Raw genomic sequence first — 56951 nt, 5'->3', positions numbered from 1 at the left:
ACCACTCCTTCTCATATTTTTTAATCTCTTCATACTATGTAGATAAAAGACTCCAGCTTGGACTATTCATTTGGTTAACCAGCACATTTCAGCCGCTATTTTCATTTATCCATACAACAGACTCTGGATGCCTGCAATAAACTTGAAAAATAATAAGCTGCGAAAACCACAAAAAAAACCAAGGGGCTGAACCCTTGGTTTTTTGTGAGGCTGAGAGTGCTGCACGCTGCAGCCTCCTTCTGTACCGACTTTTTTGACTTTTAATTTGCTTGCTGTGTTTGTTTTACCGGTTCTTTGCTAAAAAGTCCAACAATGTTCCACAAGACAACTACTGAAGCTATTATTAAACGAGTAGTGTTCACTTCTTGGTTAGTCAATAATTTATAACCATATATTGATCCCAATGCAACTATACAAAAAATATTGAACCATTTACTCCAACGCAATTAGAAAACTCCTTATCAAATGATAAAATTTCCAAACAATGTATTATAATATTAACAAAATTTTTCAATATTTAAACTTAAACCTTTCTTAATTTCGGTTTATCACTACAGGCTAGATCCAGACATCATTTTCAGCTGTTTGATCAGTTATTTCTTCCCCGGTATTCACAACACCTTTAGGCTCTACAAGCAAAATTTTACACTTTGATTCTGCATAAGGTTTATGTTCAGCATTTTTCGGAATGACAAACATTTCACCTTCATTTAATTTTACTTCTCCATCCCGAAATTCAATGATTAAATTCCCCTCAATCACAATAAAGACCTCATCTGTTTCCTCATGCTTATGCCAAACAAAGTCCCCTTGTACTTTAACAAGTTTAAATTGATAATCATTCATTTCAGCAATTACTTTTGGAGACCATTGATCTTGGAATGCAGCTAATTTCTCTTGAAAATTAATCGGTTTATAATTCATTCTTTCTCCTTCCCGTGTAAAACTAAAGACATCATATGTCCGCCTTTGTTCTTCTCCTGATTTTAACTAGTCCCAAATGAAAGGCCGCTCCACTTCAGCAGTTCTGAGATAGTCTAAAAGCTGACCGGTATGTACTGACTCATGATAAGCAATCCTTAATAACATGTCCCCCAGTTCACGGACGTACCCAACATCAGACCTATCAATCTTTATATTTGTTAAATCGGTTTCATTTAAAGATTTGATGAATGTCAAAAACTCGGTCCGAAACGGTTTTGCAAATTCTAATTCTTCGGCTGCTGTGGTAAACGTTTTTGATTCATAAGGATTAGCAGATTCCTCTGAAGTCTCATTCATATGTTTTAGTAAAATTTGATGATAAAGACATTCTGCTTCTAAAACATGTCTTATCATTTCCTTACACGACATGGCTTCGGAATCCGGGCGCCAGTCCATCTTTCCTTAGATATACCTGTCCATAACTTAATGCTTCGCCGTCTCACTTATTTTTAAATCATTCTCCTTCTTCCCGGAAAAACCTCTTCAAATAAAGAAGATATTATTTCCCAACCCGCTGGATTGATAAATTTTTAAGATAAAGAGATCTTCATTCATCCATACAATAGACTCTGGTTGAGCATATACTGAATGATAGTTTTCATTAGAAAGGAGACATCAGCTTTGGCAAAATATCGGATCATGACCTTTGATGGGGGAGGTACGTTAGGTGCTTTAAGTTTACAGCTATTGAACAGACTGGTTAAACAAAATCCCACTTTAATAAGCCGAACCCACGTGTTTTCAGGAAATTCAATCGGTTCATTCACTGCCCTTGCATTAGCCAGCGGAAGATCGCCGCATGAGACATTCCGCTATTTTAAGGAAAAAATCCTGCCCGCATTCAGCGTTTCCCGGCCGGGCGGACCCGTTTTCAATCAACAATTACCATATTCCGGTTTTATTAAAGCGGTACGGAATTTTTTCCCGGCAGATCTTCGTCTCAAAGATTTAAGAAAGCGAATTGTTGTCCCTTCATTTAAATTATACTCTCCAAAACTGGATCGTTGGACTCCTGTATTATTTCACAACTTTCCCGGCTCTCCCTATTTAAATGAGAAAGTGAGTGATGTCATACTGCGGAGCAGCGGTGCCCCTGCGACGCAACGCGCCTATCAAAACTACGTGGACGGATATGTAGTAGCAACGAACCCCAGTACAGCCAGTATCGCGTTTGCAGTTGGTAAAGCCAACGTGCCATTGGATCAAATTGCGGTATTGTCCATCGGAACAGGTGAAGCCCCGACCCGGTTAAGAAGAGATACGAGGGGATGGGGAATGGTAAGTGCAGATAACATACGTCCCGAAAATCTGAAGAACCTTCCTCCAAATTGGGGAGTCCTTTTGGACAGGTCGCCTAATGAACCTTTACTGCCATTTCTTCAGATAATTGCTGGCGGAAATGGTTACTATGAATCCATGGTCAGTGCGAATCTTCTGGGAGATCGTTTTTTCCGATTAGATCCGCGGATTCCGAACTTCTCCAAAACGGACCCTGCCGTCGTTCCCGCTGTCATTGAAATTGCGAACAAAACCAACTTACAGCCTGCGATTGAATTCATAGAGAAAAACTGGAACAACAAATAAGAACAGACAAAATACCAAGGGTGGAAAAACCCTTGGTATTTTTAGATGCGGCCAGAGAGGACTGATTAATATGAAACTGAATCGGTCTCCGGCTTTTGCTCTTTTTTTATTTTCACTGTTTCAGGCAGTAAGAAAGTAAATATTGCCGCCCCAAACAAAATAATAATTGAGAAATAAAAAGAAAGATCATAGTTACCCAATTCACTATAAAGAAAACCCGGTACATAAGCGCCCAGCGCCGATCCTATCTGATGGCTCAGGAATAACCAGCCTAAAATAAAACCAACTGAATATTGCTTAAAATATTGCGTGGCTAACATTTGGGCAGGAGCTACAGTTGCAAAATCAACCAGTCCAAACAGAGTTGCAAAAATAAGTAATATGACCGGATGATGACTGTATAACAGGATACAAATTGATAATGCGCGGATGACATATAAAAGAATAAGCATCTTTTTACTGCTCCAGCGGTCTGCCGCAATTCCTGAAATGATTATCCCCAAAATATTAAATCCCGCCAACACACTAACTGCAGCACTGGTTACACTTGTTGAAAACCCATGGTCATGGGAAAAAGGAATAAGGTGAGTATCCATCAGACCTGTAGTTGTAAAACCGCATATCGCAAAGGGTAATATTAAAAACCAGAATTGTTTCTTGCAAAATACTTCCCAAACAGAAATGCGGGTCGTATGCTGCCCACTTCCAGCTTCTTCTTTCATCAAGCCGCCCATAGGAGATAACCCCATCTCGCCGGGATGATTCCGTAAAAATAACAGGATGACAGGAAACACAATAACCATTAAAAGCAGACCCAAAATCACTACAGTTAACTTCCAGTCAAACCATTGAATCAAAATGAGAGAGCCGGGAACAAGAAGCATCTGACCAGCGCCAAACCCCGCCTCCATAATGCCAAAAGCAAGCCCGCGTTTTTCATTAAACCAATTTGTAACCACAACTGTTGCGGCTACATTAGATGCCCCTCCAACACCGATGGAGATAACAATTCCGTAAAGGATAAATAATTGCCATGGATGATTCACAAAAGAAGTTAAAATAAAGCTAAGCCCGACCAAGAAAGTGCTGACTGACAAAATCATTCGGGGGCCTAATTTATCAACCAGCCTCCCTATTATGGGCTGAGATATGCCATATATGATAAAACTCAGAGTAGAAATAAGGGAGATTGTTCCTCTGTTCATGGAAAAATCTTTTTCCCACGGTTCAACAAAAGCTCCAAATGAAAGACGTGCCCCTTGAACCGCTAATAAGGTTAAAAAACTGACAAAAACAATGATCCATGCGTAGTGATATTTTATTCGCATCCTATCCCCCCTCACTCTTATTTATAATTCCAAATCCCAGCGCTCTTCTATTAAATTTGATCCCCATAAAGGTTTCTCTTCATGAACTTCTGTCATTTCGAATCCGGTTTTTTTATACAATGGCCGGGCTGTTGACATGTCTTTTACCGTCCAAAGAAATATGCGCTCGTATCCATTTTCTTTACAATATTGAACAAGTTCCTTCATCAGACGGCTGCCGACACCTTTTCTTTGAAAAGACGGATCGACTAAAAACCATCTTAACTGTCCTGTTTTTTCATCGTCATTCACTAAGCCGATACAACCCGCAAATTGATTCCCGCTTTCTGCCACCCATATTTTTTCAATATCAGCTTTAAACGTATCGCGAAGATAAGATAAGAATGTGTCATCCCACCCATGGGATTTGGCATAAAATAATCGCTGTTTTTCAATTATGTTTTTGACATCCTCTGAAGTATAATAGTCTCTTATTGAAATCGGAGATTCTTTATCATAAAAAGAATGCTGCAAAATGTTTTGAATGGTTTCCATTGATTCTACAAGTTTTTCTTGTTCCTCTTTGTCTATGCATTCAAGGATATATTCAACTTGCTGATTGGCTTTTTTCTCCAGACTTTTATAAAGACTTTTCCCTGACTCGGTGACATAAAGGAAATGATTACGTGCGTCTTCTCTGCATTTTTGCTTATATATGAAGCCTTCCTTTTCTAATTTTCTGATAATTCTGCTTACATATCCTCTGTCCAGGTCTAATTTTTCTTGAATGATTTTTGCTGTACAATCTGGCGTATTATAAATTTCGTATAAAATCCTGGTTTCTGTTAAAGAGAATGGACTGTCATAAATATGTTCATTCAGAAAACCCAAAATATCTGTATAAAATCTATTAAATTGTCTGAATGCCAAAACACGTTTTGTTTCCAAATTGATGTTCCTCCTCCAAATGATTGACTTAAGCAACTTTTTTTCATCGTAATCGAGACAGTTGCTTAAGTCAACTATATTTTTCAATCCTTCTACCTTTTTTGTAATGAGCACCTTTTATTTCTAAAAAACACATTGAAAATAAACGGCACTGTTTCATCGGAGAACCGTTATGCACCGCCATAAATTCTTTTTTACTTCAAGTTCCTTTTACAAATTTTGAAAAACTCATTGACTATTCAGTTGAACTGTATTACATTATTATAAAGTTGAACTATATAGTCGAACTGAATAGAGGGTGAGGATATGAAACATAAATTATTACCGCTGTCTGAAACCATGCATTACATTTTATTAGCTCTGCGTGAGCCGCTTCATGGCTATGCCGCCATGCAGAAGATAGAAAAGATGAGTAACGGTACTGTTATATTAGCGGCCGGCACTTTATACGGCGCGATTGAAAATTTGAATAAGCATGGCTGGATTGAGCCTGTCGGAGAGTCGGGCCGGAGAAAAGTCTATATGATAACTGCGGAAGGAAGCGCCATTTTGAAAATGGAACAAAACAGGTTATTGCATATTTTATCCCTGTACGAAGGAAGTGAATCGAATGAAGAAATTTAAGATGTTTTTTGATATTGAAAAAGAGGAGCAATGGCTGAACGAGCAATTACAAAACGGCTATCGTTGTACAAATATTAGCGGATTAGGAATATACACCTTCGAAAAAACCGATAAGAGATATGTAATGCGAGTGGATTATCAAGATTATTTATCAAACAAAAAGTTCAAAGATTACAAAGGAATTTATGAAGACTTCGGCTGGAGTTATATAAATGGCCCTTGGGGGCTTGGAACTCGATATTGGCAAAAAGAAGATGATGGTCAAAATGAAATCTTCTCGGATCGCCAATCAAAGAGTAATTATTATAAAAGATTAATGAGTTATTCATCAAGTTTTGGTTTCCTGTGTTTGTTTATTTCTTATATGTTTTACAAGGATTCAGGTTTATATTTAGCTGAAGGCCTGTGGAGTATGGAAGGCTCAATGTTTTGGAAAGCATTTTTATTTGAAACTCCATTTGCCATTTTGAGGTCGCTTCCCGCCCTTATGGCTGTTATCTTCGGCATCAGTTTCTATAAAGCGTATCGAAAGTATTCAATGTTAAAAGAAGAATAATGCGGGGAAGTTACATTCAAAAAAGTAATGAAGGATCATGTACCTGTCACAGTCGGGCGCAACAAAAAAATACCAAGGGCGTAAAACCCTTGGTATCATTGGGATGCTGCCGAGACGGCTTAAACCTTCACAGAGATAGTGACGTTTTTAAAACAGATGAAGCAAAACATTCTTGAAACCAGCTCTTCTACTCGTTTCATCCCGAAATGATCCTCCCCTATTTAGCGGGGATTTTTTTCATTCGAGGTTTTTGGAAATATATCATAGTATGCCGCATGTTAGACTGATCTTTAATTGAAATTTTCAGATAACTAAACTTTAAGTACAGCGCCTATATTGTTAATGCTTTTGCAGACAAAGCAGCCTTCAATCTTCGTATCCCTTCTTCTATTTCTTTCTCAGCTAAATTTCCGTAACCTAAAATAATTTTGTTTTTATGAACCCCTTTCTGGATCGCATGGAGTTCAACCGGGTAAATTTTAATTTTATGCTGATCTAACTTTTTCAGCACCTGTTCAGAAAAAATGACATTTTCAAAACTGGCTATTAAATGAAGACCTGTCGAATCTCCAAATATCTTGACCTCATCTCCAAATTCACGGTTCAGGCTTTGTTTTAAAGCCTCACGACGTTTCTTATACACTTTTTTCATTTTACTAATATGGTGTTCTAGATAACGATCCTCAATAAAGTTTGCAAGTGTAAGCTGCTCCAAGGAAGAGGTATGAAGATCTGTAAACCATTTTAGATTCTTACACTTCTCAACGAGGGACGGCGGAAGAACTAAATATCCAAGACGCAGTGCCGGTGATAAGATCTTACTGAATGTACCGATATAAATAACTCTTGACGGGTCTAACCCCTGAAGAGAACTTATAGGTGATCCCTTATATCGAAATTCACTATCGTAATCATCCTCTACGATATAACAATTTGATTGACGCGCAAACTGTATTAATTGAATACGGCGTTGAATTGTTAATGTACCGCCGATTGGGAATTGATGAGACGGAGTAACAAATACAAAACTTGGTTTTTTATCGTGGGGCAGCAGCTCCGTTCGCATCCCATTATGATCTACTGGTATAGGGTAAAGCGAGCTGCCGGGTGATGAAAAAATAGTTTGAATTTCATGTGTAATAGGATCTTCAATAATGACTTCATCACCCGGTGACAATAACAATTTTGCTATAAGGGAAAGTCCTTGGGTTGCACCTGAAGTGATTACAATTTGGTCAGGATGACAATGAACCCCTCTTGTTCTTCTAAGATACCTTGAAAGGACATGCCTTAATAGGATTATTAGTTAGCGTACAAGTTCCCCATATAGAAAATAAAAAGCCAGCTCTCCTTCGGGAGAAGAACTGGCATAACAAAGCTTCTTGCTTCTTATTTTGCTGTATTGCTTGGACCTTTTAATTTCTCTTCGTTCTTGCGTCAATGTTTTATTATTAGGATACAACCAATAAAATAATGACGATCGAGAAGCTGCTGTCATTGCTGCTGGGATAATCCCAGCTTATTCTGAGTCTGTATGTCGAGTAGTCGGTCAATTAAATGGATGCTTTTTTCATTCCTTTTCTGTTTGCTCCATTTTCCACCACAGTGAATCTTTTGGATTTTCAACAGCTTCTTGAAACTCAGCTTTAGAAGCAACTGTTGGGTAAGAACCTTTTAAAGATTTACCTGAAGTATCTTTAAATAAGGTTAACACCACTATTAAGCCAATTAAACTGACTGCTAATAAATAGAAACCTGGCGCCAAATTGTTTCTTGTCACATGGGTTAACCAAGAAGCAACTAAAGGTGTTGTTCCGCCAAAAATAGAAACCGATAAGTTGAATGTCCAGGATAATGTACGATATCTAATGTCAGTATGGAACAACGTAGGTAAAGATCCTGGCATAGTACCTTCATATACAGATAATACAATACCTAACAATAAAAGTCCTATAAATAAGAATGTTATATTCCCCATATTAAGAAATTGGAAAGAGATAATCGAAAATACAATTCCTAATACTAATCCAATTGTTATAACTTTTTTATTTCCTAATTTATCTCCCAGTTTACCAAAAGTTAAAGCGAACGGTACCATAATAATCAACACAATTGCTGTAACCGGTGTACTTATATTATCACTTATACCAAGGTTCTCATCTAAATAAGAAGGCATATAACCTAACAATAGGTAATTGGTTATATTGAAAAACGCCACAAATACGATACATAAAAAGATATCTTTTTTATATGTTTTAATTACTTCTAATAAACCTGGTTGTTGTTCTTGGTTTTCAGAGATGTCATTTTCAAAGATTGGTGATTCATCTAAATGACTTCTCAAATACAAACCAAATAATCCAATTGGAATACTTAAGAAGAAAGGAATCCTCCATCCCCAACTATTCATTTGAACATCAGATAAAGCCCAGAAAAGTACTGTAACTAAAACAGAAGCTACTATATAGCCAGATAATGTACCGATTTCTAAACCACTGCCTAACCTTATACGTTTATTATCTGGAGAAGATTCTGCGATATATACCATTGCACCAGCGTACTCTCCACCCACAGAAAAACCTTGCAGAATACGAGCTAAGAGTAATAATATAGGGGCCCATACACCAATCTGATCATAGGTAGGAAGTACACCAATTATTAAAGTAGATAAAGCCATCATTAAAATAGTAATTGTTAATACCATTTTCCGGCCAAATTTATCACCCATTTTACCAAAAATAATTCCGCCTACCGGTCTAAGTAAAAAGGCAATTGCAAATGTAGCAAAAGTAAATATTAACTTTAATTCATCGTTTTGAACCGGACTGAAAAAGTTTTTACTAATAATAACTGCCAAATAAGAATATAAAGCAAAATCAAACCATTCCATCGCGTTTCCTATCCCTGTAGCAAACACGCTTTTCTTCGCTTTTTGAATATCTACAACGTTAATTTTTTTCTTGTTGAACTTCATTTAATAATATCAACTCCTTAATGATCAAATCCACATGATACAAGCGGATAAACGGTCCAAGCGTGCAGTCCCAGAATGTATAGCGTAATGCTTCTCTAAAAGTCTGGGGGTTTCTGTTTCACCTGATGGAGAGCTAATGGCATAGTGGCGATGGGTTCAACTGGACCTTAAAAGACTGGACCAATATCCATCTCAGCGCCAAATAACATTGTAAACCAGGGAGGAAGGATGAAATTCAGTTTTTTCGCTGGTTTTCTTAACTTATTTTTGCCGATTGGATTAAAAATAATACAAACAGCAACAAAAAGAGAAACAACCAACAGATAATACAAGCCAAAGTGGTTAGTGATATATCCTTGGGCTGTGGTTGGTATTTTCTGCAGACTGTTTGGAGAAATGATTCCCCTTCATAAGCTCTATTGTGAATATTATCACAATCGAAAAAAAACTTTTATTTCTTCAGAGTATCCTAAACCTTTATTTTAGTTCTTCCATTACGTCTTCCAATATGTTTATTATGTGTTGCAGAAAGATTGAGGTCATTCCTAAGAATTATTTACTGATCCTATCTTTATTACCCCGCAATCAGGTGAAACAAAACATTATAAACGTAGCATACCTTTTTAAAACCTGACAAGCCCAACAGGGTGATAGAAACCCGGCTAAAGCCAAGCTAATCAATGGATAGAAGAAATTTTTTTTGTTTTTCTCAAGGAATAACCGTCTGCGTTTAATCTAGCCCAATCAGAAAGAAAAAAGAGCAGGAGTAATCCTGCTCTTTCATTCAAAACTTTAATTTGTATGACGAATTTCGTATACCTTTTCGACTTTCTTTACCTATTAATTAGTATGCAGACTGCAACAGAAATACTCATATCGCCATCATCAATAATGCATTATAAAATCAAAGATATTTTTTCCTATTAAGATAACAGTAACTAAAATAAATAACATTCTCACATAGGTTACACCTTTTTTAATTGCGAAGTTAGATCCCACAAGCGCTCCTAATATCATTGATATACCCATTGGTACACCATATAAAAAATTAATTTTATGAAGAAAAAGAAACATAATTAGAGCTGCAATGTTACTGCCGAAATTAAGAAATTTTGCATTTCCTGCAGATTGTAAAAAATCGAAGCCTATAATCAAAAAGGCAAATAAAATAAATGAACCCGTTCCTGCACCTAAAAATCCATCATAAAAACCAATAGCGAATATTACAAAAGAAAAAAGAATGGCTTTTTTCCAAGTCAGTTTTTTATAAGTAGACTCATTACCCCAGTTTTTCTTCAAAATAGTGTAAATAGCTACACCTACTAAAAGAATTAATATTAATGGTTTTAATAATTCAGATGAAATAAAATTGACAACTAATGCACCCAATAAGGACCCTATAAAAACAATCGGAAACAATTTAGATACTAACTGAAAATTAACTTTTCCTGATCTTATAAAGGAAATCGTACTCGTTAATGTACCCATTGTACTGGCTAACTTATTAGTAGCGATAGCAACTGAAGGCGGGAGACCTGAAAATAACAAAGCTGGTATAGAGATCAGTCCTCCTCCTCCCACTACTGAGTCAATAAAAGAAGCAAGAAATCCGAAACATACTACTATTAATAGTGTATAAAAATTAATATCCTCCACTTATAAAATCCCCCCATAATGGTAAATAATAAGAGTGATCAAACTATTTTTCAATAAATAGTTTGATCACTCTGTCCATTATTTTTGCAATTCAAGTTCGATTTTTAAAAGCATACATACATGACTTTTAATAGAACGACTTGCACTTGATTTATTACTATCAGCTACAGCAAACATTCTTTGTAACCATCTGTCTTTCCCCATATTTTGGTTTAAAGGCCGTTCGAGCATGTGCCGCTAAATGGTTGTCTAATATAATAAGGTCACCAGGTTTTAGAACTACTCCTGAAGACACTTCCGATAGTGCTTTTTCAGCTCTTCTAATGCCCATCTGGCTTCATCATTTAATCCTTCCATTAAGGAACCATGAATACATAAGTCCGGTTTAATAAATCTTTTTCATTTCAATCCCTTAATGATTTAATTCCAGTATATAAAAAATTTTTTAAAAATTCCACATCTTATTCATTTCCTTTAGGTGACACGTATGGATACGTTCAAAAACACACCAAAAATTCAGGTGTGTTTCAAAAAGGCACTCAAAATTGTAAATCCATTTCACTTGTAATGAAGGTTTGTTGCATTGCACTTTCTAACTCCACATTCATCATTTCTATATGTTTGGATAAGTTGGGTTAACCATAATTAGTTAACAAAAACCACCCTTACTTTCCCACTTCTATTCCCATTACGTTCAATTTATTACCTATCCTTCAACAATTTTTTGGGAAGCCCATAACTTACCTATGGTGATATTTGGTTATTAAGTCGCCAAAAAGATTATAAAGAATTGAAAAATCAAATGATTAATTTAAAAAAGCATTTAAGGCTGTTGCTGATCTTGATGATTGTGAGTTCTCTGGGACGGGAGCAAACAATATTTAAAGCATTTTTTCACGATCACACAGGTGTCGCCGATCAATGGATTGATTTCATTGAAATGAAGATTGTTTTCCTTTAGCATTTCCGATGTGCTGGAACATGCCAGCTTATCCGATGCATATGTCGAAGAATCCTTCTTAGAACACGAACTGACAAACGCATATAGAAAATCACAAGCAATGATGTCCGAGCAGAAGAAAGCAATGAAAGATATTCTGAATGAGATCGATGAAATTCTTCCACTTGATTTATTTTCAACAGAGACTTTTAAGGATGAGCTCTCTTCTGCCGAAAACAAACGGAAAAAGACGGTTGATAAAATAGACGATGTGGACGAACACTTAAAAACTGAATATGCACTGACTGAACCTAACGAACAATTCATTAAAGCAGACTTTCAAAAGTTACAGGAGTCAACAGGTAAGGGCAAAAATGCTACACCCATTCACTATATCGCGACAGTGACATACATAAGAAAAAAGGCGATATCGAAAAGCAATCTAAAGCTTATTTAAAGATCAAAAAAGAAGAAGCTAAAAAACGTGAAATAAAAGATTTGAAGAAGCAGCTTGTAATGGTTAAAAATCGGTGATTAAATTGTGCCCATATAGATTGCAAACATGTCATTAATGTCAAGTCATGAACTCCTAATGAATATTTAATAACACATTTTAATGAAAAACTGAACTCTGATCATTAGTCGAGATTCTAAGATGGGCCAATCAACCTTCCCTTTTTTTTGGAATCTCAAAGCCCCCCTTTTGTTTTGATGTTGTTTTTTTAAAAAAAGTTATTGACACCAAAAAATTATCATGTTATTATTATAAATTTGATATCGCTTTCCATATATGTTAACCTTAAGTTGAGTTACCATATATGGAGGTGGATGATATGTTTCAAATTGGCGATAACATTGTTTATCCAATGCACGGAGCAGGTATAATTGAAGCCATAGAAGAAAAAGAATTCTTAGAGGAAAAAGAACATTATTATGTCATAAAAATGTCAATCAGTCATATGACAGTTATGATTCCAACGCGTAAAATAATGAGTTTAAATATACGACCAGTTACTGATATACTTGCATTAAAACACATTATCCACATTTTTCAGCATGGAGAATCAGATAAGTTGCTGCCGTGGAAACAAAGATATAAAGTAAACACAGACAAAATAAAAACGGGTAAAATCCAAGAAGGTGCTGAAGTTGTACGTGATTTAATGCGTATGAAGAAAGAAAAAGCACTTAATGCAAGCGAGAAAAAAATGTTGGATAGTGCATATGAATTTTTGATTAGTGAACTGGAAGTTATTAAAGGAATCACTGAAAATCAAATAAAAAGTTTCTGTTAAGGTTAGATAATGTTTGCTTTCCAAAACATCCTTAAGTTTTCGGAAAATTACGATTAGACGTTTAACTTCTTCAACTTACTTTTAGAACATTAACCTCTTTTATTACTCCTGCAATCTAATCTGTCTTATTTTTAAATTTCTTCAACGAACATTTGAATTTTTATCAAAAACTCGATGGAATAGTCACTTGATTTTTGTAATCCTGATTCACACTGGCACGGACAAGGAGACGTAAGGATGGAAGAGAGGCAGGGTTTTCATTGTTTTAGGTCTAAGTGATTATTTCCAGAAGAAAAAACAACCCCTCTCCTCTTTATCTTTAAGAATTTCTTACAACTGCTTCCACAGTGAATAGCAATTGTTTATCTTCTTTTCATAAAAGAGATATGCGAATTGTAACAAAGAATAACATACCGTTACAAATCATTTATATATATTCCACATATCGTCAATCCGTTATGTTATACTGTAAACAATCCTTTGAGGTTTTAAACCTTTTTTTTACCTTGTAGCATCTGTCCCTACTCGAACGTTGAGTAGGGTTTTTTATTCAGTATTATACAGAGAACATAAAAAAACAGGCCCTATATAAAGAGCCTGTTTGTATAAACGATTGAAGATTAAGCAGTTTTTTGAACGTTAGCAGCTTGAGCTCCACGAGCACCTTGCTCAACGTCAAACGTTACTTTTTGACCTTCGTCTAAAGATTTGAATCCGTCACTTTGGATTGCAGAAAAGTGTACGAATACATCGTCTCCATTTTCACGTTCGATAAATCCAAAACCTTTTTCTGCATTAAACCATTTAACTGTACCTTGTTCCATTTTTGTTGCCTCCTAGTGTGTTACACATTGTATTACTATCCTTGCCCAAAGTATCATCAAGACGAAAAGTCGATATTCATACTATCCTTTACACGAACAAAAATAATTCTCCTTTATCATAACACGAAACGGAAATAACTGCAAATTAATATCATGTTTCATTTTGTTAAACGTGTCGATACCAGTGCAAAATAAGATGCCTACTAATAACGATGGTTTGAAAACACCGTGAAAATGGATCACGAGTGTCTTCAAAAAAGCTCAGCTGTTTCTTGTTCAAGTACAAGATATTCTTTTAAAAGCAGGGCTGTTCACTGGTATAGCTTTGTTTCTAAAAGATGTTTCCAAACGATCACTCAGGTATACTGTAATGTTTGTTCTTCAAACAATGAATGTTTACGGTCTAAATAAACCGATCCCCATAGGGGAGCATGGAGAGAGTTTGGCCCGATAAAGAGCTGGGTATAATCTTCATACGCTTTTTGTATCCCGGCTGGCCATTGCTCATAAAGATTTAATCGAGATGGAGATCATTTTCTGACCTTCAATCATTTTACATAGGATGAGGAAAGATACTTATTATACAGGGAGGATGACAGCTGGGACTTCAAAGGCCTAAAACGTTTTCTATACTTAGATTAAGAACATCAGGGAAGGGGAAACTTTTAAAAATGAATGAACAAAACCTAAGGACTTTGAGAAAACTGGTTACCCCTTACGAAAAGTCCGATTCACAAAAAAGCATTTATCAAATCATTAACACATTGGTGCCATTTTTCCTGTTATGGTGTTTGGCCTATAAGAGCTTGTCGATTTCTTATATCCTTACATTAGCGATTTCTGTCGTTGCAGCAGGTTTTTTAGTGAGAACCTTCATTATCTTTCATGATTGCTGCCACTATTCATTTTTTAAGAACCGAAAGGCGAATCGAATCCTTGGAACAATTACAGGAATTCTGACTCTGCATCCGTTTGATCATTGGGCACATGATCATTCTGTCCATCATGCGACCAGCAGCAACCTGGACAAACGCGGTACGGGCGATATTTGGGTACTGACTGTTGAGGAATATAAAGAAGCCTCAACTAAGACAAAAATAATGTACCGTTTGTACAGAAATCCGTTTGTTATGTTTATTATCGGACCGATTTACGTCTTCGGGATTACCAATCGTTTTAATCGTAAAGGGGCAAAACGCAAAGAACGGATGAATACATATGTAACCAACCTGGGGATCGTCGCTTTGGCCGCACTTTTATGTTGGGCTATCGGCTGGAAAAACTTTCTGCTGGTCCAGACGCCAATTTTTATGATATCGGGATCCCTCGGAATTTGGATGTTTTATATTCAGCATACGTTTGAGGATTCATATTTCGAAGAAGATGAGCAGTGGGAATATGTAAAAGCGGCAGTTGAAGGAAGCTCTTTTTATAAGCTTCCAAAAGTCATGCAATGGTTAACAGGCAATATCGGTTTCCATCATGTTCATCATTTAAGCCCAAGAGTCCCAAACTATAAGCTTGAAATCGCACATAACAACACTGAACCATTGCAAAACGTTCCGACCATCACACTGGCAACAAGTCTTAAGTCGTTAAAGTTCCGCCTATGGGATGAAGAAGGCAAAAAATTTGTTGGTTTTAACCACTTAAAAAAAACTTCTAAAAGCCAAGTATCAGCTCGGCTAGGAACGGATTAAAAACTAATCGATGATAATGGGCAGTGTACCTTGCAGAATAAAAGTGCAGACTCGCGCAAAGATTTTGTGCAGAGATCAGCACTTTTTTAATGCCAAATGCACTTACAACAAAAAATACCAAGGGTGTCAAAACCCTTGGTATCATTGAGATGACGGCTGAGAGCCTTTGTTTCTGCTCAATAACTTATTCAGCTTCTCCAACAACTGTAAAGCGTTCATTTATATGTTTTGGATTTTCGATTTCATCCAATACTGCAATTGCATAGTCTGCATAGCTGATATAACTTTCGCCTTTCGAATTCACAAGAAGATGATCTTTTCCTGACTGATAAAATCCAGTTCTTTTCCCGTCTGGGTCAAATACCGCTGAAGGACTGATAAATGTCCAGTTAATATCAGAAGTTTCCTTTAGCTCTTGCAAGTTACGACCTTGCCCTTTAGCTGTTGGAATAAAAATCTCCGGGAAATCAGGTGTATCCATTACACTGACAGTTTTATTTTCATCTACATAAAGACTCCCTGCTCCGCCTACAATTACGGCTCTTGTACCCATTCCTTTTAATGCCCTAATTAATGCCCGGCCAGCATCTACATGTGCCTGTTCTTCTCCTAATGGAGCTCCGAAGGCATTCACAACTACATCTAACTTTTTTAGATCATCCGATGTAAGATCAATTATATTTTTTTCAATGATAGCAATCTTTTCCTCTTTAAGTTTTGCAGCATCTCTTACAATTGCAGTTACTTCATGTCCCCTGCTTACCGCTTCTTTCAAGATAAGACTTCCAGCTTTTCCGGTTGCACCAATGATTCCAATTTTCAATTTCCAGTCCTCCTAATAATTCAACATTTTTAAATGTAACCACATTGATTACATGTAATCATTTTAGTTACATCATGTATATTTGTCAATACGTTTATCATCTTGTTAATTGAGCATATTAGAGTAAAATAAACTTGTAATATATTCAGTTACAAGTGTACTATAAAGAGTGTAAAGTAATTAGGATGGTGAAGAAATCATGTCTATTAGCAGCCGTTTTGCTGTAGGAATTCATATATTGGCTCTTGTTGAAATAAATGAAGACGGAATTAGCACTTCTGAATTTTTAGCTGGGAGTGTAAATACAAATCCCGCCTTAATAAGAAAAATTATGGGGATGCTGAAAAAAGCAGGTTTAGTAAATGTACGGCCAGGTATTGCAGGAGCCGAATTAGCGAAGGATTTAACTGAAATCACCTTACTTGATGTTTATAGAGCAGTTAATGTTGTTCAAGATAAAGAATTGTTTAGTATACATGAAAATCCCAATCCTCAATGTCCTGTAGGCCGGAACATTCAAAGTACAATTGGTCCAATATTTGAAATCGCCCAATCTGCCTTGGAAAAAGCTCTTGGGCATATCACAATTGAGGATGTGGTAAAGGATATTATTGAAAAAGAAAAATCGATCAATAATTGTTAAATAACTCCCTGGAAAATCTTTTATCAGACTGAAAACAAAAAGGGACTGGATCATATTGAATCCAGCCCCGTATTGATATTGATTTTTTGATTGAAAAAATAGCTTTTTAAGTAGTAAGCTTGCGAGAACTTTCTTCTGGCTGATAAAACGCAAGCTGAATATACTTCCCGTCATATATACACAAATTATAGCGTTATCTCTCTTGTACTCATCTGAATCCTCACATTACTTTTCTGACTTTCTTCTCCTGCTTCATCACTTCATTAATCATTATCATATTTACTACCGCCGCACCAGTCAGCAGAAGGATGAAGGTGACTGATAAATCATACGACCTACTATAAGTAAGTGGACAGTAACAGATAAATTTTTATAAACAAAAAATACCAAGGGTATCAAAACCCTTGGTATCATTGATGCGGCTGAGAGGACTTGAACCTCCGCAAGTTATTCACCCGCTGGGCCCACCATCTATATTCATAACTATTGCTCAGTTGTCAGCATGTTAAGTAAATTACGAATTTCCTTGTTATAACTTTTAATTTCTTCTTCATTACAACCGGTTTTATCAAATACTGCATTAGGTATCATTGTGACTTTTTCTTTAAACTCATTCCCTTCAGTTGTTAACGTAATAATTACACTTCGTTCATCCTCTTTTGAACGCTCTCTTATAATAAGACCTCGCTCCTCAAGTCGTTTTAAAACTGGAGTTAATGTTCCGGAGTCTAGATATAATTCTTCGCCTAAACCTTTAACAGATATTTTTTCCTTCTCCCATAAAACAAGAAGAACCAAATACTGCGGATAAGTAATTCCTAATTCTTTTAAGAGAGGATGGTATAACTTTATCATTTCACGGGAAGCTGCATAAATCGCAAAACATAGATGATTACTTAACAGTAATTTATCATCATTCTTCATGTTAAATCCCTCACAATATTTATATTCATTGTTACACATAATAGCACAAGAATTACATTAAGTAAAATTGAATGACTAACAATTTAATTAATCACTGTTCTTCATTTTAGTCTAATCAATAATTTAGAGGATATTAATTGCGATTTTCAATTGAGAACAATTTAATTTTTAAAAATTTAATTGACAATGCTATTTAGATTGGTTAAAATTCAATTGTGTTAAATTTAATTTATAGGGGTGTTTGATGATGACAGTATATTTTACAGCAGAAGCTACAACAAAAGGCGGAAGAGAAGGTCATGTAAAATCTAATGATCTTATTATTGATTTGGATTTAGCTATGCCAAAACCAAATCAAGTATCCACGGCTACAAATCCAGAACAATTATTTGCAGCAGGCTATTCAGCTTGTTATGACAGTGCTCTTCATTTAGCAGCCCAAAGAAAACGATTAAAAATCGAATCAGCAGTTACTGGTAAAGTAAGTTTATTAAAAGATGAAAGTGATAATGGTTATAAACTCGGAGTTGTTTTGGAGGTGGAAATTCAAGGGGTATCTCAAGAGCAAGCGGAAGAATTAACACATGCAGCTCATCAAGTATGTCCATATTCTAAAGCTACTCGCGGAAATATTGATGTACAAATCATTACAACAGCAATGTAAGACGAAAGAGGCCGAGATCAATAGGTAATGGAATAAAAAAATAATGAACAAAACATATATAAGGAGAGAGATTTATGCTAAAGAGAGTACAATTAGAAAAAGAAGCTCAAGAATTTGCAGAAGCAACCGCGAACCCACCCTATCTATTCGATCTTGGACCTGAGAAAGGACGAGAAGCTGTAGATGATGTTCAATCTGACCCAATTGATAAACTGCCAGTTGATATTGAAGATATTATGATTTCAGGAGGACCGAGCGGACAGGTATCAGTAAGAATAATGCGCCCACAGAATGCGCCTGCGCACCTTCCTGTCATCGTGTACATTCATGGGGCCGGCTGGGTATTTGGTAATGAGCATACACATGATCGGCTCATCCGTGAGCTAGCAGTTGGAGCACAAGCTGCTATTATCTTTCCAAATTACACCTTATCTCCAGAAGCAAAATATCCGACAGCCATTGAAGAAATCTATGCAGTAGTGAAATGGGCATCTGAAAATGGCCGTGAGAACGGCATGATTCCCGAGAGTCTAACAATTGCAGGTGATAGTGTTGGCGGCAATATGACTGCTGCTGTCACGCTAATGGCCAAAGCACGCGGTGACTTGAATATCCGGCAACAATTACTTTTCTATCCGGTAACAGACGCTTCTTTCGATACGGAATCCTATCACCAGTTTGCTACAGGATACTTTTTACGCAAGGACGCGATGATGTGGTTTTGGGATCAGTACACAACCAATTCGAACGATCGTGCTGAAATTACAGCATCACCTCTACGTGCAACTACTGAGCAGCTTCAAGGGCTTCCGCCTGCATTGATTATCACAGCTGAAGCTGATGTACTTCGTGACGAGGGAGAAGCATATGCCAATAAACTTCGTGAAGCCGGTGTTCCGGTCACTGCCGTACGTTTCCAAGGTATCATTCACGATTTCGTGATGCTCAACGCCTTAGCTAAAACTGAAGCTGCGCGCGGAGCAATTGATCTTGCCACAACCTGGTTGCGTAAAGGGTTTTAATTCATCTATTGTTTCGTCACATAGAGACTGCTGCAAATAAATAAAAAACAAACAGATCCACTCAAATAATTGAGTGGATCGTATATTTATTCATACAATGATTATATAAATACAGCACGTGATTATGGTACCGATGAGATCTTTCATATGGTTGAAGTACACACTCTCACTGTTATTGAAGAGAACCCAGGAATTACAGTTACTGAGGCAGCGTTGAAGCGGAACCGAACAAGGGGTGCTGTATCACAGATTATCTCTAGTCTGGAAAAACGCGATTTGATTATAAGAAAAAAAGAAGGCGGAAACGCCAAGAATGTACGTGTGTATGCAACCGAGCTGCTGGATAGACCTCTTGACATGTATATGACCATCTTAATAAACAAAAAGAGATGGCTGACAAATTAGATGACTTCCTATAAGTTAGTGGACACTTTTGGTCACAAAACACATAAAAAAATACCAAGGGCGTCTAAACCTTGGTATCATTGATGCGGCCGAGAGGACTTGAATCTCCACGGGTTATTCCCCACTAGGACCTCAACCTAATAAAAACATGTCGTCATTTACAAAAGCCTCTATTCAAAGCATCTGTTTATTTTATTGACAGCTATTTTCATCATTTTTCATGAATTCTGAGCATAAATTGGGCACCTGTTAGAGACCAAGGAACTCTACATTTCATCAAGAAATATGTACTCATTGCCCTGCTGTAATTAATTTTAAGCCCTCGCTCTATGCTCCCCTGAATTCAGTATTCGATGTAAAACTTTGAAATTAAGTTTATTAAAATCTATCACAAACCCTTATTTTCAAAACACATAATTTATTTCAGCTTCCCTTGCGAATACCGGATCAATGCTCAGCTTTAAGATAGTCAACCAATTTCTCCGCACTGTTCTTAACATCTTCTTTTGAAAGGTGAAGTGTCCCATATTGTGTAAAGGCAGGAAGAAAACGCATTCCAATATAGTTAGCAGTGACTTGAAACGGTCTGATAAGCTCGCTGATCGTGATATTATATTCTCCGCCTGCTTGATAATCAGATTCCGGTGCGCCTAAGGAGATAGCTAAGAGTAGTTCTTTTCCATGCAATTTAGTTCCTCCAGTTCCATAAGCCCAGCCATGTGTTAACACATCATCTTCCCATTGTTTGAGTAACGCGGGACTGCTGTACCAATACATTGGGAACTGAAAAACGATACGCTCATGATCTAACAGGAGCTGCTGCTCTTTTTCTACATCAATGATAAAATTAGGGTATTCACCGTACAGGTCATGAACCGTAATGTCATTCTCTTGCTTTAAACGATTCATCCAGGTTTTGTTGACAGCGGACGTTTCCAAATTAGGGTGTATAACGATAACTAATGTTTTCATTTGACTGATTATCCTTTCTTCGCCGATTAGTTATTATTGCTTTTGCGATAATGAATTGATTCTAATTTTAAAATAGCAACTTTATTACACCTATTTTATCCTTTTTCATAAATTCAGGGCAACTAATTGGGCACCGATTACATTTATAGCCCAAAAAAGGCTTAACCTTTTAAAAAAGATTAAGCCTTTTTAGGACCCTCATGCCCCTACCCTATCTGCAGCAACTTTGATCTCAGTATTATGTTCACTTTGAAAATAAGTTATTGAAAATACACTACTTAAAATCAACACTGCCAGAAGAATCCGGCTGATTTTCATCAATAATCTCCCCTTTTTTTATTTTGCGTCTTGCTTCAATACTCATACGATAATATTCATTAGAGAGCATTAAATTTCCTTTTTGTATTAACTTAGGAAGGAGGGCTCGGCCAATTACTCCAGTCCCCCCAGCAACAATAATCTTCATACTATTTCTTATTTACCTGCTAATCTTGAAGCAGCTTCTTCAACTTCTTTATTTGCTTTTTGTAATACACCCTCCGGATTTAGTACATCAGTTCCTTGCACTCGGATAGTTTGATAATCCTCAATACCTAAGAAATTGAACATTGATTTCAGGTATTTATGAGAGTATTCAACTTCTGTATACCAATCATTATTTGTATAGATTCCTCCACTTGCTTGGATGACAAGCATTCTTCGTCCGTCTTTAAGCAGACCCACTGAGCCAGTGTCCGTATATTTAAATGTTTCACGTGCGATCATGATATTGTCCATATAGTCTTTTAATTTTGATGGAATATTGAAATTATGCAAAGGTAAAACGATGACATATGTTTTTGCACTTTTGAATTGTTCCAATACTTCTGTCATGCGTTCTGTTACTTTTTGTTCCTCGCTTGTCAGTTCTTCGCCCTTGCCTGCCTTTTCCCATGCGCTTAAAACTGTTTTATCAATCATAGGCACTTCATCACTATATAAGTTAATTTGCTCAAGCTCTTCACTCTCTGGAATTAATTCTTTGTAAGCCTCTAAAAAGTGGTTCATTACCCCTAAACTGTATGACGATGTATCATCTACTTTTGGATGTGCGTTAATGATAAGTGTTTTGCTCATTTGAAACTCTCCTTTTAATTTATATTAAAGACTAAGTTAATCGACGATTCAATCGATCACTAATATAAACCCTGTATTTTTTTTTGTCAAACGGAACAAATAATATACCTAAAGAAGGGTTTTATGATTGACTATCACCAAAAATACTCCTAAGATGATACAATGTGATAACCCTTAAAATCAAAAGCAGGTGAGTTGATATGCAGTATAGTGTTGGGGTTGAATATGCTTTACATTGCCTGGTTTATTTAATAGATGTTCCCTCCAAGGAAAGTGTCGGGATTCGGGACCTTGCAGAGTTCCAAGGACTTTCAGAAACATTTCTTTCAAAAGTTTTCGGTAAATTATCTAAAGCTGGTATTGTAAACTCCGTCCCTGGTGTAAAGGGAGGATATAGGTTAGCAAAAACCCCAGAAGATATTTCCTTTTGGGATGTAATAGAGGCTGTTGAAGGACCAAAACCCATTTTTCAATGTAAAAATATTGTAAGCAATGGTCTGCTTTATCGAGACAAATGCAACTCCTGTGAATCCAGCAATTCCTCTTGTACAATTAACTTGGTAATGCTTGAAGCAGAAGAACACATGCGTAAGTATCTTCGTAATAAAACGCTCGCATGGTTAAATAAAGAATTGGACGCAGTATTGCCTAAAAAAACCAGGATAGATACTCGGGAATACTTCATAAAAAAAAGCTCTGACTAAATTAATTAGTTAGACCTTTTTTGTGCTTAAAGATGCCTTTAAATTACAAGTCATATTATGTTTTTTCGTTTCTCTTGCATAAGAAAGCGCAAATGTTTTACTTATATTAAAGACTGCATTAATCGTCGGTTTATATAGTCTCTTATAAACAAGAATAACTGCTGTATTGAGTGGTGCTATGTTGATTATTTTCGCTCTAGGTTTAACAGTAGGAACAGGTTTTAAGACTTCTCTTGACTATTCTGTATTCTCTGCATCTGCAGGTGCATTCATATTAATTTATTTTTAAAAAATACCCGATAGTATAGATGCTTTACTGATGAAAAAAACTGTAGAGGCTAAATCATTTTCACTAGAGTCAGACAAATAGCCCCAAACCTCTAAAAAATAGGGAAAGAAATTTTGAAGCATAAAAAAGGAGCAGACATATAAATCTACTCTTCCAACTTCGTTTCCTTCCCTTTAACTTCTTCATAACCAGGTGTTTTCTTATACAGACCAAGTCGGTCGCCATCCCCATCACCCGGCATATGTGCCATTTCCTCAAAAGAATCTATGAAAGCTTGTTTTCATTACACTTTCTAACACCACATTACATCATTTCTATAGGTTTGAATGAATTATGGTTAATAATTGGTGAGCAAAAAACACCCTTAATTCCCCTCTTCTCGAAATCTCATTACCGTTCAATTCATTACCTCTTCTTCAACATTTTTTTCGAACTTCACATCCTATCCATGGTAATATTTAGATATAAACTTGCTGAAAGGATTGGACAATGAAGGTATTTGAAGCAAGGTCTTTGTTATCTGAAGCTGAAAACCGAGCAAAAGATTATAAAGAATTGAAAAATCAAATGATTAATTTGAAAAAAGCATTTAAGGCTGTTGCTGATCTTGATGATAGTGAGTTCTCTGGGAAGGGAGCAAACAATATTAAAGCATTTTTTCACGATCACACCGGTGTGGCTGATCAATGGATTGATTTCATTGATATGAAAATCGCTTTCCTTACTAGTATCTCCGGTATTCTGGAAGATGCCAGCCTATCAGATGTATATATCGAAGAATCCTTCTTAGAACACGAATTGGCAAACGCATATAGAAAATCACAAGCAATGATGTCCGAGCATAAGAAAGCAATGAAAGATATCCTGATTGTTATTGATGACATTCTTCCACTTGATTTATTTTCAACAGAGGCTTTTAAGGATGAGCTCTCGTCTGTCGAAAACAAACGAAAAAAAATTATTGAGAAAATAGGCGATACAGACGAGAACTTAAAAACTGAATATGCAATGACTGAACCTAACGAACAATTTATTAAAGCAGACTTTCAAAAGTTACAGGAATCGACAGGTAAGGGCAAAAACGCTTCACCCATACATTATAATGCCAAGGCTTATCGCGAGAGTGACATACATAAGAAAAAAGGCGATATCGAAAAGCGGTCTGAAGCTTATTTAAAGATCAAAAAAGAGGAAGCTAAAAAACGCGAAATTAAAGATTTGAAAAAACAGCTTGTAAATGTAACAGATCCTGACGAGTATTTAAAAATTGCTGAAAAAATTGGATACGAGAATTTGGAGCCTGACCAAAAAGTTTATTTCCACCAGCTCGAAGAACTTCAACAAAAAGCCGATATCGGAAAAGGTATTGCAGTTGGAATGTATGAAGCCGGTAAAGATACCGTGATGGGTCTCTATCAACTTGCAATGCACCCTATTGAAACGCTTTCTGGAACGGTGAACGCCTTCTTACATCCAATCGATACTTATAAGATCATAGCAAAAGACATAGAAGACACTTTCCAACGTGATATGATTAATGGAGATAGCTACAGCAGGGCAAAATGGGTGTCCTATGTCGGCAGCACTGTTGTTCTTGCAATAGCTGGTCCGAAGGGTATTGATAAAGTATCCAAAGTTGCAAAAGCCGGTTCAAAAGTTGCTGCAATTAAGACGCTCGAAGTTTCAAAAGCAGGAATAAAAAAAGGTATTGAATACGTTAAAATACCAAATGTTTTTGAACAACAATATGCAATGGCTGGCGGTTCAGGAACTTTTCCTTTCAACACAATTGATGGGGAGAGTTATAAAAAATCATTTCATCAGTTTTCCAAAAAGGTAGCTGATGTAACTCGAAAACCTTTTACGGGGAAATACATTGATGTTCCTTGGTTAAATAAAGAAAAATATACTGCTGCTGAAATAGAAGGAAAAGTGAAAGCTAAAGGAAATATAAAAGACGTAAGCCGAAAAGTGTATATGTTAAAAGATATAGACCTCAATCAAAAAAATCGTAAAGGCCAAACAAATCTTCAATTAATGAAACTTGGCAATGCACCTTTTGCAAAGGATGGAACACAAATAAACCTACATCATTTAATCCAAGAAGAACCTGGTACAATGGTTGAAGTTCCTGAAAGCCTGCACAAAAAATATCACAATATTCTCCATGGCTTAAAGGAAAACGGGCAAAGTTTTAGAAACAATCCCGAACTTTCTGCTCAATACGACAGTTTTAGAAAGAGATATTGGAAATGGAGAGCACAACAATTTGAAAAACAACAGTAAGAGGTGAATTTTATGGATTACTCAACAATACAAAAGTTTTTAGAAGAAAACAAAGAATTCTCTATTATCACTGGAGGAGTCAGCGAGAAACAGATTCATGAGGTAGAAGAAGAACTTGAAGTTTCTCTCCCAGAAAGTTATAAATGGTTTTTGAAAGAGTATGGTTCTGGTGGTGCATACGGAACAATGATCCTTGGTTATGACTCTGAAGGCGCTGAAGTTGTAGAGCAAACAAAAGAATACAGAACATTTTACGATCTTATACCAGGTCTTGTTGTTATTGAGTATATTGATGAATTCTCTTATTGTCTTGATACAAACAGGATGGTAGATGGAGAGTGTCCAGTTATTCTTTGGGATAACCATGAAGGATATGGCTTTACTGCTGCAAATACCTTTCTTGAATTTTTTCTTCAGCGATTAGAAAAAGGTAAAGAGGACTTAGACGAAGATGAGGATTGGGAAGATTAATCTTTACAATTCTCAAAATAAATGTATCTTCGGAATTGAATAATTACATCAAAAAAAACCATACCAGAACATATTGGTATGGTTTTCTTAGATAGGTTCCAATAGAGTAATCAAAAGGGATAACAAGTAGTGAGAATGAACTGTCCCTTTTGTTATGGAATCTGCTCTGTCTACAAATTTGTTTTTTTGATCTAAACTCACTAAGCACCTACTCTGTCATCAGCAACATGAAAAGGAGCTTTGATAACAGGGACATCATTTGTTAAAACCACTCCTGCAATGCTACCCAATAAAATGACTGTAAACAAAGTCCGGCTGATTTTCATTAATAATCTCCCCCTTTTTTATTTTTCGTCTTGCTTCAATACTCAGTCGATAATACTCATTGGAACGTGATAAATCCCCTTCTTCATAAAAATAATTCGCTACTCTAATTGCAAAATTTTCAATGTCTCCGAACATTCTTTTTTCATTCAGATACGAAAAAGCCTCTTCAATTAAAGAATATTCATCACCACTAAAATAAAGTCCTTCTATAATCTTAAACTTTGCTTCATATTCTGAATCTCCGTATTTCTTTGCGACAGATTGCCCCTTTTTTAAATAAAGTAAGGCTTCAGCCAGGGCTTTCTGTTTCGTTTTAACATTTACAATATTGAACAATGTTTTTGTCAAAAAGACGTGTTCAGTCTTTTCAAAAAATTCTAATGACGTTTGTAAATACTCAGCTGCTTTCTCATATTCACCTATATAATCATAACAAATACCAATATTCATTTGAGACATACCAATCAAGTAATCCGCTCCAACTGATTCAGCTATACGTAATGTGTCTCTAAACACATTTAGTGCTCTTTCATAATCCAAAGAGTCAATTAAATTACCAGCAATTATATTTTGACATCTTATGGTTTGAACTGCATACGCATCGTACTGTTTGAAAATTTTAAGCGCCCGATTGGCATAATTTAAAGAGAAATAAGTTTGTTTCATGTAGTAATACACATGGGCGACTTTGAAGAAGAACTCCGCCCTTTCAATTTCATCTTCCACCTCAAACAACTTTTTCTCCGCGATTCGATAAGCACTTATTGCCGTAGTCAGTTCTTTCCTTCTAAATTCATACATGCCCATAAAGAAATAAAAGTAATACTCCAACATACCGGTTAATTGACCCTGAGATTCAATTTCCCTTAGCGTCTCATACGCATTTTCCAAGCTATCCATATTCTTTGACTTCATATAGCTCAACATGATTTCATGTCTGAATTCTAGCAGCTGATAATATAATAGAGCATCTTGATTTTCTTCCATATTAGCTAGTTCAGCTTCAGCTTCCAGTTTAATTCGTTCTGCTTCTTCAACCAAATCACTTTTTATCGCCATGTACCAAGCATTTAGTTTTTTTGTCACCAAATCATATGGAATTTTGCTTCTCTTTAAAAAACCCTGCTGCAAGAAAGCTCCCCCATCTCCACTAAATTGTTGGAATATTTACATTAATTGCATTATGGCAGATTGAACATTTCTTGACAAAGTTAAAATGTAAAAAGGTACGAATTGTCTATTGAACAAAATATTCTTTTCGTCTTTATTGCGGTTATTGTATTACTTTTACGTCTTGACAAAATTAATGCTTAGAGAATTTGCACTTTATTAGTTATTCAATACTAATCCATTTGAGTTTTTTTCAGTGGAGCAATACTTTTAAAGCTTGGCAGAAATAACACTGTTTAAACAAATCTCTGGACCAAATAAGGGAGAAATGATATAATACTTCTATAATAAATAGTACATTTAATTAGTGGGTGTAACTTAAATGAAAAGAAAAGCAATTTCTTTATTTGCCGGTGCAGGTGGACTTGACATAGGTATTAAAAAAGCTGGGTTTGATGTGAAACTAGCAGTTGAAATTGAAGCAACGTACTGTGAAACGCTACAAACAAATTTTCCACACCTTACAGTAAGACAAGGTAATGTTATGGATTATTCCCGTAAACGAATTTATAAAGAAGCTGGTTTATTAGAAAACGAAGAAATAGACTTATTTATAGGAGGGAGCCCTTGTCAATCATTTTCTACAGCAGGAAAAAGACAAGCATTTGAAGACCCTCGAGGACAAGCGATGTTAAAGTTTGCTGATCTTGTTCAAGAAGTTCAACCAAAAGTATTTCTACTCGAAAATGTGAGGGGACTTCTTTCGTCTGCTTTAAAGCACGTTCCTCTCACTGAACGAAACAAAAGATCTCTTGAGCCTGACGAACAACAGGGCAGTGCCTTCCGTCATTTACTTGAACACTTTGGGAACTATGAAGTATCTGTAGACTTATTGAATGCTGCCAACTACGGGGTAGCACAAACCCGTGAACGTGTATTTATTATTGGTGTACGCAAAGATTTAAATATTAAGTTTACTTTCCCTGATACAACTCATGACAAAAACGGTTCTAAAGGAAAGCAAAAATGGAGAACCGTTGGTGATATTTTCAAAGAGTTGAAAATTAGTAAGCATCACCATGTTAATTACTCAACTGAACGTTTAAAATGGATGAAGATGATACCTCAAGGTGGAGGTAACTGGAGAGACCTGCGTCAATATGGTGAAGATATTGTAAAAGAAGCTATGGGTGGAGCTTATGCATCAGGTGGTGGTAAAGTTGGATTTTTCAGACGTCTGGATATAAACAAACCTGCTCCTACTCTTCTTACCTCTCCTAGCCAAAAAAGTACGAATTTAGGTCACCCTTTCGAAGATAGACCGTTAAGTATTGAAGAGTATTTAGCCATTCAGGAGTTTCCAGAAGGATATTGCGTTGCTGGAACCCTTTCGCAGCAATATGTACAAATAGGAAATGCTGTTCCAACTCGATTAGCTCAGGTATTGGGTCAATCTGTCTATAGTATGTTGAATAAAGTTGAAAAGATTCAAAAATTGTCTAACATAAGGTAATATAGGGTATGGGGAATATTTTTTCCCTATACCCTTTTTCAGGAGGAAATATATGACTGACAGACGTCTTAGAAAAATAGATGGTACAGACATAACAATTGAAATAGAAGAAATTATGATAAAATACCTAAAAAATATTTTTAAAAACCTAAGAAATCTAAAACTTGATGACTTAACTCCGAACCCTTTATTAATGAAACTGGTAGGAAAGGCTGCAGAATTAAACTCAGCTAATAAATTAGTAGAATACATACTAAATGCAAGAATTGAACGTTCTACAAGTACTGGATTTGGCATGATGATTCAAAGAATTGCAACTGCCTTTTGTGAAAAAACAGGTGTTGGTGGTGCTGATATATCAATTGTTAAGAAGAATGAATTGGGTGTTCCTGTACGTTGGTACATACAAATGAAGTCTGGCCCAAACACTGTAAACAAAGATATCTGCATTCAGATCACTAGTGAGCTTCAATCTGCAATCAGACGTGCTCCTGGCTCTGCCGGAATGCTTGGTATAACATATGGAAAAGCTGATCGTGTAAGTGGAGTAACTCAAAAATATTTGGCTTTTGACTTTGAAGCAGGGCGTGATTTTTGGGAGTTTATTTCAAACGATCCTATATGCTATAAAAAACTATGGTACCTTACTATTTCGATAGCAGAAAATTATGAAGACCGTGGTGGACTAACATTAAAAGAATTAATTGAAATGAAACGTGAAGAACTTACTGCCCAATTCCTATTAAAATATGGGGAGGCTGGAGAAGACATGTGGAATAACTTTTTGGAAGAAAATATGTAAGGAGGTTTTTTATGTTTAAAGGTAAAATGTACGACATTAACGGAAATGAAGTTACAAACAATGATTTACAAAATAAAGGTGCTTGGTGTACTCATGGAGAAAAAAAGAATTCGTTTTTGTAAGAAGCTACGGCCAACAATTAGGATTAACCATCAATCCAGAAAAGAGCACAAATATATATGCCCAGATCTGTCAGACTTGATTGGAGCAGGGGTGTCTGATTTAAAAACTCAAAATACTCCCTTTTTACAGCAAGAAAGTACCAATATAATCCTCAATATACAGTTACATTTAACAAAAATGATGCTGATAGATACAGAGAGAACTATCCAAATATAGATATTTACTTTTGGGTTGATTTGATTGCTGTGAGATACTTTAAGAAAAGTACTAATTCAAATTATCGCGATACAGATATACGAGTTAATCCAATGCATGGTGTTTGGAAAGTATCTTTTAAAGATTTAGACGAAATCATTAAATTCGCACCTTTACATAAGTACAAAGAAAGAGTAAACGACTACCAAGGAAATGCAAGAGAGAGTTACTTAATAAATTTATATAATAGCAAAATCCAAAGAGTAATTTAATACTTTTACAAATCAATAAAGACGTCTCCCTAATAGGAAACGTCTTTTGTTTTTGTTCTTTAGACTGTATATTTAACTCAACATGATGTGTTTATCCTTATGCAATAGAGGAATTTATAATTTTCATTCAAACATAAACAATCGGATTTAAGTGTTCAGGAAACTCCCTCCAAAACTCGATAATAGGGTTTGTGTATTTATCAAACCCTATTTTTTCAATATCAAAAACAATCTCTCCATTGGTTGTTAGCTTAACGCCCATAACTTTCTTTTCACCAAATTTCAGAAAGAACTCTGGGTTCTTATTATAAAGTCTATGTGCAGAACGACCGTCCCCGTGTTTGTATGCATTTACAAGGTCGGATAAAACCTCAATTGCTTCCCATTGAGGAGTCTTTGTTAAATCGTAATTTAAAAATTCGTATGCTTCTTTTAATTCACCCATATTATAACCAAATTTAGAAAATTTATTTATTGTTCTAATTGGACTTGTTGAAAAGTTAATCTCTGAATAAATAAACCCTCTCAATTGTTGCTCAAAAATTTGATAAGCTGTAGCCAATAATGATAAATGAAAGTTATATTCCATAAGTCTCTCAGCCTGATAATATTCATTAGACTCCATTTCAATTTGTTCGTATATATCACCTGGGTCAACAATTTCATAATTGAATTTTGTAGAATATTCCTCTGCCAATCTTTGTTGATATTTTTTGGCCGAGTCCTCAATATCTTCGAAAAGTGTTTTCATTGTTTCCTCAAATTTTTCTTGTAATTTTTTATAAATGGAGATGAATTGTTCTCTTTTATAATTAGGCAGCCATATTTGTAATTGAACTCGATTATTAGTCACTCCAACACCTTCTCATTTGGATTATTTTGATTTTTATATATTATACATCACTTCTTCAAAATAAATTTCTCATTAATACCAGAAGACTCTACCCCTCGATCTTTGTTTCCACGCCCTTAACTTCTTCATAATCAGGTGTTTTCTTATACAAGCCTAAACGATCATGCTCTCCAGTTGCAGGCATATGCTCCATTTCTTCATAATCATTCCCCATTTTCTCATAGTAATCATACGTGGAATAATTGAGCGATCCATCATTATAGAAAGCAAGCTGAATATATTTCCCGCCATCATATACACGAATTACTGCATTGTCCCTTTTAACATCATCAGTATCATATCCATCTTTTATTAAAGAGTTTTTATATTTTTTGATTACATTATCAATTGCGTCATCATATTTATTTCCACCGCACGCAGTCAGAAGAAGCAGGGCGAAGATATTAAGAAAAATAAAAAGGTTCTTCAAAATATACACCCCCTCTTTTTTCAATATTCATTATACTCAAAATATAGATATTTTTCCACTTTTTATCCATTTCCTTTCACCTGTACATCATCAACCAGCCACTTGTTTTTTTCCTTCTTCATTTTCGTTTGGACAATCAACACTTGCTGACTGGTTACTGAATTTGCAGTAGTTGATACCGCCACAATGTTCAAAAACAATTCGGTCGAATCATCAATCGGCTTCGAATAGCTTTCCAGTGAGCGCAACTTGCTTTGTACGCTAATAGAATGCTTTTTGTCAGACCGGGAAGGGAAGGCATGATCAAAGCCTTTTTCCGTGGTGTATTTTTTTACCGCATCGTATCGCTTATCAATATCACTGTAATTCAGAAACGCTTCAAAAAATTCCTTGTTCTTTTTTGCGCTACCCTAATACTGAATCTGACTCAATTCTTTGTTCTTCTCTATTAACACATCATTTTTCTTATTGAGTTGGTCGATCTTAGAATGCTGTGCCCCTTGAAACCAATACGCTGTCACCAAACCTACAAAGAAACAAACACAAATCCATGAAATATGTGTTTTCATGCCTTCCACTCCTTAAAATTTTATTCTCCCAAATGAAACTAGATGACTGCGCCAGTAGCCGGATAATTGATTAAGGGAATTATTGAAGTTCAATAGATAAACATCCTTTCAGATCTATTTTTTCTATAACTGGCGTGTACTTTGCAAATACGTCAAAAAGGATGCTACACGCAGTAACACCCTTTTTATGGCTTGATTCTCTATATAAACTTTTACACTTGTCATACATCCATCCGGCAGATACCTTGTTTTATAAAATGTGTATCTGTACTCAGAAAAGCCTTTTATCCTTTCACCTTCCACAACCAACATACAATCTCTGCCTAGACTTCTTACAAAAACCAGCGACGGGATGCCTACGTTAAACCCCAAGCTCCTGAATTGATTATCAACAGCAGACAAACATCACCACCAATCATAAAATGTCTGTTAAGCATAATCATTAAGAAAATAAAAAGAGAGGGCTGATCCCCTCTCTTTAGTAACTTTAATTATAATTCCAATATACACTGACATCTACCTTTGCCCAGGCCCCAGAGTCATTATTCCTAGCTTCTAAATACATTACTACTCCTGAATTATCCTGTGCAATTTTTTTAGGAAATGTCACGTAAAAAGGTTGACTTACATAGTTACCTATAGTTGGAGTTACTTCAGCTAACACGGCGTCATCAGAAGCTCGTTTTAATATATAGGTAACATTAGCAGATCGAGATCCGTCACCCAAAGAACGCTGATAACCTTTTACTGAAATTAGTTGTGCATTATTTGGTTTAAATGTGTTTACAACCGTTTGATAAGCTCCAGAGTTCCCTCGAGAGTATAAGTTAACCTCTCCTACTCCGTTTTTACCTGTAACAGATTGAGAGTAAAAAACTCCACTATTTATTGTTTGCACATTTGATTGTGGAACAATTGTGGATGGATTATCACTTGCTGCACTAGCTACACCTGCTCCTCCAGTTATTCCGATAGCGGCCACAATTAAAGACGTAATCCCTTTTTTCATTAACTTCATCTCCCTTTCTAAGTTAGAAATTTATTACACTTAAATTTTATACCGTTTAATCTTTATTTGTGAAAAAAGTAACTTTTGACACAAAGCGTTAATAAATTTTTGAATATTCTGTTGAAATTTCATCCTAATTTAAATAATAGAGTATTCCTCTATTTCGAATAATTGATGTTTTCGAATTCGACAATTATTTCATCTGACTCATGATCTTCTTTTTCGAGTATATTAAATGTGGCTTGATAGATGACATGAAATCATACCCCTTATCAGACATCAAGCCTAACGATACACGGAAACTAAACTGATCTCGTATCCCGTCCGCTAGATACTTTGCATCTGGGCGCTGTGCCCCTAAAACAAGAAAATAACCAGCTTGTCGCCCCAACATAACCAATTGTTTCATGTAGGATAAAGCATCATTCCTCTCTTTCATGTCCAGCTAATCCATGAACGCCACGTATTCATCAAAGAAGATAAATACAGGCTTCAACCCTAAATAGGCATAGTTTTCACCCGTCTTGTAATTGGGCATTTTCTTCATTTCATCCATTCGCTCCATCATGCCATCAACCGACTTTCTCAAACACATAAGGATGCCATTTTTCTGCGAATAGACTCTTTTCGGCAGCACCTCTTCCAAGTCGGCTAAATCGGCATTTTTCGGGTCTAAGATTTTCACATCTGCCCTAAGCCCTACACACGCTTTTATGATCGCTAACATGAAATAAGTTTTCCCTCCGCCTGTACCGCCGGAGATCAGCATATGCGGCAACTTATCAAACTTCCACGACACATGTTTCATTAATGGCAAGACACCATCTTTCGCCACTGCACATCTATTGAAATTCGGTTTTTCTTCACATCATAAAGCAATTTAAAGCAGACAAAGCCTTCTTCCATTTCTTTATCCACCATGTAACAAAATAAGCCGTTTTCCAAATCCTTTCCCAAGTCTAGGAAGCGATTCTGAAAACGGCTCATGTCCATAGCTATACGGATATAAATGTGATTGTCTTTGACTCGATAATATATTCTTGGAAAGTAAGTGATTTTTTCTTTAGCAGCCGTGTCATTCGAAAACAGCTTTTTCACTTGAACGCTTTCCTTTTCATAAAACTTATTCGAAAAGATCATCCTCGCAATTTTTTGCCTATGATACAGCTTTTTATACGCATCATGAAACAGAAAATAAGCTAGGATGACAGCTCCCGCCGCGGATAAAAGAGAGCACAGCACACTTTTAATTAGCAACGGGACATTCCATTCAAATTGCTTTACGGTTTTCATAACATCCAAGTGGAGCAAATGATCTTCCCAGAAGAAAAACATAGAGTAATAACGAGTTTATATTCAAAGTGTTTTATACTACTGATTATTTAACAGGAATGCGTTTAGGTGAGATTTTAGCACTCCAATGGAAAGACTTAGACAATTCCAGAAGAGAAATCAATGTATACAAAGCAATAACGTACATCAACCAAGAATACATTATTACTCCGCCAAAGACCAAAAACTCCATTCGCAGAATAAGTATCAACTCTTATAGCACTGCTAGATCAGTGGAAGCAAAAACAAAAAGAAATTTTTGATGGATTAGGAATTAAACAAACAGAGGAATCCTATATGTATCAGTACAAAGATAGACCGCCTACAAAGGATATTTCCAGCAGAAAGATAAAACAGATATGTAAAAGAGGAAATATTGAACCTATTCGTTTTCATGATTTGAGACACTCACACGTCGCTTTGCTTATCAACCAAGGCGAAGATTATCTAATGATAAAAGAACGACTGGGACATGGTTCAGTTGCCTTTACAATGAACACCTATGGACATCTTTTTCCTAATAAGCAGAAGGAAACTGCCGACCGTTTGGACAACTTACTTTAAGTAACTGGTGAGTTTTGGTGAGCAAGTCCTTTTTAAAGGCCGTATTTTCAGCATAAAAAAATAATACCAAAGGTGATTAAACCCTTGGTATCATTGAGATGCGGCCGAGAGGACTTGAACCTCCACGGGTTATTCACCCACTAGGCCCTCAACCTAGCGCGTCTGCCATTCCGCCACGACCGCGTGTTATGAAGCTGTTTTTCCACTAAGCATGTAAGCTAGTGATCAGCACTTTGAAAAGAAAGTGCGGGTGAAGGGACTCGAACCCCCACGTCGTAAGACACTAGATCCTAAGTCTAGCGCGTCTGCCAATTCCGCCACACCCGCGTGACAAGTGGTGAGCCATGAAGGACTCGAACCTTCGACCCTCTGATTAAAAGTCAGATGCTCTACCAACTGAGCTAATGGCTCGCTCTAAAAGTGATTCAAAATTTTAAAATAAAATGGCTGGGCTAGCTGGATTCGAACCAACGCATGACGGAGTCAAAGTCCGTTGCCTTACCGCTTGGCTATAGCCCAACGAAGGTAAATGGTGACCCGTACGGGATTCGAACCCGTGTTACCGCCGTGAAAGGGCGGTGTCTTAACCGCTTGACCAACGGGCCGTCTGGTTGAGAACTTATCTGGCGGAGAAGGAGGGATTTGAACCCTCGCGCCGCTTACGCGACCTACACCCTTAGCAGGGGCGCCTCTTCAGCCACTTGAGTACTTCTCCATATGGCTCCACAGGCAGGATTCGAACCTGCGACCGATCGGTTAACAGCCGATAGCTCTACCACTGAGCTACTGTGGAATAATCAGACTTTCTTCATTATAAATGATGCGACATATTGTGTCAATAAGCAACATTTATTTTTTTGAGAAAGTGTCGTTGTCTCTCAACGACTTTTATAATTTAACATAGAACATTAAAATGAGTCAAGCCTTTTTAAAAAATTCTTTTGATTTTTCCTCTGCACTTTCCGCAGGCATATCTTTCCGGATTCATTGCCCGCTTCTTTATATACTGTTGGCCGCAGACCGTGCATCTATACATATATGTTTTCTTTTGTGTCTTTTTTGTTTGGAGCGGCGTGCAGAATCTCGGCGCTCCGACTTTCTGAAGCAGGTCTCTGAAGTCTTTGTCTCTGTGCTTGTACCCTTTTCCTTCAAGGTGAAGGTGATAATGGCAAAGCTCGTGTTTGATGATGCCTGCCAGCTCGCTCCGGCCGTGTTCGAGCAGATATTTGCGGTTTAATTCGATGTTATGGGAAGACAGCATGTACCGGCCGCCTGTCGTTTTCAGCCGGTCATTGAAAAAGGCCCGGTGACGGAATGGCTTCCCGAAATCCTGTGCAGAGATGTCTTCCGTCAGCTTTTGAAGTTGTTCGTTATCCATATGTGCACCCCGCTTAAAAACATCGAACGGGACAATTTACCGTTCGCATACAATATGTTAAAACCGCCCTCTAACTAAAAGCTGAGGAGGAATGAGCCATGCCGAATTGGCTGATGAAACAAATGCAAAAAGCGTTTTTAGAAAAAGACAATTATCAAATCAAACTGCTGAACCAGTGCTGGTATTTCTACAGAAAAAAACACTGCTCGTAAGCAGTGCTTTTATTTTACCATAGACAGCGACACCCTGCCTTTTTGCACGTCCACCCCTTCGACCCATACGGTGACAATGTCTCCGACCGATACGATGTCGAGAGGATGTTTGACGAACTGATTGCTCAGTTTTGAGATGTGCACAAGCCCGTCTTGCTTGACGCCGATATCGACGAAAGCGCCGAAATCCACAACGTTGCGGACGGTGCCCTGCAATTCCATTCCTTCCTTTAAATCCTCAAGCTGCAGAACGTCTTTTTTCAGCAAAGGCTTCGGCACTTCATCACGGGGATCTCGTTCCGGCCTTGTCAGCTGTCCGCAAATATCTGCAAGCGTAATTTCCCCTATACCGAGCTTCTCAGCCGTCTCAGACAGCGGCAGCGCGCTGATTTTCTCTTTTACGTCCGCGCTTCCTATCTGATCTGCAGTGAGCTGCAGTTTTTTGAGCAGCGCCTTTGTCTCTTTATAGCTTTCGGGGTGTATCCCGGTGCGGTCAAGCGGCTCCTGGCCTCCGGGCACTCTCAAGAAGCCGATGCATTGTTCATATGTTTTTGCACCGAGGCGCGGGATTTCTTTCAGCTCTTTACGATTTGTAAATTTGCCGAGTTCTTCCCTTTTTTTGACGATATTGCCGGCGACGGTTTTGGATAATCCGGCTACATATTGAAGCAGCGCGGCGGATGCTGTGTTGACATTTACCCCGACTTGGTTGACGACGGTTTCTACGACAAAACGGAGAGATTCGTTTAATTGCTTTTGGCTGACATCATGCTGGTATTGCCCGACACCGACGGATTTAGGATCAATTTTTACAAGCTCGGCCAGCGGATCCTGCAATCTCCGCGCGATGGAGACGGCGCTGCGCTCTTCGACTTGAAAATCCGGAAATTCCTCACGGGCGATTTCTGACGCGGAATACACGCTTGCTCCGGCCTCATTGACGATGACGTAATAAATGTCCCGCTCTGTTTCTTTTAACACATCAACGACGAATTGCTCTGTCTCCCGTGATGCCGTGCCGTTCCCGATCGCCACAACCTCGACTTCGTACCGGTCCAGCAATTCTTTGATTTTTTTCCGGGCTTCCGCTGTCTTTTTGACGGGAGCGTGCGGATAAATGACGTCGATTTTCAGCACTTTTCCCGTCTCGTCAACGACTGCCAGTTTGCAACCCGTACGGAAAGCCGGATCGACGCCGAGCACGACCTTTCCCTTCATCGGCGGCTGCAGCAGGAGCTTACGCAGGTTTTCAGCGAAAATATGGATCGCCTGCGCGTCTGCTTTTTCTGACAGCTCTTTGCGGATGTCACGCTCAATAGCCGGCTGGATCAGGCGTTTGTAACTGTCCTCAATGGCATCTTTCAGCGTTTCTTTCACAGGTGTTTCACGGTGTTTGATGATTTGCTTTTCTAAATAAGCTTTTATCTGATCGGCGGGCGGTTCGATCGCAATCTTTAAAATGCCTTCTTTTTCACCGCGGTTCATCGCGAGCACTCTGTGAGGAACGACCTTTTGAATCGGCTCTTCGTACTTATAGTACATTTCATAGACGTTTTTCTCGTCGTCTGCGGCTGACTTGCCTGCCGCGGATGTGAGAATTCCTTTTTTATACGTTTCCTGGCGGATCCACTTTCTGAAATGAGGATCATCCGAGATTTGTTCGGCTATGATGTGCTTCGCGCCTTCAATGGCTTCTTCCCTTGTGGCGACTTCCTTTTCTGCATTGATATATTGATCAGCCGTTTCGTGTAGACGGTTGTCTTTCGGGAGTGAAAGAATATAGCCCGCAAGCGGTTCAAGCCCTTTGCTTTTGGCGACGGTCGCTTTTGTTTTCCGTTTTTGTTTGAAGGGACGATATAAATCCTCGACTTCCTGAAGCTTGGCCGCTTGTTCGATTTTTTGCTTCAGTCCGTCCGTCAGCTTGTCCTGTTCGGCGATCAATCTGATGACTTCTTCTTTCCGCTGCGTCAGGTTTTGTATGTATTGCCACCGCTCGGAGATTGCCTGAATCTGCACCTCATCCATTGAGCCGGTCTGCTCTTTTCGGTACCGCGCAATAAACGGAACGGTATTGCCGTCTTCAAGCAGGCGGATGACACTTTCGACATTTCTTTGGGATAACGCTGTTTCTTCAGCAATTTGTTTTTTCAAAAGGGCTAATGTTTCCATCTCACCAAAGCCTCCATCTCTTCATTCTTTCTCTAGTGTATCAAAAAACGGCGGAACATAAAAAAAGCAGCCTTACGATAAAAGCTGCCCGAGAATATAGGTCAAATCATCACGTCTGGATGTTGTGTACGGATGAATTGATTTTGATATATCTTCTATTGAGTGTCCCTGCTTTAAGCAGGTGCGGATATGCGGAACCTCCAGCCCATCCGTGTAGATGATGAATGTCGCCCCTTTTTCGTATGATGACGTATACGTTTTGTATTTTTGCGGTTTGCCTGAGAGGTAACCCGAAATCGGGAGCGGATGAAAGACTTCGCCTGATGGGGAGTGCAGAAAGAAACGGACATTCCCGATCGAACAGTATGTCAGTTCTCTTTTGGTGAAATTGATTTTTAAGATGGAGGCAGTCGCCCCTCTTTTGTTTTTCATCGCTTGGTTACAGCGCTCAATGATGCTTTCCACATCCTCATCCGCATATGTTTCCACGATGTCTTTAATAGCTGAGGAGGATTCGTTGGCAAGGGATCCGCTGCCGAGACCGTCGGCTACCGCGCAAACCAATTCCTCTTCATCCGCCTTTATGAAAAAGCTGTCCCCGCATATGGACTTGCCTTCTTTATTTAATTGGTATACAAGAGTTTGAACATGTTCGTTTTCTTCAACCTGAATCATTACATTAGCTCCATGGAGGGATCTCCAATCAAGGCCTCTCTCAGTTTTTTCACCGCTTTCCGCTGTAGGCGCGAGACGTGCATTTGAGATATTCCGAGAATGTCCCCTGTTTCTTTTTGGCTTTTATTTTGCACAAATGTTAGATCGATAATTTGTTTTTCGCGGTCAGACAGCACATGAAGCACGCTTTGGATCATCATTTGCTGGTTGACGCGTTCGTATCCTTCCTCGTGCGAACCGACGATATCAAGGATCGTGACGGTGCTTCCGTCTGCATCCGCTTCGATGCTGTGATCGACAGAAAGCGCCTGATAGCTTTTTCCCATCTCCATCGTTTCAAGCACTTCCTCTTCTGACACATCGAGAAAGGCTGCGATTTCTTCGACTTTCGGCGACCGCTGTGTCTCTGTCGTCAGCTGATCCACCGCCATTTTAATGCGCGGCCCGAGTTCTTTAATCCGTCTCGGGACGTGTACGCTCCATGTTTTATCTCGGAGGAAGCGTTTGATCTCGCCGATGATGGTCGGAATCGCAAATGCTTCAAAGGATTTGCCGACCTCCGGATCATAGCGTTTAATGGCGCCGAGAAGCCCGATCATCCCGACCTGGCGGAGATCCTCGTGAAAGCTTTTTCCTTTTGAATATTTCTTTGCCAGCATTTCGACGAGATTGGTATACACCTCGACGAGTGTCTCCTGGGCTTTTTTATTATCATGTATTTGAAAGTCGCGTATGAGCCGATCAACTTCATCTTTAGTTAGTTTCGTAGTTTTTGATGGTTGTGCCATGATCAACTCGCTCCCCATTTAAATACTTTGTCATCGCCACGGTTACGCCAGAGTTGCTTTGAACTTTGACTTCATCCATGAGCGTTTCCATTAAATATAGACCGAGTCCTCCTTCTGACAATTGATCGACTGTGTGCGAAGGCGTGTACGGCCCGAGATCCTGCTGCTTCTGATCAAAATCAAAGCTGTCTCCCTGATCGGCGACAATGACCTCCAGCCGATCCTCAAACACACCGAACCGCACGGATACTTCTCCCTTATTTTCATCTTTGTATGCATGCTGGACAGCGTTTGTACAAGCTTCGCTGACAGCGATTTTCAAATCTTCAATGTCATCGTAGGTATAGCCCATTCTGCTGGCGACACCTGATAATGTAAGCCTGACGATCCCTACGTATTCCGGTTCGGCCGGAATTTTCATCTCAATATAATCAACTGATGTACTCATTGCACGCCACCTTCTGACTTTGCCGAAATGTCGATGATATCCTTAAGCCCCGTAATTTCAAACAGACGGACGAGCCGATCGGAAAGATTCTCAAGCTTCAAAGAACCGCCTTCCTTGCTCACCGTTTTAAACACGCCTACAAAAACGCCTAAACCCGTACTGTCCATATAGTTTACATCTTTTAAGCAGATTCTCATGTTTTTCCCCTCGTTTGCCAAGGGCATCAGCTTTTCACGAACCACCGGAGCTGAGTATACATCAATTTCTCCAGCGATATTGATTTGTATATCTGAAAGATTCTCCTTCATATCTACCGTTAAATTCATCGTATCACCTCTGAAAGTTATCCTTACTCGTGCTAATGGCTTTTTACCCGTGCTGCCGTTTTGTTAAACCTTTCTTTTCAAAACTATTAACGTAAAATCGTCATGAAGCTGAAAGTCCTGGAGTCTCAGCAGGCTGTCGTAAATATTTTTGACCATATCCTGCGCCGAGCATTCCATATGTTCTTCCAGCATGCGCTGAATGTCGCTGCGCTCCAAGAAACCGTTTTCCGTACGGCATTCGGTGACGCCGTCAGAAAAAAGAACGATCATGTCTCCTTCGTCCATGTGCTGTTCGTATTGGCTGTAATCAAAATCCTGAGAAATTCCCAGCACCAATCCTTTTGCCTCCAGATCATAAAACTTCTTTTCTTTTTCAGAGTAGTAGAAGCCCGGTTCATGCCCCGCAGAAGCATACGTAAATTGGTGATTTTTCGTATTGTAGTTTGCGTAAAACATGGTGATAAACATGCTTGAGTCCACATTCTGTTCTACAACGCGGTTAAGGTTTTTCAACACTTGGGAGGGGTGAATGCCGATCTCTGGAAGAGAGTCCATGGCATACTTGATCATCGACATGCACAATGCGGCGGGTATTCCTTTTCCGATGACATCGGCTATCGCGATGTTAATCGATTCCTTGTCTTTGACAAAGTGATAATAGTCCCCGCTCATCTGCTTGGCGGGAACGCTGATCGCCCCGATATCCAGCTCTTCTTCTTCAGGAATTTTTGTGCCCAGCAGCGTCTGCTGGACATTTGCGGCAATTTCAATTTCTGAACGAAGCTCCTGCTGGATATCTCTCAGACTTTGATGTTCCTGATAAGCCATCCCGTAGCCAATCATGACTTCTATTAAAAAATCCAGCGAATGAAAAACATCTTCCGGCAGATCCGGATACAGTTCCTTTATTACTTTTCGGTGGATGCTGATAATTTCCTCCGGAGGAACCTGATGTTCAATCGTTTTTCGGCTGAATTTTTGGGCTTGATATAAAGATGTTTCTGTTAATTCGGCTATATATCGGCTAAGCAGCTGATGGTACCGCTGCTCTATAACCTCCCTGAAATCCACGTTCTAACCTCCTACCGAAGCCATTTCACGGCTTGAATCTCTGTTCCTTCCTCTGCAACAGATTGCAGGCTGAATTCATCCATCAGCCTTTTGACGCCCGGAAGCCCCGCTCCCAGTCCGCCAGACGTTGAAAAGCCGTCTTCCATTACTTTACGGATGTCGGGGATTCCGGGTCCTTTGTCTTCTGCTATGATTTTAAGGCCTTTTTTACCTCTGTCGTTTACTTGTTCTATGCTGACCTGGCCCTTGCCGGCATATAAGTAGATATTTCTGGCCAATTCTGAGATAGCCGTCGTGATTCTGGCCTGGTCCACCGTGCCGAAGCCTAATTCCTTCGCAACGTTGCGGCCAAGCTGTCTGGCGGCTACGATATCCCATTCTGTCATGATTTTCACACAGGATTGGTCGTTCATCGCTATTCCCCCAATTCCCGCTTCAATGTCTCAAGCCCTTGCTCTAAGTCGAGCGCTGTTTCGATTTCCTCAAGTGAGATTCCGAGTTCAATCAATGTGACCGCCACAGCCGGCTGAATTCCCGTCAACACGACTTTTGCGCCCATTAATTTTGACATGGTAATGACATCGCCGAGCACTTTCGCGATAAATGAATCGATCATATCAACGGATGTCAGGTCGATGACGACCCCGTTCGCGCCGGTTTCATAGATTTTGTTCAGCAGGTCTTCCTGAAAATGCAAAGCAGTCTGATCGTCAAGTTCCCATTGAATGGATACCAATAAGCAGTTATACAGTTTCAAGATCGGGATTTTTGGATGTCTCACAATGTTATTCCCCCAATGAAACGATTTTTCGATTTGTCATTTCAAGCGCTGTTTGAATTCCTTTTTGAAGGGTATTCTTCGTAATAACCTGTGACAAATCAATTCCCAGATTAACGATCGTCTGCGCGATTTCCGGACGGATTCCGACGAGCAGGCATTTCGCGCCGACAAGCCGCACCGCTTCCGATGCCTGGATAATATGGTGCGCCACCATCGTATCAACGACCGGCACGCCCGTAATGTCAATCAATACAACCTGTGAACGGTGCTTTACGACGCCGTTTAACAGATTTTCCATAATATGCTTTGCACGCTCCGTATCAATCGTCCCGACAAGCGGCATAACCGTTACATGCTCAAATACCGGGATCAGCGGAGCCGACAGTTCCTGAAGCGCGATTTTTTGCAAAGTAACTGTTTTTTCCCAGGAGATAGAATACTGATTTAAGATTTCCGTGTTGATCGGATTGAAAAAGCTGTCTATTTCCAAAATCAAATCCGCTCTGTCCTGATCGGCCATATTAAGGTCGACCATCGTTTCGTAAAGCAGTTTCCAAAACTCTGACAGGGTGGCTGAAAGAAGTTTCAGTGACAGGCCGAGCTGAACGGCGCGCAGTGCGAGTTCACTGATCTGCTCTTCGGTAGCCTCGTCATTTTTAGTCGATAATAAAAGAATGTCTATATAATCTTTACAAATATTTTCACATATGTGATTCGTAAGCTGATAGTCTTCCTGATTGCCTACTTCTTTTAGTTTGGCTGTCCAAGTATCAAGCAGTTCATCATGCTGATCAATAATGAACTGATACACTTTCTGATTCGACATGGGTTTCACTGACCTCCCGACACAAAACAACAAATTTTGTTTGATTATCTCTTTATTATAGCGCTTATGTTTTTCGAAAACAAAAAAAGTTGCTCTTTATGAGCAACCAGAAAAATATGACTAAAAATCAATGAGTGCCAAACTGATTTGCAGGGCTTCATCAACCTTATCCATCATTTCATCATCCAGATGAGTTATTTTATCCGTTAATCTTTGCTTGTCAATCGTCCGAATTTGCTCCAGCAAAATAACGGAATCTCTTTCAAAACCGTAGCGTTTTGCATCAATTTCGACGTGGGTTGGTAATTTCGCTTTCTGTATTTGGGCTGTTATGGCTGCAACAATAGCAGTCGGGCTAAAGCGATTTCCGATATCATTCTGGATCACTAAAACCGGGCGTACGCCGCCTTGCTCTGAGCCAACAACAGGAGATAAATCAGCAAAATAAACATCGCCGCGCTTTACAATCAAAATGATTATCCTCCGCTGACTAAGCGCTCAACGGTCGTTTCTGCTTCGCACTCAGCATAGTGAGCCTCAGAAGAAATGTTCAAGTTGATTTTCGCCATTTCCATATACCCGCGTCTCATCAAATCACGGTTGTGGCGAGTTGTCCGTTCGCTGACATACGCTCTCACTGCTTGTGATATCAGTTCGTTTCTGCTTCGTTTCTCCCGCATCGCTACACCATCCAATTCAGCTACTAAGTTTTCAGGCAAGCTGATTTTCATTTCGGTTCTTGCGCTGGATTCAGACAAAAAACATACACCTCCACCAAACTTACGGATACGACCAATTCATCCATCCAGACATAATGATACCATTATTCAAACGTCAAGCAAAGCTGTTTTATAAATTCTCTTTTTCCGGATGACGGCTACTTGCTTGTATTTTCTTGCAGTAAAGGATTTCTTACTTCCATTATACTCTCATTTTCCAAAAACATACGGGGAACGCGGGAACTAATGGTACAAGGGACCTCGTAATTAATCGTCTCAAGCCGCCCGGCGATTTCGTCCATCGTGATCGTTTCTTCTTTCTGGCTGCCGATCAGGGTGACTTTGGTGCCCGGCGGATAAGATTGATCTAATTCGACCATTAATTGGTCCATGCAGATCCTTCCGGCAATGTTCATCCGTCTGCCGCCGATCAGCACAGCCGTACCGCTCAGCTTGCGGAGCCATCCGTCTGCATAGCCGATGGGAACGGTTCCGATCCATTGATCCTTCTCTGCCGTATATGTTGCACCGTAGCTGACGCTTTCCCCTTTGCGGATTTTTTTCACATGGGATAAAACAGAGTGCAGTGCAAAAGCCGGCTTTAATTGAAACGGAATTTCGTTTTGGATGTCAGCGGAAGGACGGAGCCCGTACATACTGATGCCGAAACGAACCGCGTTAAAAAAGCCTTTTTTAAGACGAAGTCCGGCAGCGCTGTTCGCGCAGTGGACCATCAATTCTTTTAAAGGAAGCGGAGCGATCAATTTTTTAAAGCGTTCAAATTGGAAGAGGAAATAATCTCTGTTTTTTTCATCCGCGGTTGCAAAATGGGTGAATACGCCTTTACAGACTAAACCGGGATTTTGGCCGAGGATTTTTAACACGCTTTGGATTTCTTCCTCCGTTTTGACTCCGAGTCTGTTCATGCCGGTATCGACTTTCAGGTGAAACGGCACTGTTTCACTTCCGAGGTGGCGCGCAGCTTCCTGAAGCCATTCAACAGAATATCCCGTCAGTGTGACGTCATATTCGGCAGCGGCTTGTACATATTCAGGGGGCACGGCGCCAAGGACGAGAATCGGCGCTGTAATGTCCCGTTTTCTCAAGGAGATCGCCTCATCCAGTATCGCTACGGCAAGACACGAGGCACCCGCTTCAAGCGCGGCTTTCCCGACTTCCAAATCTCCGTGGCCGTAAGCGTTCGCCTTTACAACCGCCATGAGATGGACGTTTTCGCCGATGTGTTTTTTCATATGTGTGACATTTTCTTTAATCGCAGACAGGTTGATTTCCGCCCACGTTTCTCTGTAAAAGGATGCTGTGTTCACTCGATACACTTCCTAGCATTATTTTCAAACCATATTGTTATTATCATACTAAAATTATTCTGCAAAGTGAAATGGAATCAAAAAAAGAGGCCGGCAGCGGCGGCCTCTTTTTGACGTTATTTTGAAGACTGTCCCTGCATGCTTTTGGCGGCGGCCACCATTTCGTCTTTCGTAAGATCCTTCGATGACAGGAGATAATCCACTCCGTCATATGTCCACGTTAAAGACGTATCGGATAGTGCGGCGACCGTGAAGCCGAGATTAACCGGTTCGCCTTTCAGCGTGACGGCAGAGGCTGCTTTTGCGATTTGGGCTTTTTCTTGAATGAGCGTGAATGATTTTTCCCCGCCGTATGTCATGACGACCCGTTTGCCGTCCGCGGTTGAAATATCTTTCTCTTCAAGCTTTTTGACGCCGGCCGGGACTTGAAGCGGTGTTTTGACGGCAAATGAATCAGACGGCTTAGCGCTTGTGGCGACGTCCATCTGGGAAAGCGTCATGTTTTTCTTCTCGTCAAAAGAGTCTTTGTCAAACGGTTTGTTGAATTCAAAGCTTTTGAATTCGACTTTTACCATCACTTTCCGGTCTGTATCCATGACTTTGACGAGCGACGGGCTCATGTCCTTTTTGTTGAAAGTGATTTCTTGCGTCGGCAGCATTTTGTTATGCTGATAGTTTGTTTTTGTTTCAAACGTGTACTTTTTATCTTTGGCGGAATAGACGGCGTCTTTGTCATTTTGCACGTCTTTTACAAGTGACTCAAACAAATATACTTGGCTGCTGTTATTCGGCCAGTCGCTTTGGAAGCGGAAGCTCTTATTTAAAGACGGCGTGAGGACAAAGACTCCGTTGGCGTTCCGTAAAATGACTTGATTTTGGTCTTTTTTCGGATTTTCCAGATAGACCCGGTACAGGGAAGGTTTTTTATGCCAGATTTCCACATTGTATACTTGCGGATCACTCCCCGTTTCAATGGTCATTTTGGCTTTTGCTTTGTACGAGGTGTATTCTTTCGCCTTCTTATCTAAACCGGTCACGATATCTTCCTGTGATTTTTGGCCGCAGGCCGAAAGAATAAGGACGGCAAGCAGTCCCGTTAAAAGCAAAACAAAGCTTTTTCTCACCTTTTTCCAACCCCTTCTTCTCAATTGATGTAAAGGGAAGAAATCGCTTGTTTGACTTTAACGGTACGCCCTGAACGGCCGGACGCGTACCATAAAAGCCTCAAACAACTTGTCTCCCTTAATGCACTATCAAATATATGAAGGGGTTTCGGCTAATATGCAGACTAGCGTGACAACCTTTCAATCACGACCTGCGCCGCGGCGTATTCTTTTGTATGGGTAATGGAGACGTGAATTGCCGCGCCGTCAAGCTTGGCGCAGGTAAGCACTGGCTTGCCCGCCGTGTCGTTTCCGGTTTCAATATCCTGAAAGCTGAGCTCTTTGCCGATACCCGTGCCGTACGCTTTCGAAAAGGCTTCTTTTGCCGCGAATCTTCCCGCAAGAAATTCAATTTTCCTTTTGTCCGACAGCTGTGTAAAGCGGACGTATTCACCGTCCGTCAATATTCTTTGCGGAAATCTCGTCTGCCGGCTGAGCATATTTTCAATTCTGTGCAGTTCAACGATGTCGATTCCGATTCCGAAAATCATGTGAATTCCTCCTAAAAGTCCGTACTAAAAAACGGTTTGTGTCATAAACGTGTTACTATATATGTAACAAATCAAGTGCAAAGGGGCTTGCGATGTTTATACGAACGGAAAATTTCCAGACTTTTATCAGACGTTATCCCGCCGTCAGCTGCATTCTGGCGCTTCAGGCGTTTTTATGGCTGTTTTTCAGCCTGCCGCTTCATTCCGTCATGATGTGGTCAGATGCAGTGACCGGCTATAATTACGGTGTTTTCGAGGGAGAATGGTGGCGGCTGGTGACACCGATGTTTTTACACGCGAATTTCACCCATCTCCTGTTTAACTCCATGTCTCTGTTTTTATTCGCGCCCCCGCTTGAGCAGATGCTCGGAAAAGTCCGTTTTCTGATTGTGTACATCGCGTCAGGCATCATCGGCAATATCGGCACGTATCTTGTCGAACCGCTTGATTATGTGCATGTCGGCGCATCAGGGGCGATCTTCGGACTTTTCGGCGTGTATGTGTTTCTGACTGTTTTCCGGAAAGAGCTGATCGGCCGGGACCAGTCAAAAATGATTATGACGCTTCTTGTCATCGCGGTACTGTCGACCTTTATCAATTCTAATATTAACATTATGGCGCATTTGTTCGGACTGGCAGGCGGATTTTTGCTTTCTTTTTTATGCGTGCAGCAAAAAAAGCGGCGGTATTAACCGTCCGCTTTTTTATATGAATACCAACGCCCGATGCGTTCGGCATCTTCCTCACTGACATCCTTCAGCATGAAATGCTCCATGTGGTGAGCTGATTTCACTGCGGTAGCCACGGATGCGAGCCGTCTTCTTTTTTGCAGAATAGACCGGCTGACTTCCAGCATCTGCATTCTTCTTCTCAGCATAATCGTGGTCGTCTTCCCGACCAGCCTCGTGGTGATCTGAAGCCTGCCGCCGTTTATGCACCATGACGCTGTCCTAAACGAGGCATATCCAAGCACCAGTTCGGCAGGAAGCACAAGCAGCGATGCATATCCCCACGGTTTAAACAGAATACAAAGCGGGATGATCACGAAAACTGAAAAGATAACGGATCGGAATAAATACCGGCGCAGCGCCCTTTTCGGCAAATGATTCCGGTTTTCTTCCAGCACGTAATCCGGTGTGAAATCGTTCAGCATCACACCGAGCTTTGATCTGCGGATGATCGGAAACAGAATCGTTTGAGCGCCTTCTTTCTCATTCCCCGCCCTGCCTGCACTGACAATCGCAACCGTCGCGTATCCGAATAGCTGTCTGATGACATTTTCTTTAATTTTAATGGCCTGAATTTTACGGAGCGGGATCGTCACTTGATGCTTTTCAATAATTCCGCGTGTAATGACCAATTCATGTTCCTTTTTCTCTATTTTGAAGTTGGCATGCTTGATCATCATACCGGCGATGCTTAACAGCCAGGCGATGAACAATCCTATGAAAATGATCACGGCGTAAATGCCAATGCTCGCATGCTTGAGAAAAGAGAACCTGTCATAGAGCCAGTCCATCGGAAATACTTCATCAATCTGAGAAAAGAGGGCGAATACCGCTGAGATGATGACACCGATTCCCCCGGATGTTGAAGCCGCCATAAGCAGCTCGCCTAAAGACAGCCGGTAGACGGATTGTACATCACCCCTAGGCATCGGCTCCTGCTCCGCCGCTGTCTCCCGGTGTTCTTCCAGCTCAGCTTTTTGCTGAAAAACCGCCGCTCTGATCCGTTCCGCCTCTTCCACAGTAATGGCGGATAAGACAGCCTCGGCATTTTTTCCGTCCCCGGCCGTTTCGATTTGCAGCTTAACCAGCTTAAAAAGCTGCTGAATGACGCCTGCACTCGTATTCATTGATTGAATCCGGTCAATGGAGATGTATCTTTTTTTTGTAAAAAATAAGCCTTCTTCTATTCTGAATTCCCCGTCTTCAATGCGATATGTAAACTTTCTCCATTCGATCACGCTTGCTGCAATCAGCCAGATAAGCAGAACGGCGAGCGCAATGCCGCCATAAAAGCGGATGAAGTGGTTTGAATTGACGATATAGACGAGAAAAAACGGAAGAATGATATTTTTAATGGTTTCGATAATAATATGGAATAAGTTCAAAATCACGGCCGCCGGGTGCAGACGTTTCGGTTCAGACATCATCTTCCGTCACCCTTGCCAGACGGGAAATGGAATCCCTCAGCCGGTCAGCTTCCTCCATATCAAGCGCCGGAATGGAATGAACGGTCGCCGCCGTGGAGATTTTGACTGAGGCCAGGCGGTATCTTCTGAGAAGCGGGCCTTGTGAAGTATCTACGTGCTGCACCCTCACCATCGGCACAATGACCCGTTTGACAATAAAAATGCCGGATTGAATATCTATTTCATTTTCATGGACTTCATAGCGCCAGATCCTGTGCCTGATTTTCGGTATGGCATAGATGGATATCACTGAGCCGATGATCCAAATGATGCCGAGGACTCCGGTGATCCAATACGGCCAATGGAAAAAATGGCTTAAAACAGCTGCTGCTATAACGGCCAGAAGACAAACGGCGGACAGGATGATTTCCTGAAGACGCCAGACTTTTAAGCCGCTTGGACTGATTCGATTTTTTGGCTGTGCTCTCAACATACCTACCTCCCATTTTTTATCATACATACAAATACGGCTGATTTGCAAAAAAGATTCACTTTCCGGCATATCGAAAAAAAGCGGACCCTGTAAAAGGGTCCGCTTCCTGTGTTTTAGTATGATTTTTTCTGGCGTCTGTCACCTGAAGAACGGCGGTCAGTTGAACGTTTTTTATCGTAGGAAGAACGGTTGGTGTTTTTCCCTTTGCCGCCGCGGTAGCCGCCGCCTTGGCCGTCTCTGCGCTTAGAAGTACGCTGGTTTTTATAGCGTTTGCTGACCATCGGCGCTTCATCAGTGAGGCGTACAGGCGTGCTGTCGGGCTCTTTTGTCGCCATTTTGATGGCTGCAGCCACAACTGTCACTGCATCATGATCTTCTAACAATTCCGCAGCTGCCGTCATGTAGAAGTTCAGGTTGTTTTCGCTGATCGCCGTGCGCAGACGGTCAACCGTCACCTGCTGCTGTCCTTCTAATGCTTCGTCAAGCGTCGGCTCTTTCATGCGGTCCATTTTGCGTTTTGTCGTTTGTTCAATCGCGCGAAGCATGCTTTTCTCACGCGGTGTGATAAACGTCATCGCCATACCCGTTTTTCCTGCACGGCCCGTTCTTCCGATACGGTGAACGTAGCTTTCAGGATCTTGAGGCACGTCAAAGTTGTACACGTGTGTTACGCCTGAGATATCAAGTCCGCGGGCGGCAACATCAGTCGCTACAAGAACTTCGATTGCACCTTCTTTAAATTTACGAAGCGCAACCATACGCTTCGCCTGCGTTAAGTCGCCGTGAATTCCTTCAGCTGCATATCCGCGCAGGTTCAAGGCTTCAGCCAGCTCATCGACACGGCGTTTTGTACGTCCGAATACGATCGCAAGTTCCGGAGACTGAATGTCAAGAAGACGAGTCAGCGTATCGAATTTTTTACGCTCTTGCACTTCCAAGTAGAACTGCTGAATGTTGGAAACAGTCATTTCTTTCGCTTTTACTTTTACATGCTCAGGCTCAGTCATGAAACGCTCTGCGATCCGTTTGATCGGAGCAGGCATTGTTGCTGAGAATAGAAGCGTCTGATGCTCGCTCGGCACGTTTGAGAGAATTGATTCGATATCATCAATGAATCCCATGTTCAGCATTTCATCGGCCTCATCCATGACAACCGTATTCACGTTGTTAAGACGGATCGTGCGGCGGTTGATATGGTCAAGAAGACGCCCCGGCGTACCTACGATGATATGCGGGTTTTTCTTCAATGCGCGGATCTGACGCCCGATATCCTGGCCGCCGTAAATAGGCAGCACTTTCGCACGCTTATCTTGTCCGATTTTATATAACTCTTCAGATACTTGAATGGCTAATTCACGGGTTGGCGCGATTACGATTGCTTGAATATTAGGAGACTCGGGGTTCATTTTTTCAACAAGGGGTATACCGAACGCAGCTGTTTTACCTGTACCTGTTTGCGCTTGTCCGATGACATCTTTATTTAAAAGTCCGAGCGGAATCGTTTGTGCCTGAATCGGTGTTGCTTCTTCAAATCCCATACGATTGATTGACTTCATGAGATCAGAACTTAATTGGAAATCTTGAAACGTTATAGTCAAATTATTCAAACTCCTTCTGATTGCTGTTTCAGTAATGTCGTGATTTACCACTAAAAACTGCCCTCTCATACAAAGGACAGGATCATACGTATACAAAGCCCGAATTACTTTACGTTTAATCTTACCATTACACTATGTGTTTTTCAATAAGGCGAGATGTTCAAGCTGCCGGAAGCGGCCTGACCGGATTCTTCCCGCAAATGACGCCGGCCCCCGCGCCGGGCGGGATTTTCCAGCCGGCGGTCTTTCTTTTTCATACGGACAGAATTATTTCACCCGGATTTAGTTTCTTCATTTTTATAAATTTTTATGAGGCTGATCAGTATTTCTTCAGTTCTCCTCTAATAAATCTTTAACGATTTCTTCAAGCTTCATACCTCTTGATGCTTTAAACAGAAGGAGATCGCCGGAAGCGGCCTTTTCCTGTATGGCGTGAAGCAGTTCTTTTTTTTCGAGATAATGGCTGACGCGGCCTTCTTCAAAATGCCGGCGTGCTCCGTCAGCGATGAACGCGCCGAGAGTGCCGTACGTAAATACATGGTCGATCTCCTCCGGATTGATCGCGGCCCCGCATTCTTCGTGGAATGCTTTTTCATGATCACCGAGTTCAAGCATATCACCAAGCACGAGCATTTTCTTCCGGTAGCCTTTCATCGTTTCGATTAATTCGACCGCCGCTTTCATTGACGTCGGACTTGCATTATACGCGTCGTTAACGATTGAGATGCCGTTATCCGTTTTGACCAATTCCAATCTCATTCCCGTCACTTTCAGGCGGCTCAGTCCCAGAGCGGCATTTTCGGGCGTAATGCCGAAATAGATGCCCGCGGCGTATGCGGCCATGGCATTCATGACATTATGTCTGCCGAGAACGGGAACAAAGAAAGAACGATCAATACCGTCGATACTGAAATAAGTGCCTTCTTCCGCCTGTTTCATTTCTTTCAGGCGGAGATCATTGTCCGCGCCTGCGCCGTATGTCGTTGTCCGGCAAGTGTACGCCCTTTCGCGAAGCAGCGGCTCATCCCCGAAATAAAACAGAACGCCGTCTTCCCGAAGTCCGTTTATAATTTCTAGTTTCGCCTCCGCAATTCCTTCTCTTGAGCCTAAATCCTGCATATGGGATTCGCCGATATTGGTAATGACGGCAGCTTCCGGTTCGGCGAGACGGCTCAGAAAATCAATTTCGCCTCTCGCGCTCATCCCCATTTCTAAAACGGCGATTTCTGTATCTTCGGGCATAGCAAGCACCGTCAGCGGCAGGCCGATATGGTTGTTGAAATTGCCTGCGGTTTTGTGAACGCGGTATTGAGTGCCGAGGACGGCGTGAAGCATGTCTTTTGTTGTCGTTTTTCCGTTGCTTCCGGTCACCCCGATAACCCGTGTGCCGAGCTCTTTTAAGTAAGCTTTTGCCAATGTTTGCAGCGCCTCCAGCGTGTCATCGACAAGGATCACGGCACGCTCTTGCGGCGGATTCGGCTCAGAGCGGTCCCACAATACCGCGGAGACGCCTTTTTCGAATGCTTGCGGCACAAAGGTATGGCCGTTAAAATGCTCTCCTTTTAAAGGAATGAACAGCTGATTTTTTTCCAAAGTCCGCGTATCGGTTGCGGCGCCCTCAATCATCGTTTGTTCAAATACAGGATTTGTCAGTGTGCCTTTGACCATGTCTGCGATTCGTTTTACAGTTCGCTTTATCAAAGGTGGCACCTCGCTTTCTGAAAATGTTGTCTGTTACGGGAAAAGACACTGCCCTCTTCAGGCAGTGTCCGTCTTCATTAAAATGTATGTTTAATCAGCTGTTTTTCGGCATGGCGTTCTTTTGCCAGCTCAACCAGCTGCTCGATCAGATCGCTGTAATCTACGCCGGCTTCTTTCCACAGCAGCGGGAACATGCTGAATGGCGTAAAGCCCGGCATTGTGTTCACTTCGTTAATGAGCACTTGACCGTCATTGGTCAGGAAGAAATCGGCGCGGACAAGGCCTGAGCCATCAATCGCTTTGAAGGCTTTAATCGCCATCTCGCTGATTTCCGCGTACTGTTCATCCGTCACTTGCGCGGGAATCATTAAATCCGTGTCGCCGTCTTCGTATTTCGCTTTATAGTCGTAAAAGTCGGTCTTCGGAGCGATTTCACCGACGGCGGAACATTTCGGTTCGTCATTTCCGAGCACGCCGATTTCGATTTCTCTGCCGGCGATTCCTTCTTCCACAACAATTTTCCGGTCATACTCAAAAGCCAGTTCGAAGGCTTTTTCAAGCTCTTCACGGTTTCGGCATTTGCTGATTCCGACACTTGATCCGAGGTTCGCCGGTTTGACAAAGCACGGATACCCCAGCTCCTCTTCAACCTGTTGTAAGCAGCTGTCCGGCGTCTGTTTCCAATCCTTTTTTAAGAAAGCGGCATACTTCGCCTGCGGAAGCCCCGCTTGAGCAAACAAATGCTTCATGATGACTTTATCCATGCCGGCTGATGATGCAAGCACTCCGTTGCCGACATAAGGAACATTCAGCAGCTCCAGCAGTCCTTGAATCGTGCCGTCTTCACCGTTCGGTCCGTGGAGAAGCGGAAATACGACGTCAATCGGCGCCTTCTCGTCAGCCGACGCTTCAGGAAACATTTCCCGGTTCAATGCTGAAAGAGCGAAACTTTCACCGTTTTGTTCCAGCTGAAGCATTTTCACGTTGGAAACCGGTTCAGTCAGAAGCGGGCCTCTTTGCCACTCTCCTTTTTCAGTGATGTAAATCGGATGTATATCAAACTTATCAGTATTAAGCGCTTTTGTTACAGCCAGTGCTGTCTGCAGCGATACATTGTGTTCGGCTGACTTTCCGCCGTACACCAATCCTAGACTTGTTTTCAATGGATATTCCCCCCACAGCAATTCATCTTTACTATCTTATCATTTTCATCAGAAAATGATCTAATTATTTTTGGGCATTCTGAATATGAAAGCATTTGTATGTAATTCCTTTTTATTTTATATTAAAATGGCATGGAAAAGGAGATGTGTCATATGAAAAAAATCAGTACAACAGAACAATTTAATGAACTTATTCAATCCGACAAGGAAATCATCGTGAAATTTTTCGCTGACTGGTGCCCTGACTGCACGCGCATGAATATGTTCATCGGCGATATTTTGGAAGAATATAATCAAAATGATTGGTATGAGCTGAACAGAGACGAACTCCCTGAGCTTGCCGACAAATATCAAGTGATGGGCATCCCGAGCCTTCTGGTCTTTAAAGACGGTGAAAAGAAAGCGCATCTGCACAGCGCAAACGCGAAAACTCCGGAAGAAGTCACAGAGTTTTTATCACAGCATATTTAATTCGTTTCGTGATCTTTGTTTATGACTTCAGGCTCTACATGAACATGGACATGAGTCACATCATGTTCATGTTTTATTGCACATTCGACCTCATCGGCTACTTCATGACCTTCTTTCACAGACAGTCCCGGATCTACCGTAATGACCATTTCCACATGAACCGTGCTTCCCAAATACCTTGCTTTCACGTCCTTCAGCCTGCTGACTTCTTTTATTTCTTTCACCGTATGTTTGTACGGTTCCAAATCTTTCAAGTCAAATCCGTCCGTCAATGAGTGGGAAGCATCTTTGAAGATGTCCCATGCCGTCTTACAGATGATGATCCCGATCAGAAAAGCAATGACCGGATCAATCCACGGCAGATGAAAGCGGGCCGTTATGACACCTATAAACGCCCCAATACTGACATATGCGTCAGATCGGCTGTCTTTCGCCGCCGCATGAAGCGCCGAACTTTTGATCCGGTTTGCAAGACGCCTGTTATATACATACATGCCGTACATGACGATCGCGCTTCCGAGCGCCGTCCATGCCGCAATGTAGCTCGGCTCGGCCTCCGTTCCGCTGACAACTGCTTTCGCTCCTCCGATCAGCACTTCAATCCCGACCGCCATCATAATAAAAGACGCAATTAGTGAAGAAATTGTTTCAGCCCGATAATGTCCGTAGGCATGATCGCTGTCCGCGGGGCGCTGGGAAATCCGGAGCCCGATCAGCACAGCAAGAGATGCGACAATATCCGTGGCATTATTTAACCCGTCCGCTCTAAGCGCTTCGGAATGATAAATAAGACCGATCGCCAATTTGACAGCGGCAAGGATGAGGTACGCGGCGATATTCAGAATCGCGCCTTTCTCGCCCCGTTTTAAGTTCGCCGTTTGATCATTCATGTAAGGACTCCTCCATTCTCATTCATAGTATGGATGGAAAAGCAGAAAAATAGCAGTTTTGATATGTCGAAAATGCAATCAATTCGACAGCATTATTCCCCGGGAAACTTTTTGTCGAAAAATTGGCGGTATTTTCTCTTTACATATGAATAGGCTCATTGTATACTTTCATTAACTGATAATGATTATCAATATCATTTGATTAGGAGGGTAATCATGAGATCTTCTCCTCAACTCAGATCATCAGTCGAAGGACGTAAAAAACATCTGATCCATTTGCTGATCAGTAACGGAATATACAAGAAGTCGGAACGGCACTTATATGAATTATCGCTTGGAGAGTTAGAAAGCGAATATCAAATATGTAAGGAAGGTGCGGGCTCATGGCGAAACGGAAAATAAAAACATACGAACAGCTGATAAAAGAAAACAAGGCGGCCATTATGAATAATCAAAAGCTGATGAATGTCATTTATGACAGAATCGACCGCAAGCATCAAAAATTGCTCCGGCACAACAGCCATACATAAAAAGAGCCTATTTCAGGCTCTTTTTTTATTGCTCAAAGGCTTCCGCCGCTAATTTGCCGATTACCGCATCGTCCATCGGCGGGTTGTGAAGGCCGGCGCGGGCGTCACGGTAATACCGCTGAAGCGGGTTGTTTCGCTCCAGGCTTTTCGCGCCGGTGATTCTCATGGCTTTATCAACAACGGAAAGGACGGCATTTGTCACAATGTGTTTTGCCGCGCCGAGTTCGCTTTTGATGAAAGGGCGGCGTTTCGGGTCATCATACATTTGCGCCGCCGTGAAAAGAAACTGTCTCGCTTTTAACAATTCAAGCTCCATTTCCCCGACACGCTGCTGAACGGCCGGCACGTCTTTAATCGGTCCGTTCAGGCTGTTTGGCGAATATTCGGATGCAAACCGGACGGCATAGTCCCTTGCTGCTTGAGCGATACCCAAATAAGCAGCGGGAATGTGAAGCAGCCAGCCATTCACTTTCGCCGCTCTCGGCCCGCTGATAAGCTCCACGAGCCGCTCGTCACTGACCGTGACATCATCTAAAATGAGGTCGTGGCTTCCGGTCGCCTTCATGGCGATCATATCCCACGTTTCTTCGACCGAGACGCCCTCCTGGTCTTTATGGATGAGAAAAACACCGGTCGTTTGTTTTTCTTCAATCCATGCCGTCACAAGCATATAATCCAGAGTCAGCGAAAGGGTTGTAAAAGTTTTCCGGCCGCTCAGCACCCATTGTCCGTTCTTTTTGACAGCGG

The 56951-nt window shown here is 40.2% G+C and carries 59 protein-coding genes, 7 tRNA genes and 9 pseudogenes (1 of these 75 cut by a window edge); 21 read left to right on the top strand and 54 right to left on the bottom strand.

Going from position 1 to position 56951, the window contains the following annotated elements:
- Positions 1 to 260: 260 nt before the first annotated feature.
- From ACH32G_RS16775 to ACH32G_RS16765, 3 genes and pseudogenes are all read right to left on the bottom strand, one after another.
- A complete protein-coding gene (locus ACH32G_RS16775) occupies positions 261 to 446 on the bottom strand; it encodes a hypothetical protein (RefSeq protein ID WP_016937132.1) in 186 nt (61 codons plus the stop codon).
- 112 nt (positions 447 to 558) lie between these two features.
- Positions 559 to 924 carry a cupin domain-containing protein gene (locus ACH32G_RS16770; RefSeq protein WP_045925202.1) on the bottom strand — a complete coding sequence of 122 codons (366 nt, stop codon included), beginning with the start codon at positions 922 to 924 and terminating at the stop codon, positions 559 to 561.
- Between the two features lie 66 nt (positions 925 to 990).
- Positions 991 to 1427 (bottom strand): annotated as a pseudogene (locus ACH32G_RS16765) (DinB family protein).
- Between the two features lie 178 nt (positions 1428 to 1605).
- Between ACH32G_RS16765 and cotR the strand changes: the two are divergent.
- Positions 1606 to 2568, top strand: coding sequence for a sporulation hydrolase CotR (gene cotR / locus ACH32G_RS16760; protein WP_016937134.1), 963 nt, complete (start codon positions 1606 to 1608; stop codon positions 2566 to 2568).
- Between the two features lie 65 nt (positions 2569 to 2633).
- Here cotR and ACH32G_RS16755 read toward each other — a convergent pair whose 3' ends face one another.
- A complete protein-coding gene (locus ACH32G_RS16755; RefSeq protein WP_448814600.1) occupies positions 2634 to 3896 on the bottom strand; it encodes an MFS transporter in 1263 nt (420 codons plus the stop codon).
- Positions 3897 to 3917: 21 nt separating this feature from the next.
- A complete protein-coding gene (locus tag ACH32G_RS16750) occupies positions 3918 to 4823 on the bottom strand; it encodes a bifunctional helix-turn-helix transcriptional regulator/GNAT family N-acetyltransferase (protein WP_016937136.1) in 906 nt (301 codons plus the stop codon).
- A 306-nt stretch (positions 4824 to 5129) separates the two neighbouring features.
- Between ACH32G_RS16750 and ACH32G_RS16745 the strand changes: the two genes are divergently transcribed.
- Positions 5130 to 5447 (top strand): PadR family transcriptional regulator, encoded by a 318-nt coding sequence (locus ACH32G_RS16745; RefSeq protein ID WP_015416893.1) that lies wholly within the window; start codon positions 5130 to 5132, stop codon positions 5445 to 5447.
- Positions 5434 to 6003 (top strand): DUF2812 domain-containing protein, encoded by a 570-nt coding sequence (locus tag ACH32G_RS16740; RefSeq protein WP_016937138.1) that lies wholly within the window; start codon positions 5434 to 5436, stop codon positions 6001 to 6003. Before ACH32G_RS16745 ends, ACH32G_RS16740 begins: the two co-directional genes overlap by 14 nt.
- 331 nt (positions 6004 to 6334) lie before the next feature.
- Here the strand turns inward: ACH32G_RS16740 and pdxR are convergent.
- The 4 genes and pseudogenes from pdxR to ACH32G_RS16720 all read right to left on the bottom strand — a co-directional run.
- Positions 6335 to 7297 (bottom strand): annotated as a pseudogene (gene pdxR, locus ACH32G_RS16735) (MocR-like pyridoxine biosynthesis transcription factor PdxR); the annotation flags it as partial.
- A gap of 276 nt (positions 7298 to 7573) precedes the next feature.
- On the bottom strand, positions 7574 to 8977 hold the full coding sequence (locus tag ACH32G_RS16730; protein WP_016937141.1) for an MFS transporter: 1404 nt from the start codon (positions 8975 to 8977) through the stop codon (positions 7574 to 7576).
- Between the two features lie 35 nt (positions 8978 to 9012).
- Positions 9013 to 9381 (bottom strand): annotated as a pseudogene (locus tag ACH32G_RS16725) (BCCT family transporter); the annotation flags it as partial.
- 481 nt (positions 9382 to 9862) lie between these two features.
- Positions 9863 to 10633, bottom strand: a complete 771-nt coding sequence (locus ACH32G_RS16720) for a TSUP family transporter (RefSeq protein ID WP_016937142.1) — start codon at positions 10631 to 10633, stop codon at positions 9863 to 9865.
- A gap of 754 nt (positions 10634 to 11387) precedes the next feature.
- On the opposite strand from ACH32G_RS16720, the pseudogene ACH32G_RS16715 reads away from it, so the two are divergent.
- Together ACH32G_RS16715 and ACH32G_RS16710 are read left to right on the top strand one after the other, a co-directional pair.
- Positions 11388 to 12086, top strand: a pseudogene (locus tag ACH32G_RS16715) (T7SS effector LXG polymorphic toxin); the annotation flags it as partial.
- Positions 12087 to 12406: 320 nt separating this feature from the next.
- A complete protein-coding gene (locus ACH32G_RS16710; protein ID WP_016937143.1) occupies positions 12407 to 12868 on the top strand; it encodes a CarD family transcriptional regulator in 462 nt (153 codons plus the stop codon).
- Between the two features lie 620 nt (positions 12869 to 13488).
- On the opposite strand, the gene cspC is transcribed toward ACH32G_RS16710, so the two are convergent.
- Together cspC and ACH32G_RS16700 are read right to left on the bottom strand one after the other, a co-directional pair.
- Positions 13489 to 13692 carry a cold shock protein CspC gene (gene cspC, locus ACH32G_RS16705; RefSeq protein ID WP_003156143.1) on the bottom strand — a complete coding sequence of 68 codons (204 nt, stop codon included), beginning with the start codon at positions 13690 to 13692 and terminating at the stop codon, positions 13489 to 13491.
- 356 nt (positions 13693 to 14048) lie between these two features.
- The gene (locus tag ACH32G_RS16700) at positions 14049 to 14180 is read right to left on the bottom strand and encodes a molecular chaperone TorD family protein (RefSeq protein WP_082083375.1); all 132 of its coding nucleotides are present in this window, start codon (positions 14178 to 14180) and stop codon (positions 14049 to 14051) included.
- Between the two features lie 183 nt (positions 14181 to 14363).
- Here ACH32G_RS16700 and ACH32G_RS16695 point away from each other — a divergent pair, with 183 nt between their 5' ends.
- Positions 14364 to 15392: a fatty acid desaturase gene (locus tag ACH32G_RS16695; protein WP_448814599.1), complete on the top strand. Its 1029-nt coding sequence runs from the start codon at positions 14364 to 14366 to the stop codon at positions 15390 to 15392.
- A 184-nt stretch (positions 15393 to 15576) separates the two neighbouring features.
- Here the strand turns inward: ACH32G_RS16695 and ACH32G_RS16690 are convergent, their stop codons facing one another.
- Positions 15577 to 16215 carry an NAD(P)-dependent oxidoreductase gene (locus tag ACH32G_RS16690; RefSeq protein WP_264819701.1) on the bottom strand — a complete coding sequence of 213 codons (639 nt, stop codon included), beginning with the start codon at positions 16213 to 16215 and terminating at the stop codon, positions 15577 to 15579.
- Positions 16216 to 16414: 199 nt separating this feature from the next.
- Here ACH32G_RS16690 and ACH32G_RS16685 point away from each other — a divergent pair, with 199 nt between their 5' ends.
- Entirely contained in the window at positions 16415 to 16858 is a 444-nt protein-coding gene (locus tag ACH32G_RS16685; RefSeq protein WP_047478184.1) for an Rrf2 family transcriptional regulator, read from the top strand.
- 483 nt (positions 16859 to 17341) lie between these two features.
- Here the strand turns inward: ACH32G_RS16685 and ACH32G_RS16680 are convergent, their stop codons facing one another.
- Positions 17342 to 17782: a MarR family winged helix-turn-helix transcriptional regulator gene (locus ACH32G_RS16680; protein WP_024714431.1), complete on the bottom strand. Its 441-nt coding sequence runs from the start codon at positions 17780 to 17782 to the stop codon at positions 17342 to 17344.
- 244 nt (positions 17783 to 18026) lie between these two features.
- Here ACH32G_RS16680 and ACH32G_RS16675 point away from each other — a divergent pair, with 244 nt between their 5' ends.
- The 3 genes from ACH32G_RS16675 to ACH32G_RS16665 all read left to right on the top strand — a co-directional run bounded on the left by ACH32G_RS16675 (position 18027) and on the right by ACH32G_RS16665 (position 19873).
- Positions 18027 to 18446 carry an organic hydroperoxide resistance protein gene (locus ACH32G_RS16675; RefSeq protein WP_029575264.1) on the top strand — a complete coding sequence of 140 codons (420 nt, stop codon included), beginning with the start codon at positions 18027 to 18029 and terminating at the stop codon, positions 18444 to 18446.
- Between the two features lie 74 nt (positions 18447 to 18520).
- Positions 18521 to 19468 carry an alpha/beta hydrolase gene (locus ACH32G_RS16670; protein ID WP_448814598.1) on the top strand — a complete coding sequence of 316 codons (948 nt, stop codon included), beginning with the start codon at positions 18521 to 18523 and terminating at the stop codon, positions 19466 to 19468.
- Positions 19469 to 19615: 147 nt separating this feature from the next.
- Positions 19616 to 19873, top strand: a complete 258-nt coding sequence (locus tag ACH32G_RS16665) for a MarR family transcriptional regulator (protein ID WP_448814597.1) — start codon at positions 19616 to 19618, stop codon at positions 19871 to 19873.
- A 447-nt stretch (positions 19874 to 20320) separates the two neighbouring features.
- Here ACH32G_RS16665 and ACH32G_RS16660 read toward each other — a convergent pair whose 3' ends face one another.
- From ACH32G_RS16660 to ACH32G_RS16645, 4 genes and pseudogenes are all read right to left on the bottom strand, one after another.
- Entirely contained in the window at positions 20321 to 20845 is a 525-nt protein-coding gene (locus ACH32G_RS16660) for an NAD(P)H-dependent oxidoreductase (protein ID WP_016937151.1), read from the bottom strand.
- A 198-nt stretch (positions 20846 to 21043) separates the two neighbouring features.
- Positions 21044 to 21163, bottom strand: a complete 120-nt coding sequence (locus tag ACH32G_RS16655; protein WP_076982778.1) for a phosphatase — start codon at positions 21161 to 21163, stop codon at positions 21044 to 21046.
- Positions 21120 to 21248 (bottom strand): annotated as a pseudogene (locus ACH32G_RS16650) (tetratricopeptide repeat protein); the annotation flags it as partial. The gene ACH32G_RS16655 and the pseudogene ACH32G_RS16650, both read right to left, overlap by 44 nt.
- Before the next feature lie 71 nt (positions 21249 to 21319).
- Positions 21320 to 21961: an FMN-dependent NADH-azoreductase gene (locus ACH32G_RS16645; protein WP_016937153.1), complete on the bottom strand. Its 642-nt coding sequence runs from the start codon at positions 21959 to 21961 to the stop codon at positions 21320 to 21322.
- A gap of 200 nt (positions 21962 to 22161) precedes the next feature.
- On the opposite strand from ACH32G_RS16645, the gene ACH32G_RS16640 reads away from it, so the two are divergent.
- Positions 22162 to 22665 (top strand): RrF2 family transcriptional regulator, encoded by a 504-nt coding sequence (locus tag ACH32G_RS16640; RefSeq protein WP_188154783.1) that lies wholly within the window; start codon positions 22162 to 22164, stop codon positions 22663 to 22665.
- A 434-nt stretch (positions 22666 to 23099) separates the two neighbouring features.
- On the opposite strand, the pseudogene ACH32G_RS16635 reads toward ACH32G_RS16640, so the two are convergent.
- Positions 23100 to 23219 (bottom strand): annotated as a pseudogene (locus ACH32G_RS16635) (cystatin-like fold lipoprotein); the annotation flags it as partial.
- Positions 23220 to 23443: 224 nt separating this feature from the next.
- Between ACH32G_RS16635 and ACH32G_RS16630 the strand changes: the two are divergent.
- Positions 23444 to 25240: a T7SS effector LXG polymorphic toxin gene (locus ACH32G_RS16630; protein ID WP_448814596.1), complete on the top strand. Its 1797-nt coding sequence runs from the start codon at positions 23444 to 23446 to the stop codon at positions 25238 to 25240.
- 12 nt (positions 25241 to 25252) lie between these two features.
- Complete coding sequence (locus ACH32G_RS16625; protein WP_448814595.1) at positions 25253 to 25711, top strand: SMI1/KNR4 family protein; 459 nt, start codon at positions 25253 to 25255, stop codon at positions 25709 to 25711.
- Positions 25712 to 25993: 282 nt separating this feature from the next.
- Here ACH32G_RS16625 and ACH32G_RS16620 read toward each other — a convergent pair whose 3' ends face one another.
- Positions 25994 to 27169, bottom strand: coding sequence for a Rap family tetratricopeptide repeat protein (locus ACH32G_RS16620; RefSeq protein WP_095242171.1), 1176 nt, complete (start codon positions 27167 to 27169; stop codon positions 25994 to 25996).
- A 361-nt stretch (positions 27170 to 27530) separates the two neighbouring features.
- On the opposite strand from ACH32G_RS16620, the gene ACH32G_RS16615 reads away from it, so the two are divergent.
- Positions 27531 to 28661 carry a DNA cytosine methyltransferase gene (locus tag ACH32G_RS16615; RefSeq protein WP_065118506.1) on the top strand — a complete coding sequence of 377 codons (1131 nt, stop codon included), beginning with the start codon at positions 27531 to 27533 and terminating at the stop codon, positions 28659 to 28661.
- 52 nt (positions 28662 to 28713) lie between these two features.
- Entirely contained in the window at positions 28714 to 29463 is a 750-nt protein-coding gene (locus ACH32G_RS16610) for a PmeII family type II restriction endonuclease (RefSeq protein WP_065118505.1), read from the top strand.
- 717 nt (positions 29464 to 30180) lie between these two features.
- Here the strand turns inward: ACH32G_RS16610 and ACH32G_RS16605 are convergent.
- The 6 genes and pseudogenes from ACH32G_RS16605 to ACH32G_RS16580 all read right to left on the bottom strand — a co-directional run.
- Positions 30181 to 30906, bottom strand: a complete 726-nt coding sequence (locus ACH32G_RS16605) for a hypothetical protein (RefSeq protein ID WP_095242173.1) — start codon at positions 30904 to 30906, stop codon at positions 30181 to 30183.
- A gap of 88 nt (positions 30907 to 30994) precedes the next feature.
- Positions 30995 to 31375: a cystatin-like fold lipoprotein gene (locus ACH32G_RS16600; RefSeq protein WP_095242174.1), complete on the bottom strand. Its 381-nt coding sequence runs from the start codon at positions 31373 to 31375 to the stop codon at positions 30995 to 30997.
- A gap of 62 nt (positions 31376 to 31437) precedes the next feature.
- Positions 31438 to 31944: pseudogene (locus ACH32G_RS16595) on the bottom strand (hypothetical protein).
- A 123-nt stretch (positions 31945 to 32067) separates the two neighbouring features.
- Complete coding sequence (locus ACH32G_RS16590; protein WP_095242175.1) at positions 32068 to 32346, bottom strand: hypothetical protein; 279 nt, start codon at positions 32344 to 32346, stop codon at positions 32068 to 32070.
- Positions 32347 to 32431: 85 nt separating this feature from the next.
- Entirely contained in the window at positions 32432 to 32953 is a 522-nt protein-coding gene (locus tag ACH32G_RS16585) for a hypothetical protein (protein ID WP_047478465.1), read from the bottom strand.
- A gap of 253 nt (positions 32954 to 33206) precedes the next feature.
- Positions 33207 to 34291, bottom strand: a pseudogene (locus ACH32G_RS16580) (ATP-binding protein); the annotation flags it as partial.
- Between the two features lie 291 nt (positions 34292 to 34582).
- Between ACH32G_RS16580 and ACH32G_RS16575 the strand changes: the two are divergent.
- The gene (locus tag ACH32G_RS16575) at positions 34583 to 34849 is read left to right on the top strand and encodes a tyrosine-type recombinase/integrase (protein ID WP_448814594.1); all 267 of its coding nucleotides are present in this window, start codon (positions 34583 to 34585) and stop codon (positions 34847 to 34849) included.
- A 99-nt stretch (positions 34850 to 34948) separates the two neighbouring features.
- On the opposite strand, the gene ACH32G_RS16570 is transcribed toward ACH32G_RS16575, so the two are convergent.
- From ACH32G_RS16570 to ACH32G_RS16535, 8 genes are all read right to left on the bottom strand, one after another.
- Positions 34949 to 35032 (bottom strand) — tRNA-Leu (locus ACH32G_RS16570).
- 62 nt (positions 35033 to 35094) lie between these two features.
- Positions 35095 to 35176: transfer RNA gene (locus ACH32G_RS16565), tRNA-Leu, on the bottom strand.
- Between the two features lie 8 nt (positions 35177 to 35184).
- Positions 35185 to 35260, bottom strand: a tRNA-Lys gene (locus ACH32G_RS16560).
- A gap of 33 nt (positions 35261 to 35293) precedes the next feature.
- Positions 35294 to 35368: transfer RNA gene (locus ACH32G_RS16555), tRNA-Gln, on the bottom strand.
- An 11-nt stretch (positions 35369 to 35379) separates the two neighbouring features.
- Positions 35380 to 35454 (bottom strand) — tRNA-Glu (locus ACH32G_RS16550).
- 19 nt (positions 35455 to 35473) lie between these two features.
- Positions 35474 to 35564, bottom strand: a tRNA-Ser gene (locus ACH32G_RS16545).
- A gap of 3 nt (positions 35565 to 35567) precedes the next feature.
- A tRNA-Asn gene (locus tag ACH32G_RS16540) sits at positions 35568 to 35642 on the bottom strand.
- Positions 35643 to 35777: 135 nt separating this feature from the next.
- The gene (locus ACH32G_RS16535; RefSeq protein WP_327815840.1) at positions 35778 to 36227 is read right to left on the bottom strand and encodes a SprT family protein; all 450 of its coding nucleotides are present in this window, start codon (positions 36225 to 36227) and stop codon (positions 35778 to 35780) included.
- Between the two features lie 98 nt (positions 36228 to 36325).
- Between ACH32G_RS16535 and cmpA the strand changes: the two genes are divergently transcribed.
- Positions 36326 to 36439 carry a cortex morphogenetic protein CmpA gene (gene cmpA, locus ACH32G_RS16530; protein ID WP_003156164.1) on the top strand — a complete coding sequence of 38 codons (114 nt, stop codon included), beginning with the start codon at positions 36326 to 36328 and terminating at the stop codon, positions 36437 to 36439.
- A gap of 9 nt (positions 36440 to 36448) precedes the next feature.
- Here cmpA and ACH32G_RS16525 read toward each other — a convergent pair whose 3' ends face one another.
- The 14 genes from ACH32G_RS16525 to acpS all read right to left on the bottom strand — a co-directional run bounded on the left by ACH32G_RS16525 (position 36449) and on the right by acpS (position 47224).
- Positions 36449 to 38608 carry a Tex family protein gene (locus tag ACH32G_RS16525; protein WP_448814593.1) on the bottom strand — a complete coding sequence of 720 codons (2160 nt, stop codon included), beginning with the start codon at positions 38606 to 38608 and terminating at the stop codon, positions 36449 to 36451.
- Positions 38609 to 38680: 72 nt separating this feature from the next.
- Positions 38681 to 39283 (bottom strand): PP2C family serine/threonine-protein phosphatase, encoded by a 603-nt coding sequence (locus ACH32G_RS16520; protein ID WP_016937167.1) that lies wholly within the window; start codon positions 39281 to 39283, stop codon positions 38681 to 38683.
- The gene (gene sigB / locus ACH32G_RS16515; protein ID WP_016937168.1) at positions 39283 to 40071 is read right to left on the bottom strand and encodes an RNA polymerase sigma factor SigB; all 789 of its coding nucleotides are present in this window, start codon (positions 40069 to 40071) and stop codon (positions 39283 to 39285) included. The genes ACH32G_RS16520 and sigB overlap by 1 nt, the downstream gene beginning before the upstream one ends.
- Positions 40037 to 40519: an anti-sigma B factor RsbW gene (rsbW, locus tag ACH32G_RS16510; protein ID WP_003156173.1), complete on the bottom strand. Its 483-nt coding sequence runs from the start codon at positions 40517 to 40519 to the stop codon at positions 40037 to 40039. The genes sigB and rsbW overlap by 35 nt, the downstream gene beginning before the upstream one ends.
- Entirely contained in the window at positions 40516 to 40845 is a 330-nt protein-coding gene (locus ACH32G_RS16505) for an anti-sigma factor antagonist (RefSeq protein WP_016937169.1), read from the bottom strand. The genes rsbW and ACH32G_RS16505 overlap by 4 nt, the downstream gene beginning before the upstream one ends.
- Positions 40846 to 40908: 63 nt before the next feature.
- A complete protein-coding gene (locus tag ACH32G_RS16500; protein ID WP_016937170.1) occupies positions 40909 to 41916 on the bottom strand; it encodes a PP2C family protein-serine/threonine phosphatase in 1008 nt (335 codons plus the stop codon).
- 11 nt (positions 41917 to 41927) lie between these two features.
- Positions 41928 to 42329 carry an anti-sigma regulatory factor gene (locus tag ACH32G_RS16495; RefSeq protein WP_003156178.1) on the bottom strand — a complete coding sequence of 134 codons (402 nt, stop codon included), beginning with the start codon at positions 42327 to 42329 and terminating at the stop codon, positions 41928 to 41930.
- Between the two features lie 2 nt (positions 42330 to 42331).
- Positions 42332 to 42697 carry an RsbT antagonist protein RsbS gene (rsbS, locus tag ACH32G_RS16490; RefSeq protein WP_003156180.1) on the bottom strand — a complete coding sequence of 122 codons (366 nt, stop codon included), beginning with the start codon at positions 42695 to 42697 and terminating at the stop codon, positions 42332 to 42334.
- A gap of 4 nt (positions 42698 to 42701) precedes the next feature.
- Entirely contained in the window at positions 42702 to 43523 is an 822-nt protein-coding gene (locus ACH32G_RS16485) for an STAS domain-containing protein (RefSeq protein WP_003156182.1), read from the bottom strand.
- A gap of 120 nt (positions 43524 to 43643) precedes the next feature.
- Entirely contained in the window at positions 43644 to 43994 is a 351-nt protein-coding gene (gene ndoA / locus ACH32G_RS16480; protein ID WP_003156187.1) for a type II toxin-antitoxin system endoribonuclease NdoA, read from the bottom strand.
- Positions 43995 to 43999: 5 nt separating this feature from the next.
- Positions 44000 to 44281: a type II toxin-antitoxin system antitoxin EndoAI gene (endB, locus tag ACH32G_RS16475; RefSeq protein WP_003156188.1), complete on the bottom strand. Its 282-nt coding sequence runs from the start codon at positions 44279 to 44281 to the stop codon at positions 44000 to 44002.
- A gap of 119 nt (positions 44282 to 44400) precedes the next feature.
- Positions 44401 to 45570 (bottom strand): alanine racemase, encoded by a 1170-nt coding sequence (gene alr, locus ACH32G_RS16470; protein ID WP_448814592.1) that lies wholly within the window; start codon positions 45568 to 45570, stop codon positions 44401 to 44403.
- Positions 45571 to 45686: 116 nt separating this feature from the next.
- Entirely contained in the window at positions 45687 to 46694 is a 1008-nt protein-coding gene (locus ACH32G_RS16465) for a LolA family protein (protein WP_016937172.1), read from the bottom strand.
- A gap of 164 nt (positions 46695 to 46858) precedes the next feature.
- Complete coding sequence (gene acpS, locus ACH32G_RS16460; protein ID WP_448814591.1) at positions 46859 to 47224, bottom strand: holo-ACP synthase; 366 nt, start codon at positions 47222 to 47224, stop codon at positions 46859 to 46861.
- Positions 47225 to 47316: 92 nt separating this feature from the next.
- On the opposite strand from acpS, the gene ACH32G_RS16455 reads away from it, so the two are divergent.
- Positions 47317 to 47916, top strand: a complete 600-nt coding sequence (locus tag ACH32G_RS16455; RefSeq protein WP_016937174.1) for a rhomboid family intramembrane serine protease — start codon at positions 47317 to 47319, stop codon at positions 47914 to 47916.
- On the opposite strand, the gene ACH32G_RS16450 is transcribed toward ACH32G_RS16455, so the two are convergent.
- From ACH32G_RS16450 to ACH32G_RS16430, 5 genes are all read right to left on the bottom strand, one after another.
- Positions 47913 to 49379, bottom strand: a complete 1467-nt coding sequence (locus ACH32G_RS16450; RefSeq protein ID WP_448814590.1) for a PH domain-containing protein — start codon at positions 49377 to 49379, stop codon at positions 47913 to 47915. The two genes, ACH32G_RS16455 and ACH32G_RS16450, sit on opposite strands and share 4 nt — an antisense overlap.
- Positions 49369 to 49848, bottom strand: coding sequence for a PH domain-containing protein (locus tag ACH32G_RS16445; RefSeq protein WP_029575265.1), 480 nt, complete (start codon positions 49846 to 49848; stop codon positions 49369 to 49371). Before ACH32G_RS16445 ends, ACH32G_RS16450 begins: the two co-directional genes overlap by 11 nt.
- 116 nt (positions 49849 to 49964) lie before the next feature.
- Positions 49965 to 51449, bottom strand: a complete 1485-nt coding sequence (cshA, locus tag ACH32G_RS16440) for a degradosome RNA helicase CshA (RefSeq protein WP_016937177.1) — start codon at positions 51447 to 51449, stop codon at positions 49965 to 49967.
- A gap of 330 nt (positions 51450 to 51779) precedes the next feature.
- The gene (locus ACH32G_RS16435) at positions 51780 to 53150 is read right to left on the bottom strand and encodes a UDP-N-acetylmuramoyl-tripeptide--D-alanyl-D-alanine ligase (protein ID WP_064778180.1); all 1371 of its coding nucleotides are present in this window, start codon (positions 53148 to 53150) and stop codon (positions 51780 to 51782) included.
- Between the two features lie 77 nt (positions 53151 to 53227).
- Entirely contained in the window at positions 53228 to 54313 is a 1086-nt protein-coding gene (locus ACH32G_RS16430; protein ID WP_013351087.1) for a D-alanine--D-alanine ligase, read from the bottom strand.
- A gap of 153 nt (positions 54314 to 54466) precedes the next feature.
- Here ACH32G_RS16430 and ACH32G_RS16425 point away from each other — a divergent pair, with 153 nt between their 5' ends.
- Positions 54467 to 54784, top strand: a complete 318-nt coding sequence (locus tag ACH32G_RS16425) for a thioredoxin family protein (protein WP_016937180.1) — start codon at positions 54467 to 54469, stop codon at positions 54782 to 54784.
- Here the strand turns inward: ACH32G_RS16425 and ACH32G_RS16420 are convergent.
- Positions 54781 to 55674, bottom strand: a complete 894-nt coding sequence (locus ACH32G_RS16420) for a cation diffusion facilitator family transporter (RefSeq protein WP_045927014.1) — start codon at positions 55672 to 55674, stop codon at positions 54781 to 54783. The two genes, ACH32G_RS16425 and ACH32G_RS16420, sit on opposite strands and share 4 nt — an antisense overlap.
- Before the next feature lie 216 nt (positions 55675 to 55890).
- Between ACH32G_RS16420 and ACH32G_RS16415 the strand changes: the two are divergent.
- Both ACH32G_RS16415 and fbpB read left to right on the top strand, forming a co-directional pair.
- Positions 55891 to 56065, top strand: a pseudogene (locus ACH32G_RS16415) (Fur-regulated basic protein FbpA); the annotation flags it as partial.
- The gene (fbpB, locus tag ACH32G_RS16410; protein ID WP_003156206.1) at positions 56058 to 56204 is read left to right on the top strand and encodes a Fur-regulated basic protein FbpB; all 147 of its coding nucleotides are present in this window, start codon (positions 56058 to 56060) and stop codon (positions 56202 to 56204) included. The pseudogene ACH32G_RS16415 and the gene fbpB, both read left to right, overlap by 8 nt.
- A 25-nt stretch (positions 56205 to 56229) precedes the next feature.
- On the opposite strand, the gene ACH32G_RS16405 is transcribed toward fbpB, so the two are convergent.
- Positions 56230 to 56951, bottom strand: partial view of an acyl-CoA dehydrogenase family protein gene (locus ACH32G_RS16405; RefSeq protein ID WP_016937184.1) — the 3' portion only. 424 nt of this gene lie beyond the right edge of the window; only the last 722 of its 1146 coding nucleotides appear in the window; its start codon lies off the right edge, out of view — the gene reads right to left on this strand; it ends in the stop codon at positions 56230 to 56232.

It is taken from the genome of Bacillus sp. CIS52 (genome assembly GCF_053545315.1).
This window is presented reverse-complemented; position numbering and strand designations above follow the sequence as displayed.

Excerpts from the sequence above, each read along its gene's own strand:
- ACH32G_RS16685 (WP_047478184.1), top strand. The coding sequence starts at position 16,415 with ATGTCTATTAGCAGCCGTTTTGCTGTAGGAATTCATATATTGGCTCTT.
- ACH32G_RS16585 (WP_047478465.1), bottom strand. The coding sequence starts at position 32,953 with ATGAAAAAAGGGATTACGTCTTTAATTGTGGCCGCTATCGGAATAACT.
- ACH32G_RS16730 (WP_016937141.1), bottom strand. The coding sequence starts at position 8,977 with ATGAAGTTCAACAAGAAAAAAATTAACGTTGTAGATATTCAAAAAGCG.
- ACH32G_RS16695 (WP_448814599.1), top strand. The coding sequence starts at position 14,364 with ATGAATGAACAAAACCTAAGGACTTTGAGAAAACTGGTTACCCCTTAC.
- ACH32G_RS16505 (WP_016937169.1), bottom strand. The coding sequence starts at position 40,845 with ATGAATTTAACGGTAGATATGAAGGAGAATCTTTCAGATATACAAATC.
- ACH32G_RS16630 (WP_448814596.1), top strand. The coding sequence starts at position 23,444 with ATGAAGGTATTTGAAGCAAGGTCTTTGTTATCTGAAGCTGAAAACCGA.
- ACH32G_RS16670 (WP_448814598.1), top strand. The coding sequence starts at position 18,521 with ATGCTAAAGAGAGTACAATTAGAAAAAGAAGCTCAAGAATTTGCAGAA.
- ACH32G_RS16450 (WP_448814590.1), bottom strand. The coding sequence starts at position 49,379 with ATGATGTCTGAACCGAAACGTCTGCACCCGGCGGCCGTGATTTTGAAC.
- ACH32G_RS16610 (WP_065118505.1), top strand. The coding sequence starts at position 28,714 with ATGACTGACAGACGTCTTAGAAAAATAGATGGTACAGACATAACAATT.
- rsbW (WP_003156173.1), bottom strand. The coding sequence starts at position 40,519 with ATGAGTACATCAGTTGATTATATTGAGATGAAAATTCCGGCCGAACCG.
- ACH32G_RS16485 (WP_003156182.1), bottom strand. The coding sequence starts at position 43,523 with ATGTCGAATCAGAAAGTGTATCAGTTCATTATTGATCAGCATGATGAA.
- ACH32G_RS16655 (WP_076982778.1), bottom strand. The coding sequence starts at position 21,163 with ATGAAAATCAGCCGGATTCTTCTGGCAGTGTTGATTTTAAGTAGTGTA.
- ACH32G_RS16625 (WP_448814595.1), top strand. The coding sequence starts at position 25,253 with ATGGATTACTCAACAATACAAAAGTTTTTAGAAGAAAACAAAGAATTC.
- fbpB (WP_003156206.1), top strand. The coding sequence starts at position 56,058 with ATGGCGAAACGGAAAATAAAAACATACGAACAGCTGATAAAAGAAAAC.
- cmpA (WP_003156164.1), top strand. The coding sequence starts at position 36,326 with ATGCCGAATTGGCTGATGAAACAAATGCAAAAAGCGTTTTTAGAAAAA.
- ACH32G_RS16525 (WP_448814593.1), bottom strand. The coding sequence starts at position 38,608 with ATGGAAACATTAGCCCTTTTGAAAAAACAAATTGCTGAAGAAACAGCG.
- ACH32G_RS16740 (WP_016937138.1), top strand. The coding sequence starts at position 5,434 with ATGAAGAAATTTAAGATGTTTTTTGATATTGAAAAAGAGGAGCAATGG.
- ACH32G_RS16680 (WP_024714431.1), bottom strand. The coding sequence starts at position 17,782 with ATGAAGAATGATGATAAATTACTGTTAAGTAATCATCTATGTTTTGCG.
- ACH32G_RS16640 (WP_188154783.1), top strand. The coding sequence starts at position 22,162 with ATGCAGTATAGTGTTGGGGTTGAATATGCTTTACATTGCCTGGTTTAT.
- ACH32G_RS16495 (WP_003156178.1), bottom strand. The coding sequence starts at position 42,329 with ATGAACGACCAATCCTGTGTGAAAATCATGACAGAATGGGATATCGTA.
- ACH32G_RS16710 (WP_016937143.1), top strand. The coding sequence starts at position 12,407 with ATGTTTCAAATTGGCGATAACATTGTTTATCCAATGCACGGAGCAGGT.
- ACH32G_RS16420 (WP_045927014.1), bottom strand. The coding sequence starts at position 55,674 with ATGAATGATCAAACGGCGAACTTAAAACGGGGCGAGAAAGGCGCGATT.
- ACH32G_RS16665 (WP_448814597.1), top strand. The coding sequence starts at position 19,616 with ATGGTTGAAGTACACACTCTCACTGTTATTGAAGAGAACCCAGGAATT.
- ACH32G_RS16535 (WP_327815840.1), bottom strand. The coding sequence starts at position 36,227 with ATGGATAACGAACAACTTCAAAAGCTGACGGAAGACATCTCTGCACAG.
- ACH32G_RS16660 (WP_016937151.1), bottom strand. The coding sequence starts at position 20,845 with ATGAAAACATTAGTTATCGTTATACACCCTAATTTGGAAACGTCCGCT.
- ACH32G_RS16645 (WP_016937153.1), bottom strand. The coding sequence starts at position 21,961 with ATGAGCAAAACACTTATCATTAACGCACATCCAAAAGTAGATGATACA.
- acpS (WP_448814591.1), bottom strand. The coding sequence starts at position 47,224 with ATGATTTTCGGAATCGGAATCGACATCGTTGAACTGCACAGAATTGAA.
- ACH32G_RS16615 (WP_065118506.1), top strand. The coding sequence starts at position 27,531 with ATGAAAAGAAAAGCAATTTCTTTATTTGCCGGTGCAGGTGGACTTGAC.
- ACH32G_RS16455 (WP_016937174.1), top strand. The coding sequence starts at position 47,317 with ATGTTTATACGAACGGAAAATTTCCAGACTTTTATCAGACGTTATCCC.
- ACH32G_RS16520 (WP_016937167.1), bottom strand. The coding sequence starts at position 39,283 with ATGATTCAGGTTGAAGAAAACGAACATGTTCAAACTCTTGTATACCAA.
- ACH32G_RS16575 (WP_448814594.1), top strand. The coding sequence starts at position 34,583 with ATGTATCAGTACAAAGATAGACCGCCTACAAAGGATATTTCCAGCAGA.
- ACH32G_RS16425 (WP_016937180.1), top strand. The coding sequence starts at position 54,467 with ATGAAAAAAATCAGTACAACAGAACAATTTAATGAACTTATTCAATCC.
- ACH32G_RS16770 (WP_045925202.1), bottom strand. The coding sequence starts at position 924 with ATGAATTATAAACCGATTAATTTTCAAGAGAAATTAGCTGCATTCCAA.
- ACH32G_RS16745 (WP_015416893.1), top strand. The coding sequence starts at position 5,130 with ATGAAACATAAATTATTACCGCTGTCTGAAACCATGCATTACATTTTA.
- ACH32G_RS16755 (WP_448814600.1), bottom strand. The coding sequence starts at position 3,896 with ATGCGAATAAAATATCACTACGCATGGATCATTGTTTTTGTCAGTTTT.
- sigB (WP_016937168.1), bottom strand. The coding sequence starts at position 40,071 with ATGGCACAACCATCAAAAACTACGAAACTAACTAAAGATGAAGTTGAT.
- cspC (WP_003156143.1), bottom strand. The coding sequence starts at position 13,692 with ATGGAACAAGGTACAGTTAAATGGTTTAATGCAGAAAAAGGTTTTGGA.
- ACH32G_RS16675 (WP_029575264.1), top strand. The coding sequence starts at position 18,027 with ATGATGACAGTATATTTTACAGCAGAAGCTACAACAAAAGGCGGAAGA.